Raw genomic sequence first — 57671 nt, forward strand, 5'->3', positions numbered from 1 at the left:
GCCATGATCAAACTCTTCAATTTAAAGTTTGATTTGCTGCAACCAGTGCAGCGATGCTCAAGGAAAACGTCGTAATGAATTTCAATACGTGTTCACTTTTAAGACTTGATATTTTTTTGCGTCCGGAGACGCGGATATCAATCCTGCGAGTGCCCACACAGATTGTCTGATAAATTGTTAAAGAGCAGTGCAACCAGCGGGTTAACCGTCTGTTGCGAGGTGGCGTATATTACGCTTTCCTCCTTCAGAGTCAACCTCTTTTTCAGAAGTTTTTCTCCGGCGGCTCAGTTGCCTGCCCCTCTCAACACCGCATTCCGTAAGCCGTTGTGCCGTGTCGATGGAGGCGCATTATAGGGAAGCTTTCGCAGAGCGCAAGTGCAAATTTAAACTTTTTTGCTGTTCGTCTGAAATTTGCACAAAAGCGCTGTTTTAACCCTTTTTAATACGGGAAGGGAGCGCCGCAAGACTCTCTATTACCCAGTCAGCCAATGCCTCGCCTTCCGGCGTAACCGGCTTACCACTGCGCACTAACACTTTCTTACCGACACCGGCGGCCTGGGCGGCCTGCATATCTTCCAGCTTATCCCCTACCATATAAGACGCAGCCATATCAATATGCAGCTCTTCTTGCGCGGCCAGCAGCATGCCGGGTTGCGGTTTACGGCAGTCGCACTGCTGGCGATACGCTTCTACCGTTGCATCCGGGTGATGTGGACAGAAATAGATCCCATCAAGGTCGACATCGCGATCGGCCAGCGACCAGTCCATCCACTCGGTAAGCTGCATAAACTGATCTTCACTAAACATGCCACGTGCGATGCCAGACTGGTTTGTCACGACAACCAGCGCAAAGCCCATCTTTTTGAGTTGCTGCAACGCTTCAATTACACCATCGATAAACTGAAAATGATCGATTTCGTGGACATAGCCGTGATCAACATTGAGGGTGCCATCGCGATCGAGAAAAATGGCCGGGACTTTATTCGCCACGTAGAAACTCCTGCTATAAAAATTGCCGCTCAGTATCGCACGATTGTCATAAAAGGGAGAATGCCCGTTTACATGACTTCGATTGATTTAGACGTCTGGATGCCTTAACATCCATCCAGCTTATGCATGCTGTCCTTTATGGCAGCACACCAGACCACGGATAATGCAAGACGGCAATAAATAACGTAATGATTATATTAGAAAATATAACCAAAGTGTTCCAGCAAGGTTCGCGAACGATAAAGGCGTTATCTAACGTCAGCCTGCATGTCCCGGCCGGACAGATCTATGGCGTCATCGGCGCATCCGGTGCCGGAAAAAGTACGCTGATTCGTTGCGTGAATCTGCTCGAACGCCCTTCCTCAGGCCGCGTGTTGGTTGATGGCGCGGATTTAACGGCGCTGAGCGAACGACAGCTGACGCAGGCCCGCCGCCAGATTGGTATGATTTTTCAGCACTTCAACCTGATGAACTCCCGCACCGTCGCCGGCAATGTTGCGCTGCCATTAGAGTTGGGTAGCCTTTCTCGTGATGAAATTAAAAAGCGCGTCTCAGAGCTCCTAGAGCTGGTCGGCCTGGCGGATAAGCACGATGCCTGGCCTGCCAATCTCTCCGGCGGGCAAAAACAGCGTGTTGCCATTGCCCGCGCTCTGGCCAGTAACCCGAAAGTTCTGCTGTGCGATGAAGCCACCAGCGCATTAGATCCAGCGACCACGCGCTCAATTCTGGAATTACTGAAAGATATTAACCGCCGTCTGGGCCTGACTATTTTGTTAATTACCCATGAGATGGATGTGGTGAAACGCATCTGCGATCAGGTTGCGGTCATCAGCCAGGGTGAGCTGATCGAGAAAGACAGCGTAAGTGAAGTCTTCTCGCACCCCAAAACCCCGCTGGCGCAACAGTTCATCCAGTCAACCCTGCATCTGGATATTCCAGACGACTACCAGCAGCGCCTGTCGCCCGAAGCGGGCCCTGACAGCATGCCATTACTGCGTATGGAATTTACCGGCCAGTCCGTCGATGCTCCATTGCTGTCTGAAGCAGCGCGGCGTTTCAATATCAATAACAACATTATCAGTGCGCAGATGGATTACGCCGGCGGTGTGAAGTTTGGCATCATGCTGGCGGAAATTCACGGTAGCGAAAGCGATACACAAGCCGCCATTCAGTGGCTGCAGGAACATCATGTCAAAGTCGAGGTATTAGGTTATGTCTGAAGCGATGATTGCGCTGCTGGGGCGCGGCGTCTGGGAAACGTTGATGATGACCTTTGTCTCTGGCTTTTTCGGCTTCGTTCTGGGTTTACCGGTCGGCGTACTGCTGTATGTCACTCGTCCGGGACAGATTCTTGAAAACAAAGGGCTGTACCGTGTGCTGTCAGCCCTGGTTAACATTTTCCGCTCGATCCCTTTCATTATCCTCCTTGTGTGGATGATTCCGTTTACCCGCGTCATCGTTGGAACCTCTATTGGCTTACAGGCGGCCATCGTGCCTCTGACTGTCGGTGCGGCACCGTTTATTGCCCGCATGGTTGAAAATGCCCTGCTGGAACTCCCGACCGGGTTAATTGAAGCATCACGCGCGATGGGTGCCACGCCGATGCAAATCGTGCGCAAAGTCCTGCTGCCTGAAGCCCTGCCCGGTCTTGTTAACGCGGCCACCATTACGTTGATTACCCTGGTAGGTTACTCGGCGATGGGCGGCGCAGTAGGCGCGGGCGGCCTCGGACAAATTGGCTACCAGTATGGTTATATCGGATATAACGCGACGGTGATGAATACGGTATTAGTGTTATTAGTCGTTTTGGTGTATCTCATACAATTCTGTGGCGACCGCATCGTGCGTGCTGTGTCCCATAAATAAGCAAGCAATATCACTATTAAGGAAAGGATATGTCTTTCAAATTTAAAAACATTGCCGCTGTGGGTGCATTAATTGGCGCGATTGCGCTGGCAGGATGCGATCAAAAAGCCAAAGATCCCAACCATATCAAAGTGGGCGTGATCGTCGGCGCTGAACAGCAGGTTGCCGAAGCGGCGGCCAAAGTGGCGAAAGATAAGTACGGTCTGGATGTTGAGCTGGTGACCTTTAATGACTATGTGCTGCCGAACGAAGCACTGAGCAAAGGCGATATCGATGTGAATGCGTTCCAGCACAAACCGTATCTGGATCAACAGATCAAAGATCGCGGTTACAAGCTGGTTTCTGTAGGTAACTCTTTTGTTTATCCGATTGCGGGCTATTCGAAAAAAATCAAATCGCTGGATCAACTGCAGGATGGCGCACAGGTTGCCATTCCTAACGATCCAACCAACCTGGGCCGTTCGCTGCTGCTGCTGCAGAAAGTGGGCCTGATCAAGCTGAAAGACGGTGTGGGCCTGCTGCCAACCTCGCTGGATATCGTTGAGAATCCAAAACACCTGAAGATTGTTGAGCTGGAGGCGCCACAGCTGCCACGTTCACTGGACGATCAGCAAATCGCCCTAGCCGTGATCAACACCACTTACGCCAGCCAGATTGGCCTGACGCCGGCGAAAGATGGCATCTTTGTGGAAGATAAAGACTCCCCTTACGTGAACCTGATTGTGGCGCGTGAAGACAACAGAGACGCGGAAAATGTGAAGAAATTCGTGCAGGCTTATCAGTCTGACGAAGTGGCTGACGCGGCCAATAAAGTGTTTAACGGTGGTGCCGTTAAAGGCTGGTAAGGTCGTCTGATCTCTTCCCTCAGGGCGGCTTTTAGCCGCCCTTTCTGTTATTGCCATTTGCTGACTTGTTATTTATCCGTGTCCTTGTTTCAATAACGCCACTTTTTGACACTTGAGGATGTTGCTATGCGTTTTTTACCGCTCTGCTTGTTAGCATTGATGCTGACAGGGTGTGTTCGGGAGTATCACCCAATAAGCAGCGCACCTTCTCATCCGCAGCAATCCAGCGAACCGACACGTAAGCCAACGTATCGTCCCGCCCCCGTTAAGGTGTACACCGATGCTGCCGATCTGGTGAGCAAGCCCTTCCGCGATCTGGGTGAAGTCTCCGCAGAAGATTGCCAGATGAGCAATCAGAGTTCACCGCCCAACATCGCTACCGCGCGTAAACGTATGCAGATTAAAGCCGCACAGATGAAAGCTAATGCGGTACTGCTTCACAAATGTGAAATCGTGAGCAGCACCCCGGGCTGCTACCGTCAGGCTGTCTGCCAGGGTTCGGCGCTGAAAGTCACTAGTCAATGAGTGATTTTGCCTTTGCGCAGATCGGCGTAATCCGTTCGCCGTGGAAAGAGAAGTTCGCTGTCCCGCGTCAGCCTGGTCTGGTTCAGGACGGCGGCGGCGAACTGCATCTTTTGCCGCCTTATAATCAGGCAGAGGCCGTGCGCGGCCTGGAAGACTTCAGCCATCTCTGGGTGCTGTTTGTTTTTCATCAGACCCTGGAAGGCGGCTGGCGTCCGACCGTTCGCCCGCCCCGCCTGGGCGGTAACGTGCGCATGGGCGTTTTTGCTACGCGATCGACCTTTCGCCCTAATCCGATTGGGATGTCGCTGATTGAGCTCAAAGGCATCCGCTGCGCGAAGCAACAGGTCATTCTGGAGCTGGGCAGTCTGGATCTGGTGGACGGCACGCCGGTGGTCGATATCAAGCCCTATCTGCCCTTCGCCGAAGCCCTGCCTGAGGCGAGAGCGGGTTTTGCGCAGTCCGCGCCGGAAAGCAGCATGCCTGTGCGGTTTTCGCCGCTGGCCGGGCAGCAGTTGCAGCAGTATGCGCGCTATCCCTATCTTGCCCGCTTTATCCGTGAGGTTCTTGCGCAGGATCCGCGCCCCGCTTACCGCAAAGGTGAGGAAAAGGATCGCATTTATGCCGCCTCGCTGCTTGAGTTTACTGTGCGCTGGCGCGTTGATCACGCAGGCACAGAAGTCGTGGCCATCGATCCGCGTTAAAACCCGCTTTTTAGCCGGTGATCTCACTGGTACACTAGCCGCCAGCCTATTTTTGTCCGTGAATTTCCGATCAACTGGAATTGTAATCAATGCGTACTACTCAATATCTGCTCTCTACTCAGAAAGAGACACCGTCTGACGCGGAAGTGATCAGCCACCAGCTGATGCTGCGTGCTGGCATGATCCGTAAACTGGCCTCAGGGTTATATACCTGGCTGCCAACCGGACTGCGCGTATTAAAAAAAGTCGAAAACATCGTTCGCGAAGAAATGAACAACGCCGGTGCCATTGAGATTTCAATGCCTGTGGTCCAACCCGCAGACCTGTGGCAGGAGAGCGGCCGCTGGGAGCAGTACGGTCCAGAATTACTGCGTGTTGCCGATCGTCATGAACGTCCGTTTGTGCTCGGCCCAACGCATGAAGAAGTGATTACCGATCTGATTCGTAATGAGCTGAGCTCTTATAAACAGCTGCCGCTGAATCTGTATCAAATACAGACCAAATTCCGTGATGAAGTGCGCCCACGTTTTGGCGTGATGCGTTCGCGCGAGTTCATCATGAAAGACGCCTACTCCTTCCATACCACGCAGGAATCATTGCAGGAAACCTATGACGCGATGTACCGCGCTTATAGTCAGATCTTCAGCCGTATGGGTCTGGATTTCCGTGCCGTGCAGGCGGACACCGGCTCGATTGGTGGCAGTGCCTCACATGAGTTCCAGGTGCTGGCACAGAGCGGCGAAGATGATGTGATCTTCTCAACCGACTCTGACTATGCGGCGAACATTGAACTGGCCGAAGCCGTGGCACCGGCGGGCGAACGCCCTGCGCCTCAGGAAACGATGCGTCAGATCGATACACCGAATGCCAAAACCATCGCCGATCTGGTGAATCAGTTCCAGATGCCGATTGAGAAAACCGTGAAGACGCTGATGGTCAAGGGTGCAGAGGGAAGCGGTCATGCTCTGGTTGCCTTCCTGGTCCGCGGCGATCACGAACTGAACGAAATTAAGGCTGAAAAATCGCCGCTGGTTGCGTCACCGCTGGTTTTCGCGACCGAAGAAGAGATTCGTGCCGTGGTGGGTGCTGGCTTTGGTTCGCTGGGGCCGGTCGGGTTGACGATGCCGATTATCGCAGACCGTACCGTGGCGAAGATGAGTGATTTCTGCGCCGGTGCAAATGTGGACGGTAAACACTACGTTGGCATTAACTGGGAACGCGATCTGCCCATGGCCGAGGTTGCCGATATCCGTAATGTGGTAGAAGGCGATCTGAGCCCGGACGGCAAAGGCACATTGCAGATCAAACGTGGTATCGAAGTAGGCCATATTTTCCAGTTGGGCACCAAATACTCCGAAGCGATGAAAGCGGCCGTTCAGGGTGAAGATGGTCGTAATCAGGTCATGACGATGGGGTGCTACGGCATCGGTATTACCCGTGTAGTGGCGGCGGCGATCGAGCAGAACCATGACGATCGCGGTATCATCTGGCCTGCGGCACTGGCCCCGTTCGATGTAGCGATTCTGCCAATGAACATGCAGAAATCATTCCGCGTAAAAGAGTTAGCGGAAGAAGTGTATAACACGCTGCGCGCGAAAGGCGTCGAGGTGATTCTGGATGACCGTAAAGAACGTCCAGGCGTTATGTTCGCCGATATGGAACTGATTGGCGTCCCGCATACCATCGTGATTGGCGATCGCAATCTTGATAACCAGGAGATCGAATACAAAGCCCGTCGTGCCGGTGAAAAGCAGATGATTAAGCAGGATGAGATTGTCGATTTCCTGCTCAAGGCACTGAACAAATAAGCCTGCCATAACGCCCCTTCATGGGGCGTTTTTTTTAACGCATGGTCGACTCCGTTCTCCTGACGACCACAGGTAATTCTCTGGCCACGTCTTACAGCACTTTACCGCGCAATGCTTTGGTCTGGCTGCGCCGTGATTTCCCTTCCAGCCTGCGCGCTTTCGACGCGCGTGTCGGTCGTGTTGAGCGCCGGACTTTCTCTACCTTCGTGAGCTCCTGAATCAAATTCACCAGCCGTTGCAGCGCCGCTTCGCGGTTCATCTCCTGGCTGCGGTATTCCTGCGCCTTGATGATAATCGTCCCGTCGCCGGTAATTAAATGATGGCTGGCACTGAGCAACCGCTCTTTATAAAACGGCGGCAGGGAAGACGCGGCGATATCAAAACGCAGATGAATAGCGGTGCTGGTTTTGTTGACGTGCTGGCCCCCTGCCCCCTGCGCCCGAATGGCCGTCAGTTCAATTTCATTGTCTGGCAGCTCGACATTCCGTGACAGCGCAATCATCGTCCACCCGCCTTTGTCCGGTTCCCGTTTTTTCGCTCTGACCTGTTCATCAACTTAACCTTTCGTGCTTTATCCTGAAACGTCTGATACGGCGTAGTCCGCTACTTTAGCAGTGATTTGCTCGCTGTTCCTGCTTTCGCCTAGCTGATTTTCTTGAAATGCCTGTGATATAGTCGCAAATCAACCAGAGTATTTATGCTCTGCTGAGGAGGTGCCCGTGCAAAAATATTGTGAGTTAGTTCGCCAAAAATATGCCGAAATTGGCAGCGGAGATCTGGGCTATATTTCCGATGCCATCGGCTGCGCGCTTAACGCGCTTGATGCTATTGCCGCGAATGCTGCGCTAAACTCTTCTCTCAGGGAACAGGCGGCTTATGCCGCCGCAAACTTATTGGTGAGCGACTATGTTGATGAATGAAGCTTATAAACCCATCAATTGCGATGACTACGATAATCTGGAACTCGCCTGCCAAAAAAACTGGATGCTGTCGCTGGCGTTAAAAGATGGCGAGCAGCTAAAGGCAAAGGCCAGGGACATCCTTTCACGTAAAAACGTGGAGTATCTGGCCATTGAACTGTCCGGTGAAACGCGCGAGTTACGTCTCGATCATATTGCCAGTTTTAGCCATCCTGAACTCGGCACCGTCGTGGTCAGCGAAGAGTAATTCACTTCCCGTCGGGCGGGATGCATTCCCGCCCATCTCATCAGGGCTTTAACGAACTGTAGTACGCCGCTAAATCTGTTATCTCCTCATCGCTGAGCCCCGCAACAAACGCTTTCATCACCTCTGCCTGACCACCGTTGCGCTCTCCCTTCTTATAGGCCTGTAGCGCGTGCGCGAGATAAGCGGCGTTTTGGCCCGCCAGGCTGGGATAAAGGGGAACCGTCGCAATGCCTTTCGGACCATGGCACGCCGTACAGGCCGCCGAACGCTGTTCGCCCGCGTGAATATCGCCTGCGGCACAGGCCGGAAACAACGTAAAAAACGTTAATGCCACTATCCATTGTTTCAAAACGATACTCCTGTAGGTTTGTGCCAGTGAATCTGCCAGCCCTGTGCCTCCCCTGCTGCGCCTTCACGGGTCACGAACAGGCCGGGCGCGCAAATAAGCGTTTGATTGTAATAAATGAGCGGAATACGTTCCCGCTGCCATGACGGGATATTCAACCCCTGCCAGATTTTCTTCATCTCGCGCCCGCCCGCGCGATCCACAATATGCACGTACCCTGTCGCGTGAAAACGCACAAATACCTGTTCCTCCGGCGTCGGTCGTCGTAGTGAAGGCATTGTATAATCGGGCTGAAGCGTGCCGATATGCTGCGGCAGGGGCAATGTCTGGTTGAGATTCTTCCAGGCGATTTCGCAGTCGCGTAACGAGTCTCTGATCGGCAAAATATAAAGCCGCTGGCGATAACGGCGAATTTCGCTGTGGCCTAACCGTAGCCGTGGCTGGGCATCTTCACGACTCAGCATCACTTCCTGACGAATGCGGCGCAACGCATCGCGCGAGGGCATTTGCGCGCCCTGTCCGGCCAGCCAGCGACGCAGCAAAGCATTACTGCGCACTTCACTCATCGTCAGTAACGCGGAGAAACACAGGCTACCGTCCGGCTGAATCAGCGCAGCAAGTTGTTCCGCCAGCAACTCATCCAGCAGTTGCTCCTGCTCAGCACAGAGTGCCGCACTGCGCGCCGTCGCACTGGCGAAATGAGGCCAGCGTGCCACGACGGCCGGTAAGAGTTGCTGACGAAGAAAATTGCGGTCGTAACGCACATCCTGATTGCTCTCATCTTCAACCCATTGCAGCTGATGCGTTTGGGCATACAGCTCTAATGACTGCCGGGAACAGCTTAACAGCGGGCGAAGCAGAGGGTTTTTACCCAGAGAGCCCGCCACCGGCATGGCCGCCAGACCGGCCGGGCCACTGCCGCGTTTCAGGGCCAGCAGGACGGTTTCACACTGGTCGTCCAGGTGCTGTGCGGTAAGGAGTTTCTCATCCGCATGGAGCGCCTGGTGCAATGCCCGATAACGCGCCTGCCGCGCCGCCGCTTCAATGCCATCGCCCTGATCGGTTACCTGCACGCGCAGGATCTCGCAGGGGATCTGCCATGTTGCGCACAGGGTCTGGCAATGCGCCGCCCAGTGGTCGGCATTAGCACTGAGGCCATGATGGACATGCAGCGCACGCAACCGCGAGGCCGGATGGTGCTGTTGCCAGTCCCGCAGCTTATGCAGCAGGACGGTAGAATCCAGGCCACCGCTAAACGCCACTACCAGCGCGTCGTTTTCATTCAGCAGTGCGTCAAAATCAGACATGATAATTCCATAACTCAGGCAGTGGGACGAGCCATAAAGCCGCCAGTTTACGCCTGATACAATTCAAGCGGCAAACCATCCGGGTCAGCAAAAAAGGTACAGGGTTTCCCGGTAAGCGCGTCAATGCGAATGGGTTCGCATGTCACGCCCTGCGTGTCCAGATAGCGCACCGCGGCTTCCACGTCCGGCACGCCGAAAGCCAGATGGCGAAGGCCACAGGCTTCCGGCTGACTGACCCGGGCGGGCGGGTGTGGAAAGGAAAACAGCTCAATGGTGTACTGACCGTTTAACGCCAGATCGCCTTTCCACGAATCGCGCGCTTCGCGGTAGTGCTCACTTTGCAGTTCAAATCCCAGTATGTCGCAGTAAAAGGCTTTACTGCGATGATAATCTGACGCAATGATGGCGATATGGTGAATGTGCGTTAGCTGTAGCATGTTTGCTCCCTGTTGGTCCTTCATTCCTGTTCCCAGCTCTGTTTCAGCACACGTACCCGATATTCACCTTCATCGGTTAGCGTCGCGCCGTGAATATCTGTCTCAAAGCCAGGATAGTGGCGCCCAATGCTACACAGCATGAGCAGGAAGTCGAGCACGGCGCGGCTTTGTTCTGTGATCATTTCGCCAGGCATCACCAGCGGTACACCGGGAGGATAAGGCAATATCATGTTGGCAGAGATACGGCCCACCAGCTCATTCATGTTTACGGTCTCAATATTGCCTTTCACCTGCTGCTGGAACGCCTGATGCGGCGTCATTTTCATCTCAGGTAAGACATCAAAGGCTTTCAGCATCAGACGCGGCAGGTCATGTTGCTGAATCAGGCGATGAATCCCCTGCGCCAGCGTCTGGATGCGCATCGTGCGGTAAAAGTCGGGATCTTCCGCATACAGATCCGGCAGCATGTTTTTTACGCGCAGATTCAGGTCGTAGGCGCGCTTAAATTCGGTTAATCCACGCAGCACGCTCATCGCCTTGGTCTTGTCGATGCCAATACTGAACAGGAACAACAGGTTATACGGACCGGTCTTTTCCACCACAATCCCACGCTCATCAAGAAATTTCGCCACCAGCGCAGCGGGGATCCCCTCTTCGGCCATTTCACCTAACTCGCTCATGCCCGGTGTAAGAATGGTGACTTTGATCGGATCGAGATACATATGATCGCGATCGGCCTGGGTGAAACCATGCCACGCTTCGTCTCCCGGCTGGATCGGCCAGCACTGCGCTTCATCCACATGCTCTGGTTGCCAGATATCAAAGAACCAGCTGTCCGACTCTTCGCGCAACCGCTGTATTTCACGACGAAAATGTAACGCGCGCTCGACTGACCGATTGATGAGCCTTTTCCCCGGATTCCCCCGCAGCATGGCGGCGGCTGTTTCAATTGAGGAAACAATAGCGTAATTGGGCGATGTGGTGGTGTGCATCATGTAGGCTTCATTAAAGGTTTGTTCGTCGTACTCGCCTTTGATGTGAATTAATGAGGCCTGCGAAAAGGCAGCCAGCAGTTTATGCGTGGACTGGGTTTCATAAATCACCTTGCCTGGTATCCGCTCACCGCTCATGCCGCTTTTCCCCTCATAGATAGGGTGAAAATTGGTGTAAGGCACCCAGGCCGAATCAAAGTGAATCGAGGGGACGTCGAGCGTTTGCTTGATGTACTGCGTGTTATAAAGCAAACCGTCGTAGGTCGAGTTAGTAATTACTGCATGAACGGGCCAGCTGGCGCGCGGCGTGGCAGCCACTTTCTGTTCAATGCTGGCACGGGTAAATTCTTTTTGCGGAATGCCGCCCAGAATGCCTAAGGCATTGCGTGTGGGTTTTAGCCAGACAGGAATCAGATCGCTCATCATCAGCAAGTGGGTAAGCGACTTGTGGCAGTTGCGGTCAACCAGAATCGTGCTGCCTGCCGGCGCGGCATACATGCCCACGATCTTGTTCGAAGTCGAGGTGCCGTTAGTCACCATATAGCTCTGTTCCGCACCGAACGTGCGGGCGATGTACTCTTCGGCCTCAAGATGTGGTCCGGTATGATCCAGCAGCGAGCCCAGCTCAGTCACCGAAATCGAAATATCCGACTTAAGCGTATTCGCGCCAAAGAAGTCATAGAACAAACAGCCCACCGGGCTTTTCTGGAAGGCCGTCCCGGCCATATGGCCCGGAGTGCAGAACGTGTACTTTCCCTCTTTCACATAGGTGAACAACGCTTTGGTTAACGGTGGTGTAATGTGGTCGAGGTAATCATCCGTGTACTGGCGGATGTGCAAGGCGATATCGTCGGCCGCATTCAGCGCGTACTCAAAAAAATGCAGCGGTAGCCGCATCTCATTGATGCTGATATCCATTTGCGAGTGGGTATTAATAAAGGCATACAGGGGCAGGTATTCATTGAGCTGATTAATTTCACCGCACAGCTCAGGGCTGTTGTGCTCATCCCAGTCAAAAATCACACCGCTGATACGGGGATTGTGTTCAATCAGTTTGAGAAGATCATCTGTGTTTTTAGGCCGTATGAGCTGAAAACCTTGCTGACTCAGTGCTACATCCAACTCGCGTAACGGTTCATCTTTGTAAAACACGCCATGCGCGCCCATGATCGCCAGAATATTCAATGCACATCTCCCTGATTGTTGAGGCATTGAGTAAGCATAGCGAATTACGCCACGAAACCGCAGTCAGATTCGTGGCATAAAAAAAGCGGACCGGAGTCCGCTTTTACGTCACAGCACTGAATCAGGCGTAGCCATAACTCATCAGACGCTGATAACGGCGATCTAATAATTCTTCGGTGCTTAACCCTTCCAGGTCAGCCAGATCGGCCAGCAGTTGCTGTTTTAGCGTCTGCGCCATTTCTACCGGATGGCGATGCGCGCCGCCCAGTGGCTCAGCGATGACCGAATCAATCAGCTTAAGCTCTTTCAGACGCGGCGCGGTAATGCCCATCGCTTCTGCGGCCAGCGGCGCTTTATCGGCGCTTTTCCACAGAATAGAGGCACAGCCTTCTGGTGAAATGACCGAATAGGTGCTGTACTGCAGCATGTTCACTTTGTCGCCCACGCCGATAGCCAGTGCGCCACCCGAACCGCCCTCACCGATAACGGTACAGATAACCGGTACTTTCAGGCCTGACATTTCGCGCAGGTTGCGTGCGATAGCTTCAGACTGACCGCGCTCTTCCGCGCCCACGCCCGGATACGCACCCGGCGTGTCGATAAAGGTGATGATAGGCATTTTAAAGCGTTCGGCCATTTCCATCAGGCGCAACGCTTTGCGATAGCCTTCCGGTGCCGGCATACCAAAATTACGGCGAATCTTCTCTTTAGTTTCGCGCCCTTTCTGGTGACCGATGATCATCACAGGACGGCCGTCGAGGCGGGCAATCCCGCCGACAATCGCTTTGTCATCCGCATAAGCGCGGTCACCCGCAAGCTCATCGAAATCGTCAAACGCATTGCGCACATAATCAAAGGTATAAGGACGTAATGGATGTCGCGCCAGTTGGGCGATTTGCCATGCGCCCAAATCGGCGAAGATTTTACGTGTCAGCTCAACGCTTTTCTCGCGCAGACGCTTAACTTCTTCGTCGAGATTGACGTGTTTATCGTCCTGACGACCAATCGAGGTAAGCGAATCAATTTTTGCTTCCAGTTCTGCGATTGGCTGTTCAAAATCCAGGTAATTAAGACTCATAATGTTCCTGTTTTAGTCAAACTCCAGTTCTACCTGCTCCGATCCAATTAACGACCGCAAATCGTTGAGTAAACGATCGCTGGGCGATATTCGCCACGCTGCACCAAAGCGTAGCTTCGCTCGCGCGTCGGCTCTCTGATAGTAGAGATGCACCGGAATTGTCCCTGAACGATGAGGCTCAAGGGACTGACGGAGTCGGTTTAATAGCTGGTCATCAATTTGCCTGTCTGTCAGCGAGATAGCAAGTCCGCGCGCGTATTTTTCACGCGCTTCATCTATGTCCATGACTTCACGGGCGGTCATTTTAAGGCCACCACTAAAGTCATCAAAGCTGACCTGTCCGCTGACGATCAGGATACGGTCTTTCTCCAGCAGTTGCTGGTATTTATCTAACGCATCGGTAAATAACATGACTTCAAGACGGCCAGAGCGGTCGTCCAGTGTACAAATACCAATTCGGTTGCCGCGTTTGGTCACCATTACACGCGCAGCAATCACCAGGCCTGCCGCGACGGTAATCTTACCACGATCGGTCGGATGCATATCTTTCAAACGCATCCCACCCACGTAACGCTCAATTTCTTTCAGATACTGGTTAATCGGGTGGCCGGTCAGATACAAACCCAGGGTTTCCCGTTCACCGTCCAGTTGCACCTGTTCCGGCCATGGCGTGACGCTGGCGTAAGACTGTTCGACCTGCTCAGGCTCATCGGCCAGCACGCCAAACATGTCGGCCTGACCGATCGCTTCCGCTTTAGCATGCTGATCTGCCGCTTTCAGCGCATCGTTCAGTGCGCTCATCAGGGCGGCACGATGTGGGCCCAGACGATCAAAGGCACCGGACATGATCAACTTTTCCATCACGCGGCGATTGATCTTTTTGGTATCCGTTCGCGCGCAGAGATCGAACAGTTCGCGGAAGTAACCGCCTTCGTTACGCGCATCGATGATCGCCTCGATCGGCCCTTCACCCACACCTTTGATGGCGCCGATACCGTAAACGATCTCGCCCTCATCATTAACGTGGAACTGATACAGACCCGAGTTAATGTCCGGCGGCAGGACTTTCAGCCCCATGCGCCAGCATTCATCTACCAGACCCACCACTTTTTCTGTGTTGTCCATATCCGCCGTCATCACAGCCGCCATGAATTCCGCTGGATAGTGCGCTTTCAGCCATAAGGTCTGATAAGACACCAGCGCGTAAGCGGCGGAGTGCGACTTGTTAAAGCCATAACCCGCGAATTTCTCTACCAGATCGAAGATTTTCATCGACAGTTCGCCATCGATGCCCATCTTTTCCGCGCCCTCTTTAAAAACAGAGCGCTGTTTGGCCATCTCTTCAGGCTTCTTCTTACCCATGGCGCGACGCAGCATGTCCGCCCCGCCCAGCGTGTAGCCGGACAGGACCTGGGCAATCTGCATGACCTGTTCCTGGTAGAGGATAATGCCGTAGGTCGGCTCCAGTACCGGCTTCAGGCTTTCGTGTTGCCACTGAATATCCGGGTAAGAGATGGCTTCCCGACCGTGCTTACGGTCAATGAAGTTATCAACCATGCCCGACTGTAAGGGCCCCGGACGGAACAGGGCCACAAGCGCGATCATATCTTCAAAACAGTCAGGCTTCAGGCGCTTAATCAGATCTTTCATGCCGCGCGATTCAAGCTGGAAAACCGCGGTGGTTTCCGCGCGCTGCAGCATGTCGAAGCTCTTTTTGTCTTCAAGCGGAATGGTTGCGATATCGATCGGCGGTAAGCCCTGCTTTTCGCGGCGCGGGTTAATCATTTTCAGCGCCCAGTCAATGATGGTGAGCGTTCGCAACCCCAGGAAGTCAAACTTCACCAGGCCCGCATATTCCACATCATTTTTATCGAACTGGGTTACCGGATACTGACCGTTTTCATCACAATACAGCGGTGCAAAATCGGTGATCTTGGTTGGCGCGATCACCACGCCACCCGCATGTTTACCGGCGTTTCGGGTTACCCCTTCCAGCTTCCGCGCCATATCGATAAGCGCTTTAACCTCTTCATCCGCCTCATAAATTTCAGGGAGCTGCGGTTCCGCGGCAAAGGCTTTGTCCAGCGTCATGCCCGGATCGGGCGGCACCAGTTTTGAAATACGATCGACAAAACCATAGGGATGGCCCAACACGCGGCCCACGTCACGAATGACCGCCTTGGCCGCCATCGTACCGAAGGTAATAATCTGGGATACCGCTTCGCGGCCGTACATATCGGCCACATGTTCAATCACCTGGTCACGTTTTTCCATACAGAAATCGACGTCGAAATCGGGCATGGAAACGCGTTCAGGGTTAAGAAAACGTTCGAACAGCAGGTCGAACTCAAGGGGATCGAGATCGGTAATCTTGAGCGCATAGGCCACCAGCGAACCGGCCCCCGAACCGCGTCCCGGCCCTACCGGTACGCCGTTATCTTTCGACCACTGGATAAACTCCATTACGATCAGGAAGTAGCCGGGGAATCCCATCTGGTTGATTACGTTCAGTTCAACGTCCAGACGTTCATCGTATTCCGGCCGTTTTTCCGCCCGCACGGCTTCATCCGGGAACAGCATCGCCAGACGTTCTTCCAGCCCCTCACGGGATTTCATTACCAGGAAATCCTCGGTGGTCATGTCGCCCGTCGGGAACTGCGGCAGAAAGTACTCACCCAGTCTGACGGTGACGTTACAACGCTTAGCAATCTCTACGCTGTTTTCGAGCGCTTCAGGGATGTCTGCGAACAACTCGCACATCTCGTCTTCGCTGCGCATATATTGCTGAGGACTGTAATTACGGGGCCGTTTAGGATCGTCCAGCGTATAACCATCATGAATGGCGACGCGAATTTCATGCGCATCGAAGTCCTCTTCATTCAGGAAGCAGACCTCGTTCGTGGCCACAACCGGGATGCCTTCGGCAATCGCCAGCTCAACGGCGGCGTGCAGATAGGTCTCTTCGTCGGGTCGTCCGGTACGTACCAGTTCCAGGTAATAGCGATCGGCAAAATGTTGCTGATAAAATGCCAGGCACTCTGAAACCAGTGCGCTGTTACCGCGCAGCAGACTGCGCCCCACATCTCCACGACGGCCACCTGACAACAGGATCAGACCTTCCTGTAATTCAGCCAGCCAGTCACGATCGATTATCGGACCGGCCACACCGTAACCGCGTTGATACGCGCGGGAAATGAGTAACGTGAGGTTTTGATAGCCGGTGTTGTTGGCCGCCAGCACCGTAATCTGGGTCAGTTCATCCCCCATCAGCTCACTGGCAACGTTAAAATCCGCCCCGATAATCGGTTTGATCCCCGCCCCATGCGCACCACCGTAAAATTTCACCAGACCACACAGGTTGGTGAAGTCGGTAATCGCAATGGCTGGCATGCCTAACGCAGCCGCTTTCTTAATCAGCGGGCCGGTTTTCGCTAGGCCGTCGATCATGGAATAGTCGCTGTGAACATGCAGATGTATAAAACGGGGTTCGGCCATATCAGTTTCCGGTTAAAACAGGGGCGGATTAGCGCAGCGTGGAGGCGCTGCTCGCCAGCACTTCGGCATCGATGAGCGCATTACGCACCGGCGCAAAGCTGCGGCGGTGATGTGGTGTTGCGCCATACTGCGTTAACTTTTCTATATGTAACGCCGTAGGATAACCTTTATGTTGCGCAAAACCATACTGCGGAAACAACAAATCCAGCTCTGCCATTTCACGATCGCGCGTGACTTTGGCGATGATCGAGGCCGCACTGATTTCAGCAACCAGGCTGTCGCCTTTTACTACGGCCAGTGATGGCACAGGCAAGGCCGGACAGCGATTGCCGTCAATCAGCACATAATCAGGCGTGATCGCCAGGCCGGCCACCGCGCGCTGCATCGCCAGCATCGTGGCATGCAGAATATTCAGGCTGTCGATCTCTTCCGGTTCGGCACGGCCCAGACTCCAGGCCAGCGCATGCTCTTTAATCTCATCAAACAGCGCCAGGCGACGTTTCTCTGAGAGTTTTTTCGAATCGGCCAGGCCCGGAATGGGTTTCGCCGGATCGAGAATTACCGCCGCAGTCACCACCGCACCAACCAGCGGGCCGCGCCCCACTTCATCCACATCGGCAATCAGTCGGGCGTTGGGATAGATAAAATCAGCCATTGGCGAGCTCCAGTACCGCATTTGCGGCTTGTTCGTCCGCATTCCAGCGAATCTGCTGGTGCAGTTCGTGGAAGGTCTGCAATAACGTTTCGCGTTCATGACTGGCATGTAACAGCGGATCCAGCGCCGCAGCCAGCGCTTCAGGTTGGCACTCATCCTGCAGCAGTTCTTTGACCAGCTCTCGCCCGGCCAGCAGGTTAGGCAACGAAACGTAGTCAGTTTTGACCAGACGTTTTGCCAGCCAGAAGGTAAACGGCTTCATGCGGTAGCCCACGACCATGGGGCATTTCGCCAGCATGCATTCAAGCGCCGCGGTGCCGGACGCCAGCAGCGCAGCATCACTGGCCACCATCGCTTCACGGCCCTGCCCGTCCAGCAGATGCACGGGCAGCTCCGGCGCAACCTGCGCTTTGATTTGCTCAAACTGCTCGCGGCGCTTCGCGTTAACCAGCGGTACCACAATTTCCAGCGCCGGGTAGCGCTTACGCAGTATCTGCGCCGTTTTAAGAAAGTCAGCACTCAGCATGTCAACTTCGGCACCGCGACTGCCGGGCAATAACGCCAGACACTGGGCATTGTCGTCAATGCCCAGATGGCGACGGGCGGCGGCTTTGTCGGGCTGTAGCGGCATAGCATCCGCCATGGTGTGGCCGATAAAACGGCACGGGACACCGAAACGATCGTAAAAGGCTTTTTCAAACGGCAGAAATGCCAGCACCAGATCGGTGTTGCGACCGATTTTGAACACCCGTTTTTGCCGCCAGGCCCAGACAGAGGGACTGACGTAATGAATCGTGCGAATGCCTGCGCGCTTAAGATTACCTTCCAGCGTGATATTGAAATCCGGTGCGTCAATACCGACAAACACATCGGGTTTCAGCGAGATAAAGCGCTGTGTCAGATCGCGACGAATAGCCAGCAAGCGGCGCAATCGTCCCAGCACTTCCACAATGCCCATCACCGCCAGTTCTTCCATTTCGTACCAGGCTTCACAGCCTTCGGCCTGCATCAATGGGCCTGCGACGCCAACAAACCGGGCATCAGGATGACGCGCTTTTAAGGCACGAATCAGGCCTGCACCAAGGATGTCGCCAGAGGTTTCTCCGGCGACGACGGCTATCGTAAGGGGACGCGCTGACATGAATTAGCGAATTAATCCACGAGTTGAACGGGCAAAAAAGTCATAGAAAGGCTGCACTTCACTGTGTTGCTGAGCAATCGCTTCGATTTCTGGCTTAACCTCATCCAGCGTTCTGCCGCTGCGGTAAAGCAACTTATAGGCATTACGAATCGCATGCAGTGACTCTTTGCTGAAGCCGCGACGTTTCAGGCCTTCAATATTGATTCCGAATGGCGTCGCGTGATTCCCCTGCGCAATAACATAGGGCGGCACATCCTGAGCAACGCCTGAACACCCGCCAACCATCACATGCGCGCCAATGGTGCACCACTGGTGCACAGCGGTCATACCGCCAATGATGGCGAAATCATCCACCGTGACATGGCCGCCCAGCGTGGCGTTGTTGGCCATGATGCAGCGGTTGCCGATCACACAGTCATGGGCAATGTGGACGTTAACCATCAGCAGGTTGTCGCTGCCGACAACCGTGACATTCGTGCCCTGCGTCGTGCCGCGATGAATGGTGACGCTTTCACGGATTCGGTTACGATCGCCAATCTCAACCCGGGTAGGTTCGCCCGCGTATTTTAAATCCTGATTCACTTCACCAATGGAGGCGAACTGATAGATCTGATTGTCTTTACCGATACGTGTATGGCCATTCACCACAACGTGTGACTTGAGTACGGTTCCTTCACCAATTTCAACATTCGCCCCGATAAAGCAGAACGGGCCGATATGAACGCCAGGGCCGATGATGGCCCCGTCTTCAATGACAGAACTGGGATGGATGTTGGCGGTTGGATCAATCACGAATTATGCCTCCCGGCTACGGGCACACATCATGGTCGCTTCACAAACGATTTTACCGTCCACGGTCGCTACGCCGTTAAAGCGCGTCAGACCACGGCGGGTTTTCTCGAAAGTCACTTCCATAATCATTTGATCGCCCGGTACGACCGGACGCTTGAAACGGGCATTATCAATGCCTGCAAAATAATAGAGCTCGCCTGGCTCCAGTTTACCCACGCTTTTGAATGCCAGAATACCGGTGGCCTGCGCCATCGCTTCCAGAATCAGAACGCCGGGAAAAATCGGTTTACCAGGGAAATGCCCCTGGAAAAACGGTTCGTTAAAGGAGACGTTCTTTACCGCGCGCAGATATTTGTTTTCTTCAAAATCCAGCACGCGGTCTACCAGCAGAAACGGATAACGGTGCGGCAGCAGCTCTAAAATCTCTTCAATTTGCAGAGTATGAGTTTCAGTAGTCAAAATACTCTTCCTGTCCTAAAAATCTGATGACATCAATAACACGGCCTGCACCGATCATCATGATCGTTGGCAGGCCGCAAATAGTTTCCGTGGCGCCTGGCTTCCCTGCTTACACTGTTATTATGAAAGCCGGTCAGTCATGGGATGGCGTTTAGTCGTCTTTGCCGACTTTGCGCTCGATTGCTTTTAAGCGTTTGCTCATGTCGTCGATATTCATCACCAACGCTGCAGTTTTGCGCCAGGTTTTGTTGGGCTGTAATGGAATTCCTGAGGAGTATACACCAGGTTCTGTTATCGGACGCATAACCATGCCCATACCGGTTACGGTTACTTTGTCACAGATTTCCATATGGCCGTTGATGACGCTGGCACCGCCAATCATACAATAACGACCAATTTTTAAACTACCCGCCATGATCACACCGCCAGCAACCGCAGTATTGTCGCCAATCACTACGTTGTGGGCAATCTGACATTGGTTATCTATGATAACACCATTGCCGATCAGAGTGTTATCCAGCGCGCCACGATCAATGGTCGTACAGGCACCAATTTCTACCCGATCGCCAATAATCACCGAGCCCAACTGCGGTATTTTCACCCAGTTACCCCGATCGTTCGCGTAGCCGAAGCCATCAGAACCGATGACGGTGCCGGACTGAATCAGGCAATGCTGACCAATGACTACTTCATGGTAAACCGAGACGTTAGCCCACAAACGCGTACCGCTGCCGATACGGGTTTTTTTACCCACAAAACAGCCTGCGCCAATGACAACGTTATCACCGAGCTCAACGTCAGATTCAATAACCGCATTGGCCCCGACAGAGACATTGGCACCGAGTCTCGCGCTGGGATCAATCAAGGCACTTGGCGCAATATCCTGCGCGGGCTGTGGCGTAGTGTCGAGCAGCTGCGCCATTCTCGCATAGGTGAGATAAGGATTTTTCACCACCAGCGCGGCGGTTTTACACCATTCCAGATCCGCTTCCGTCAGCACCACGGCTGATGCCTGGACCAGCGCGAGCTGCTCGCGGTAGCGGCTGTTGGCAAGAAATGTGATTTGACCAGTTGTGGCGGATTGCATAGAAGCAATGCCGGAGATGGCGATATCGCCATCTCCGTACAATTCTGCATCCAACTGCTGGGCTAAATCAGCCAGTCGAATTGATGACATCGATTATTTAACCTGCTTCGCAACTTCATCAGTGATGTCTTTCACATCAGAACCAGAATAAAGCACAGCCTGAGAATTCAGGACCAAGTCATATCCGCCGCTTTTGGCAACTGACTGAACGGCAGTCTGGATTTTTTCCAGCAGCTTGTTACGTTCCTGAACCTGACGAGTCTGGTTGTCTTTCTCAAACGCGTCTGCTTTCGCCTGGAAGGCATTGCGCTCAGATTCGATCTGCTTCTCTTTCTTGTTGCGCTCGCTCGCCTTCATGGTCGGCGCATTGCGCTGCAGATCCTGCATTTCCTGCTGAATTTTGTCGTGCTGAGAACGGAGTTCAGTGGCGCGGCCCTGGAACTCACTCTCAAGCTGTTTGGAGATAGCAGCGCGCTGAGGTGATTTCTGGAAAACCTGGCTCAGATCAACAGTTGCGACTTTATCGGCCGCCTGTGCGCCAGCAGAAGCAGCCAATGCAACACCCAGAGTAACTGCACATAACAACTTTTTCACTATAAACTCCTTACCCTCAACATGTATGTTTGCAGTGCGGAGCATAACAATGCTCCACAGCTGCAAGCTATTTTTTTCACATCCCTGTACAGAACGTTACCAGGTTTTACCAATGTTAAACTGGAACTGCTCTGACTTATCTCCATCCACTTTCTTAACCGGCTGGGCGTAGGAGAACACTAACGGCCCCAGCGGCGACATCCACTGTAAAGACACACCGGTCGAGACGCGAATGTTGTTTGGATCGCTGTAGTCAGGAATACCGGCAGCGCGCGTTTCAGCGGTGTTCTGCCATTTGGTATCCCAGACGGTACCGGCGTCGACAAACAGCGACGTACGTACCGAGTTCGAATATTTCTCACTCAGGAACGGCGTGGGCGTAATCAGCTCAAGGCTGGCAATCGCCATCGCGTTACCGCCCACCGCATCACTCGATTTACAGATACCGTTAGGATCGCTCAGGTTACAGTACGACGAGCCATCATTCAGGTAGGCCGCTTTCGGACCGATGGTGTTGGACTGGAAGCCACGCACGGTACTGGAACCACCGGCGTAGAAGTTCTCATAGAACGGCATCTCTTTACCGCCCAGCCCGTCACCATAGCCGACACGGCCACGGCCCAGCACAACCCAGGTGTGATCTTTATTGATCGGCACATACTGTTGGCTGTCCAGGGTGACTTTGTAGAACTCATTATCGGAACCCGGGATCGTCACCTTACCGTTCAGGTTGGTACGGTTACCCGAAGTCGCGAAGAAACCGCGGTCCAGCGTGTTATACGTCCAGCCATAGTTAAAGGTGAAGTCGTCAGCCGAGAAATCGCCATTGCGGTTTAACTGCTGTGGCTTACCAACCGAGTCCAGATAGCGCCACATCGCAACCTGAGGACGCATATCCGACAGGTCGTTGTGCACATAACCCAGACCGACGCGCAGCGAGTTGTTCTCATTGATTGGGAAGCCCAATGTCCCGTCTGTACCGTAACTTCTGTTGGTATAGCCGGAGAGATCGGCGTCGCTGGCCTTAAAGTTGTTGTAGAACACCCGGCCGCCCAGACTCACACCATCAACGGTGAAGTAAGGATCGGTCAGGGAGAACTCTGCATAGGTCTGGTAGTCGTTTTTGGTTCCGCTGATACCGACGGTATTCCCGGTACCCAGCCAGTTATCCTGGGTCACGCCGACCTGGAAGCTGACGCCACTTTCCGTACCGTAGCCGACGCCGAAGTTAAAGGTACCGGTGTTACGCTCTTTAACTTTGTAAACCACGTCAACCTGGTCCGGTGAGCCCGGTACACGCTGCGTATCCACGTCAACGGTTTCGAAGTAACCTGTACGATTCAGGCGCTCTTTACCCTGATCGACCAGATCGCTGCCCAGCCAGGCACCTTCCATCTGGCGCATTTCGCGACGCAGTACGGCATCTTTCGAGGTGTCGTTACCTTCAAAGCGCACTTTACGCACGTAGTAGCGGTTGCCCGCATCCACGTTGATATGCAACTTAACGGTTTTATCGGCATCGTTAATTTCAGGCTGCGTCACGACGCGCGGATAGGCATAACCGTAGCGGCCTAACAGCTTCTTGATATCATCTTCCATCGACGTGACTTTTGCGCCGTTATACAGCTCGCCCGCCGGGATTTTGGTCAGGTGTTCGATTTCCGCCGAATGGCCGGCCATGCTGCCGTTAACAATAACGCCGGCAATCTTGTACTGATCGCCTTCGGTGATGTTAACGGTGATGTAGATGCCTTTTTTATCCGGCGCCAGGCTCACCTGCGTCGAATCAATATTGAAACGGGCATAACCGCGATCCAGATAGAAGCTGCGCAGGGTTTCAAGGTCACCCGCCAGTTTCTGTTTCTGGTATTTACGGTCAGCCACCACGTTCCACCACGGCACTTCGTCACGCAGCTGGAAACGGGAAATGAGTTCGTCTGAACTGAAGGCTTTATTACCTACAATGTTGATCTGCTGAATTTTGGCAGAAACACCTTCGGTAAAGACCAGTTTCAGATCGACGCGGTTACGCGGCAGCGGTGTGACAACGGCTTTTACGCTGGCGGTATATTTACCCACGCTGTAGTAGAAGTCTTCCAGTCCCTTCTCGATTGAAGAGATTGTGGTGCGGTCCAGCGCTTCGCCGAGGCGCACACCTGAGGCTTCAAGGTTCTGTTTGAGCTGATCGTCCTTAACCGCTTTGTTACCGCTGAAGGTAATGCTGGCGATGGTAGGACGTTCTTTAACCTGAACAATCAGCGTATTACCATCTCGCAGGACCTGAACATCCTCAAAGTTGCCAGTCGCGAACAGGGAGCGAATGGTATTTCTGACGTCATCGTCATTCACCGTATCGCCAACCCGAACTGGCATGCTCAGCAGAGCCGCGCCGACGGCGACTCGCTGCAGCCCTTCGAAATGAATGTCCTTCACCACGAAATCGTCTGCACCGTAAACGGTGGCGCTGCTAAACAGCAGCGACGCTATGAGCAACTTTTTCATCGCCATCGTTATTATGCGTTTTCCTAACACATTCCACGCAAGCTCGCGTTCCAGCGGTTACAGGCGTGAGAAATCATTGAAAAGTGCAAGCCCCATTAACATCACCAGCAGTATTGAGCCGATGCGATAACTAAAGTCTTGAACTCGATCGGACACCGGTCCCCCTTTGATCTTTTCGATCGCCAGGAAGAGCAAGTGCCCACCATCTAAAACCGGCAGCGGGAACAGATTGATGATTCCTAAGTTGACGCTAATCAACGCCAGGAACATCAGGTAGTAAATCATTCCGTACTCGGCTGACAATCCTGCACCTTGCGCAATCGAGATTGGGCCGCTCAGGTTGTTCAACTTCACATCACCGGTTATTAACTTGCCCAACATGGAGACGGTCAGCTTCATCAGTTGCCAGGTTTTTACACTGGCCTCACCAATGGCCGGGAACGCGCCATATTGTCTTACCGTTTTGTACTCGTCTGGCAGAGGAACAACTCGCGGAATGACGCCCGCAAACCCTTCCGCTTTATTTCCAGGTTTCGCTTCCGGCGTCAGGGTCAACTTCACCGCTTCACCGTTGCGATCGACCTCAAGGGCCATACTTTTTCCGGGGTTATCCCGAACCTGAGTCGCAAAAAGCTGCCATTGCGTTAATAACTGACCATCGACTTTAACGATCCTGTCGCCCGCTTGCAAACCGGCTTCACTGGCGGGTGAATTCTTTTGCACTTCAGCCAGTGTCGTTTCGATCTGTGGACCGCGAGGACGTATCCCCAGCGCCACCACCGGATCCTGCTTATCAGGCTCAAACTGCCAGTTCCGCAAATCAACGTGCTTTTGCTGCGTCCCTTGTTCGCCAAAGCGACCCACTGTCAGCGTCGTGCTGCTGTCACCGATTTTACCGACCAGCGCCATGCGCACAGCTTCCCAGTCAGGCGTTTCGATACCGTCGACGGCCTTAAGTTCCGTTCCGGGTGTAATTTGCGCTTCCGCCGCTACCGAACCGTTCAGAATTTCACCAACCACAGGTTTCACACCCGGCACGCCATGAATGAAGACGACCCAGTAGGCAAAGATGGCGAACAGGAAATTGGCGACAGGACCAGCAGCGATAATGGAGGCGCGCTGCCAGATGGCTTTATTGTTAAACGCCTGGTGCCGGAGTTCCGCAGGGACGCTTTCGACCCGCTCATCCAGCATTTTGACGTAACCGCCAAGTGGAATGAGGGCAAGAACAAATTCGGTCCCATGGCGGTCACGGCGTTGCCATAACGCTTTACCAAAACCGATTGAAAAACGTTCGACTCTGACCCCGCAGCGCAGCGCCACCCAAAAATGGCCAAATTCATGCACCGTAATTAATATGCCCAGTGCAATGATGAATGCGGCAAAACTCCAGATTACGCTTAACATCGTCGTTTGCCCTTAGAGTGTCTGAAACACCAACAGTAACAGGCAGGCAAAGACCGGTACGGCTGCTGTCAGGCTGTCAATGCGGTCGAGGATGCCGCCATGTCCCGGGATCAGGTTACCGCTGTCTTTGATACCGGCTTCACGTTTAAACATGCTTTCCGTGAGATCGCCCAGGACTGATGCGAGCGTCGAAATCACCGCACACATGACCAGCGTGCCCGTCGGGATGGTCAGCGGCGCAAAGCTGGCAAACAGCACAGCAATAAGCGCGGAAGAGACCAGTCCGCCCAAAAATCCTTCCCAGGTTTTACCGGGTGACACTTTGGGGGCCAGCTTATGCCTGCCAAACAGCTTACCGAACATATAGGCACCTGAATCGGCCCCCCAGACCAGAAACATGACAAACAACAGCCACCATGCACCGGCAAAATGATCAGATTCGTAGTGATACTGGCGGAGCGCCATCATGCCCCAGAAGAAAGGAATAATGGTTAAGACACCGAACAGCAGGCGGAGAAGCCGGGAATGACGCCAGAGTGTCGCAGAGGCCGGATAAAACAGAACCAACAGCAGCGCGCCCGTCCACCAGGCCAGCGAAGCCCACAGCCAGCCTGTAACCTGCGGCAGATAGGCGTTATGTTCGTAAGGGGGAAGGGTAAGGAGCATAAGCGTCAGCACAAGGCCACAGATCACGGCCAGCCAGATACGTTGCTGACGCGATGCCATACCGGACAGCTGCCCCCATTCCCAGGCGGCAAGCATGCATATGATAATCGTAACAATTGCAAAGCCAACAGGCGGTAACCAGAACAATGCAGCGATCACCAGCGGAATAAGGATCAGCGCGGTGATCAGACGAGACTTCAGCAAAGGTTACCCCCAGATTGCTCAGGCGCCGCCTGGTGCAGCGCCGCCAAAGCGTCGCTCCCGCAGAGAGAATGCATTCAGTGCACCTTCAAAAACGTGTTCATCAAAATCCGGCCAGAGCACATCAGTAAAATAGAATTCCGCATAGGCAATCTGCCACAACAGGAAGTTGCTAATCCGATGCTCTCCCCCGGTCCTTATCACTAAATCCACTGGCGCCAGCTGGTTCATACACAGCTGCGACGTCAGACTCTCTTCGGTTATCTGATCAGGGCGTAACAAGCCTTCCTGTACCTGTTCAGCCAACTTTTTAACACCTTCAATGATATCCCAACGTCCGCCGTAGTTAGCGGCGATGTTTAACGTCAGGCGATCGTTATTTTCCGTCAGCGCCTCGGCCCGACGGACACGTTCCTGAATACGCGGGCTGAATCGACTGATATCGCCAATAATGCGTAAGCGGACATTGTGTTTATGCAGGCTCTTCACTTCGCTATCCAGCGCCCAGACAAACAGTTCCATTAAGGCTGTCACTTCCTGCGCAGGACGGCTCCAGTTTTCGCTGCTAAAGGCGTAAAGCGTTAACGCTTCCAGATTATTATTGACAGCAAAGCTAACGGCGCGGCGTACTGATTTCACGCCCGCTTTATGGCCGGAAATACGCAGTTTTCCCTGGTTTTTAGCCCAGCGGCCATTGCCATCCATGATGATAGCGACGTGGCGCGGACCGGTACCCTGTTGGTCATCGGTGTTGTTGTGATTTTCAGACGACATAACGCGTAATCAATTCCTTTCATCAGAAATGCTGTGGTTTCTGAATACATTGCGCCCGGTACAAATCCCGACATTGCCTGCCGGGCCACACCGAATTCGGTGACAGACCGTTAAACGCGAGCCAGCGACTATAACATTTTCACCCGAAGCGAACAAATAGCCTCAGCGTAATCGTTATTACGACGTGAAATGGGACAACATTTCTGTTGCCGCCGCGCGTGCGCTTCGGTCAATGTCAATGACCGCATCCACGGAGTCCGGCTCCTGACAGTGATGCGCCGACAGCACTGCGCTGTTCAACGCGGCAATATCCGTAAAACGGATCTGCTTATCCAGGAAAGCCGCCACGGCAATCTCATTGGCCGCATTGAGCGTGGTGGTCGCTGCCTGTCCAGCTTCGCAGGCATCAATCGCGAGTTTGAGACAGGGGTAACGACCAAAATCAGGTGCCGAGAAGGTCAGTGCCGACATGCGGGTAAAGTCCAGCGGTGTGACCCCAGCCTCAATACGTGCGGGCCAGGCCATACTGTGGGCGATTGGTGTCCGCATGTCAGGCGAACCTAACTGGGCCAGCACGCTGCCATCGCAATACCGCACCATGGAGTGGATCACCGATTGTGGGTGCAAAATCACTTCCATCTGCGCTGCGCTGGCATTAAACAGCCAGCGCGCTTCAATGTATTCAAGACCTTTATTCATCATGGTGGCCGAATCAACAGAGATTTTACGCCCCATTGTCCAGTTCGGATGTGCACAAGCCTGATCTGGCGACATATTGCTCAGATCCGCTAAATTTGTGTCACGAAAAGGGCCACCCGATCCCGTAAGAATAATCGACTCAATGCCGTTATTCTGCAGGTCAGCGTAACCTAACTGATGCTGGATGGAAGCGGGCAAACTCTGAAAAATGGCATTGTGCTCGCTATCGACCGGCAACAACTGCGCGTTATGTTGACGTACCGCCTCCATAAATAAACGGCCGCAGGTGACCAGCGATTCTTTGTTCGCCAGCAAGACCGTTTTGCCGGCGCGAATGGCGGCCAGCGTGGGTAATAACCCCGATGCACCCACAATTGCGGCCATCACCTGGTCAACCTCATCCAGCGCGGCCAGTTCACAGGCTGCCTGAACGCCGGAGAGCACTTCAGTCCTGATCTTCAATGCTCTCAGTCGCTCACGTAGCGCGGCGGCAGCGTCTTCATCTGCCATGGCGGCGTAGCGCGGTTGAAACTGTGCACACTGTTCTGCCATCAGGGCTACATTTTTGCCCGCCACCAGCGCCGTGACCTGGTAAAGCGCCGGATTGGCTTTAACAACGGCCAGCGTGCTGGTGCCGATTGATCCGGTCGAACCCAGCAGAGTTAATCGCTTCATAATGCTGTCCCTGTATCGGTAAAAGCGTGGGGCACAACGTAAAACGCCGCCAGAGATGGCATTCAGTCAGAAGGCCTCCCTGTACGGCGTTTTCGTCGGCGAAGATGGAATTAGAAATCCATCAGCTCCGTTTCTTTTTCGGCCAATGCTGCATCGACTTTCTTGATGTGCGCATCGGTCATTTTCTGGATTTCATCCTGCGCGCGACGTTCGTCGTCTTCGCTGATCTCTTTATCTTTCAGCAGCGCTTTGATCTTATCGTTGGCATCGCGACGGACGTTACGTACCGACACACGGCCCTGCTCGGCTTCGCCGCGCACGATTTTAATCAGGTCTTTACGACGTTCTTCGGTCAGTGCAGGCAGCGGAACACGAATGTCCGAACCGGCAGAGCTGGGATTCAGCCCAAGATCAGACGCCATAATCGCTTTTTCAACGGCCGGGCCGAGAGAGCGATCAAACACGTTGATTTTCAGCGTGCGGGAATCTTCAACAGTGACGGAAGCCAGCTGACGCAGTGGCGTCGGCGTGCCGTAATATTCAACGATGATGCCGTCGAGCAGTGAAGGTGAAGCACGACCTGTGCGCACCTTGCTGATAGTGGTTTTGAATGCTTCCACGCATTTATCCATGCGCGTATCAGCATCTTTTTTAATGTCGTTAATCACGTTAAAACCCTTGGATTCGGTTTGACCTGGCCAGTTCCGGCATTACCGGAAGCGGGATCGATAAGCATCGATAATCCTGAATGGCGTGCGGCAATACCGCGCCGCACTGACAGAATATACCCTATTTTATCTCGCCTCGGGTATTAATGCGTAATCAGGGTGCCTTCTTTTTCACCCATCACTACGCGACGCAATGCGCCAGGCTTGTTCATGTTGAAAACGCGGATAGGCAGTTTGTGATCGCGCGCCAGCGTAAACGCGGCGAGATCCATCACTTTTAGCTCTTGATCCAGCACTTCAGCATAGGTCAGTTTTTCGTACAGTGTTGCATCGGGGTGCTTCACGGGGTCCGCAGAATAAACGCCGTCAACTTTGGTGGCTTTCAACACCACATCGGCTTCGATTTCGATACCGCGCAGACAGGCGGCAGAATCCGTCGTAAAGAAGGGGTTACCGGTACCTGCGGAGAAGATGACAACGCGGTTATTGCGCAACAGGCTGATGGCTTCTGCCCAGCTGTAGTTGTCGCACACGCCGTTCAGGGGAATGGCCGACATCAGACGGGCGTTAACATAGGCACGATGCAGCGCATCACGCATTGCCAGGCCATTCATTACGGTGGCCAGCATCCCCATGTGGTCGCCGACAACGCGGTTCATGCCCGCCTGTGCCAGACCCGCTCCACGGAACAGGTTGCCCCCGCCAATCACAACGCCCACCTGGATACCCAGTTCGACCAGCTCTTTAACTTCCTGAGCCATGCGGTCAAGCACACTCGCGTCGATACCAAAACCTTCTGCACCTTGCAGTGCTTCACCGCTGAGTTTTAGCAGGATACGTTGATAAACAGGTTTTGCGTTGGTCGCCATGGTCAGTTCTTCCTGGAAGATATGATGAGTGAGAAGTAATTCCGATCAATCATCCGCTTACAGCAAAAGAATTGCTATTGGGATGAAACTGAAAACGTATCTTTTGCCTGTGGCAGACAAAAAAGAACCGCCATCTGGCGGTTCTTTCAGATCATTAAGACTGTTTGGACATCGCTGCAACTTCAGCAGCAAAATCAGTCTCAACTTTCTCGATGCCTTCGCCCACTTCGAAGCGGATGAAGTTGATCACGTCAGCGCCCTGCTCTTTCAGCGCCTGGCCAACGGTTTTGGCTGGATCGATAACGAATGCCTGACCGGTCAGAGAAACTTCACCGGTGAATTTCTTCATGCGGCCTTCAACCATTTTCTCTGCGATTTCTTTTGGCTTGCCAGACTGCATCGCGATATCCAGCTGAACCTGGTACTCTTTCTCAACCACTTCGGCAGAAACGTCTTCTGGCTTAACAAACTCAGGCTTGCTTGCCGCAACGTGCATCGCGATCTGTTTGATCAGATCTTCGTTAGCGCCTTTCGCTGAAACCAGAACGCCGATACGTGCGCCGTGCAGGTAGCTGCCCAGCTCTTCGCCTTCCAGCACTGCAACGCGACGAATGTTGATGTTTTCACCGATTTTGGCAACCAGTGCAACGCGCTCTTCTTCAAACTGTGCTTTCAGCGCTTCAACGTCGGTGATGCGATTAGCCGCAGCCGCGTCCAGCACTTTGTCAGCAAATGCCTGGAAGCCGCCATCTTTTGCAACGAAGTCAGTCTGGCAGTTTACTTCCAGAATCACACCGTAGTTACCAACGATTTTGGTTTTGATCACGCCGTCAGCAGCAACGTTACCTGCTTTTTTCGCTGCTTTGATTGCGCCAGACTTACGCATGTTTTCAATCGCCAGCTCGATGTCGCCGCTCGCTTCAGTCAGCGCTTTTTTGCAGTCCATCATGCCTGCGCCAGTACGCTCACGCAGTTCTTTTACCAGTGCAGCGGTAATTTCAGCCATTCCAGAATCCTCGGTTCGTACCTGAGCACGGGTGCATCAACAGGTACTTATTTGCGGAAAATTTACTCTGTCCCGCCGACCTGAACAGGGGCGTTACAGACTTGGATAAAATAAAGGGGCCATGTTTGGCCCCTTACAGATCACATCTGAATGCTAAGGGCTCTTCTACAGAGCAAACCTTAATTAAGCGTTTTCTAAAGACGCTTCTTCAGCCTGCTCAGCCAGATCCTGAGAACGGCCTTCGCGAACGGTAGTCGCAACGGCAGTCAGGTACAGGTTGATAGCACGGATCGCATCGTCGTTACCTGGGATAACGTAATCAACGCCATCCGGATCAGAGTTAGTATCAACGATAGCAAATACTGGGATACCCAGGTTGTTTGCTTCTTTGATTGCGATGTGTTCGTGGTCAGCATCGACAACAAACAGTGCATCCGGCAAACCGCCCATGTCTTTGATACCGCCCAGGCTGTTTTCCAGCTTGGCCAGCTCACGAGCGCGCATCAGCGCTTCTTTCTTGGTCAGTTTGTCGAAAGTGCCGTCCTGAGACTGGGTCTCAAGCTCTTTCAGACGTTTGATAGACTGACGAACGGTTTTCCAGTTAGTCAGCATACCACCCAACCAGCGGTGGTTTACGAAGAACTGGTCGCAGCTCAGTGCAGACTCTTTTACCGCTTCGGCAGCAGCGCGCTTGGTACCAACGAACAGAATCTTACCTTTACGGGAAGAGATTTTGGTCAACTCAGCCAGAGCTTCGTTGAACATTGGTACGGTTTTCTCAAGGTTGATGATGTGAACTTTGTTACGCGCACCGAAAATGAATGGCTTCATTTTTGGGCACCAGTAACGGGTCTGGTGACCGAAGTGAACACCAGCCTTGAGCATATCGCGCATGGAAACAGTTGCCATGATTACTACCTCTAGTTTAATTGGGGTTGGGCCTCCATGTATCCCATACAACCGACCTCTTTCAAGGCACCCCGGCGTATGTGTCGATACATGTGTGTTTTAGTACACTATAGTGAGATTATTGCGGTTCCCGTTGACCTTGCAGCCCACAGAGAATCGTCGGCGCGCTTTATACCACAATCAGGCTCTGGACGCCAATAATTGTTCGCTTATGGCGCGCGATGCGTTCTCCGTTTGGCAGCCCTTTTGGCTTGCTGTTAACATGACAGCACAGCGTTCATTATTGCTGAAAATTTCAGCAACAGCGGAATAATTTAATGGCAATCTCAATAAAAACTCCCGAAGAAATCGAAAAAATGCGCGTCGCAGGTCGGCTGGCTGCGGAAGTGCTTGAAATGATCGAACCGCACGTGCAGCCTGGCATGACGACGGGCGAACTGGATCGCCTTTGTCATGCGCACATTACCGAGAAGCAGCAGGCGGTGTCTGCCTGCCTGGGTTACCACGGTTTCCCTAAATCTGTCTGTATCTCAGTGAATGAAGTGGTTTGCCATGGCATTCCCAGTGACGATCGCCCGTTAAAAGACGGGGATATCGTTAACATTGACGTGACCGTGATTAAAGACGATTACCATGGCGATACGTCCAAAATGTTTATCGTGGGTAAACCCACCATTCAGGGCGAACGTCTGTGCCGCGTGACGCAGGAAAGCCTTTATCTGTCACTGCGTTTAGTTAAGCCGGGCATTCGGCTGCGCGAGCTGGGCCGCGCGATTCAAAAATACGTCGAAGCGAATGACTTCTCTCTCGTGCGGGAATACTGCGGTCACGGCATTGGCAAAGGCTTCCATGAAGAGCCTCAGGTGCTGCATTACGACGCGGATGACGGCGGAGTGGTCCTGCAGGCAGGAATGACCTTTACCGTTGAACCGATGGTAAACGCCGGTGATTACCGCATTCGTACCATGAAAGACGGCTGGACGGTGAAAACCAAAGATCGCAGCTTGTCGGCGCAGTACGAGCATACTATTGTGGTGACGGATAACGGCTGTGAGATTTTAACCCTGCGAAAAGACGACACCCTGCCTGCGGTGTTAGTTAACCAGGAGTAATTCCACCACGAATAAAAAAGCCGGCGCTCTGCCGGTTTTTTTATGGTTAATGATGAGAGCGTTGCATGAGCCTGTCGCAAGAAGTGAAAAACGGCCTGAATGATTCCCCTGGCGAGTGGCAAGACGATACGCTGACACGCGACGTCTTAAAGCAACGTCTGGAGGGCTTCCAGCAGCACCTGGCGGCGGCGTTTGATGCCGGTGAGCCTGTCGAAGATCTGATTCACGCCCGAACGCTGTTTATCGATCGCCTGCTGCGCCGTTTGTGGCGTTTTTTTGGCTTCGACAGCATGAAAGCCATCACGCTTGTCGCCGTCGGCGGTTACGGTCGCGGTGAACTGCATCCCCTTTCCGATATCGATATCTTAATTCTCAGCCGTCAGCCGCTGGATGAGCAGGCGGCGCAGAGCGCCAGCGCGCTACTGACGCTGATGTGGGATCTCAAGCTGGAGGTCGGCCACAGTGTACGTAGCCTCGAAGAGTGCCTGCTGGAAGGGCTGTCCGATCTGACCGTGGCGACCAATCTGATTGAAGCCCGAATGCTGACCGGCGATGTCGCGCTGTTTCTGGAATTACAAAAAAATGTCTTCAGCGATGGCTTCTGGCCATCATCCCGCTTTTTTGCCGCCAAAATCGACGAGCAGCAGGAACGCCATACACGTTATCACGGTACCAGCTATAACCTGGAACCGGATATCAAAAGCAGCCCCGGCGGGTTACGTGACATTCATACCTTACAATGGGTTGCCCGTCGCCACTTTGGCGCGACCACGCTGGATGAGATGTCAGGCTTTGGTTTCCTGACGGACGCAGAGCGCAGCGAGCTGAATGAGTGCCAGGCGTTTCTCTGGCGCATTCGCTTTGCCCTACACCTGTCTCTGCCACGGTACGATAACCGCCTGCTGTTTGACCGCCAGCTCAGCGTTGCCCGGCGCCTGAATTATGAGGGAGAAGGCAACGAACCGGTCGAACGCATGATGAAAGATTTTTACCGCGTCACGCGGCGCATCGGTGAGCTTAACCAGATGCTGTTGCAACTGTTCGATGAGGCCATTCTGACGCTCTCCACCAATGAAAAACCCTATGCCATTGATGACGATTTCCAGCTGCGCGGTAACCTGATCGATCTGCGTGATGAAACCCTGTTTGATCGGGAACCCCAGGCGATCTTGCGTATGTTCTATGTCATGGTACGCAATGAAAACATCAAAGGGATCTACTCCACTACACTGCGCCGCCTGCGTCATACACGACGTCATCTTGAGCAACCCTTATGCCAGTTGCCTGAAGCGCGTCGCCTGTTTATGTCGATTCTGCGTCATCCCGGTGCGGTCAGTCGCGCGCTGGTCCCGATGCATCGCCACAGCGTGCTCTGGGCTTATACGCCGCTCTGGGGCCACATTGTCGGGCAGATGCAGTTTGATTTATTTCATGCTTATACCGTCGATGAGCACACTATCCGGGTGTTGCAGAAACTGGAGAGCTTTGCCAATGAAGCAACGCGCCCGCAACATCCGTTGTGCGTTGAACTCTGGCCTCGCCTGCCACAACAGGAATTACTGTTAATGGCTGCGCTGTTACACGACATCGCAAAAGGGCGTAACGGCGATCACTCCGTGCTGGGTGCGCAGGACGCGCTGGCGTTTGCGGAGATGCACGGTCTTAACTCACGTGAAACCCAGTTAGTGGCCTGGCTGGTTCGTCATCATCTGCTGATGTCAGTTACCGCGCAGCGCCGCGACATTCAGGATCCTACGGTCATTCAACAGTTCGCCGAAGTCATGCAGAACGAGAACCGGCTGCGTTATCTGGTTTGCCTGACCGTTGCCGACATCTGCGCCACTAATGAAAGCTTGTGGAACAGCTGGAAGCAAAGCCTGCTGCGAGAACTGTTCTTTGCCACTGAAAAACAGCTGCGCCGCGGCATGGAGAACAGCCCGGATCTCCGTGAGCGTGTCCGTCATCACCGTTTACAGGCGCTGGCACTGTTGCGCATGGACAACATTGATGAAGCCCGCCTGCACCACATCTGGAACCGGTGCCGTGCCGACTACTTCCTGCGTCATACGCCGAATCAGATCGCCTGGCATGCGCGCCATTTACTGGAACACGATCTGCGTAAACCGTTGGTGCTGGTAAGCCCACAGGCTACACGAGGCGGTACAGAAATTTTTATCTGGAGCCCGGACCGGCCCCACCTGTTTGCCGCCGTGGCCGGTGAGCTGGATCGCCGCAATCTCAGCGTGCATGATGCGCAGATTTTTACCAGCCGCGATGGTATGGCGATGGATACGTTTATCGTGCTGGAGCCGGATGGCAGCCCGCTGGCTCCCGATCGTCATGCGCTGATCATTCAGGCGCTGGAACAGGCGATTACGCAGTCAGACTGGGTGCCGCCACGTACCCGCCGTCAGGCTGCCCGACTCCGCCATTTCAGCGTGGATACCGAAGTAAACTTTCTGCCGACGCATACCGATCGCCGGAGTTATCTGGAACTGGTGGCGCTCGATCAGCCGGGCTTGCTGGCGCGCGTCGGCGAGGTGTTTGCCGATCTCGGCGTATCACTGCATGGCGCGCGCATCAGTACCATTGGAGAACGTGTCGAAGATTTGTTTATTCTGGCCAATAGCGAACGCCGGGCACTGGATGAGGAAATGCGCCAGACCCTGCAACAACGGTTGACAGAGGCCCTTAATCCAAACGATAAAGTGTGACCCGCTTCAATTTGTGAACTTTCACTTTTTACCTGTGCTGGTCGCTGACCGGCACCACAAATGACAGATCAGGAAAAAATATGCAACAGTTACAGAGTGTTATTGAATCTGCCTTCGAACGTCGCGCTGATATCACCCCGACCAGTGTGGATACTGAAACCCGCGACGCGATTAATCAGGTTATCGCCAAACTGGACAGTGGTGAGCTGCGCGTTTCTGAAAAAATCGACGGTGAATGGGTAACGCATCAGTGGCTGAAAAAAGCCGTTCTGCTCTCTTTCCGCATCAATGACAATCAGATCATGGAAGGCGCAGAAACACGCTTTTACGACAAAGTGCCAATGAAATTCGCTGACTGGGACGATGCGCGCTTTAAAGCCGCCGGTTTCCGCGTCGTACCGCCCGCCGCCGTGCGTAAAGGTGCCTTTATTGCACGTAATACCGTGTTGATGCCTTCCTATGTGAACATCGGTGCCTTTGTTGACGAAGGAACGATGGTGGACACCTGGGCCACCGTGGGCTCCTGTGCGCAAATTGGTAAAAATGTCCACTTATCTGGTGGCGTAGGCATCGGTGGGGTGCTTGAGCCTCTGCAGGCTAATCCGACCATTATTGAAGATAACTGCTTCATCGGCGCACGTTCTGAAATTGTTGAAGGCGTGATTGTTGAAGAAGGTTCCGTTATTTCAATGGGCGTTTATATTGGTCAAAGCACCAAAATTTATGACCGCGAAACCGGTGAAATTCATTACGGACGCGTACCTGCCGGATCGGTCGTCGTCTCTGGTAATCTGCCGTCAAAAGATGGCAGCTACAGCCTGTATTGCGCGGTTATCGTGAAAAAAGTGGATGCCAAAACACTGGCCAAAACCGGCATTAATGAATTGCTGCGCACGATCGACTAAGCTTGTGGACGGGCTGCCTGACAGCCCGTCATCTTTTGTTTACAGCTGTTACGGGTAATGTTGTTTTTCAACGCGAACCAACGGGTGCGTTTACTTTTCATCCAGGTCATAATTCGCGCCAGTTAAATCCTGTTGCGCACTGATTCATGTTATTTATGTCTACAGTCATTAAGTCATGAACAATTCTGCGCGCTTATCATTTGGTGGAAAAAACGTTATGTATGACAATATTAAGAGCTTAGGCATTAGTAACCCCGACGATATCGATCGCTACAGCCTGCGTCAGGAAGCGAATAACGATATTTTGAAAATTTATTTCCGCAAAGATAAAGGCGAATTTTTCGCTAAAAGCGTGAAATTTAAATATCCTCGTCAGCGTAAAACGGTCGTCGCCGATAATGCGTCGCAGGGCTACCGTGAAGTGCAGGAAATCAGCCCTAACCTGCGCTATGTCATTGATGAGCTGGATCAAATTTGTCAGCGCGATCAGGTTGAAGTCGATCTGAAACGTAAAATTCTGGACGATCTGCGTCATCTGGAAGGCGTGGTGTCACACAAGATCGCGGAAATTGAATCCGATCTGGAAAAACTGACCCGCAGCGGTCGTTAATCCCTTCAAACGCACTATAGCCTGCCGTCCTGAGTGAGCGTCACTTTGTGCGGCGGGCCTTTTTTATGCCCTGCTACTCCTGCCGCAGCAACGCCCCTTCACGCAAGACATCTTCAGTCGCCTCACGCCAGTCAAACCGGTCAATCCAGGATTGATAGCGTGCAGAACCCAGCGCATTATCCGCCAGCATAAGCAGGGGAATGACGCGTCCGCTGTTACGGTCGCGCGTCTTCCATGGCCAGCGGCGCGCAGAATCACTAAACGGTGCCATATAATCCAACGCAGCCAGCAGCGAGCCGCCCTGTTTGCCAGAGTAGTGCCAGAGATCGTCCCCACCGCGCTGAGACGACAAGGCCGCTATCGCAGTCAGCGCCTGTAAATTAAAAAAACTGTAGTGAAAAGAGCGGGTGCGGGCCAGTTCAAGCGGCTGCGTGCCATCACGCGCTATCTGCCCACCGATCTTCGTTTTAGCCAGCGCCATCATGTCCCTCATAACGGCATCGTTATGCAGGTAAGCGGCAATCCCGGCCACCTGAACACAATACCAGCTACCGTGATTGTTGGCCGCATGCCGCTCCTGGCGCGCCAGCTTACTGGTTTGCAGCCAGGTAAGGTAGTCGTGGAACCAGCGCTGTAGCGCGGCCTCGTCGCCTGCACGCCAGCCAGGTGACTGACGCAGCAATATCAACGCATCAACAATGCGGGTGGCAAAATAACGCCCATCCAGTACGCCATCATGCCGGCCCGTGCTGATGCCCGGCACGCCTTGCGCAAAGTTAAGGTTGGGGTTCATGCGGCTGGCAGGATCGATAAACCAGTGACGGATCATCGATTGAGCTTTACTGGCATAGCGTACATCGCCCGAAAAGAACCAGGCCAGCGTCAGTGCCTGCACATCGGCACTAAAACGCGCAAAACGCAGCCCGTCTGTTTGGTTGTTTTTTGTGTCGGGATTCACCTCGCCATCCCGACGGCTCCACGGAAGCCCCGTTTTCTGCCGGGCGTCCGGCCACCAGTACGCGCTCAGGCTGAGATAATCGTGTCGCGAGCCGCTGGGGGGCACCAGACCTTTGTCCATGACGCTGGGATCGGGCTGCTTAAGCGCCTTATCCGCCTGCTGTTTCAGCTGTTGCCAGGCTTGCTGCGTACGTGGGCTTGCCTGCTGATTCTGGATGGTCTGCCGTGTAGTGAGCAAAGTCTTTGTCGAGAGAAAAATCAGTGTGTCCGCCGCCGCCGCCTGGCAGGTGAACGCAAGTATCAGTAAGCCACATCCCCAACTCAGTGCGCGCATCAGTCTGTCCTCTTCGTTTTTTCGGGCCCTGTCAGCCCTGCTCATCCAGTTGGATCGCGATGTACAACAGCAGGCGATCGTCGACCTTGCCCAGGTTGAGTCCCGTCAATTCAGCAATACGATTTAAACGGTATTCCAGGGTATTTCGATGAATAAAAAGCGCACGCGACGTCGCGCCGGGCTGCACGTTGTTGCTGAACCAGGCACTCAGCGTGCGTCGCAGCAAACCGTTGCTGTCCATGCTTTTTAGCTTTTCCAGCGGACGCGCCAGTTCATTTGACTGCCAGCCACCCCGTAAGCTGTCGAGCAGGACCGGCAGCATCAAATCCTGATAAAAATAGCTGCGAACCTCGGGCATACGCTGCTTTCCCACCGCCATCGTTGTTCGCGCAGTACGATATGAACGTGCAATGCTGCCCATGCCCGTAAAGAAATTGCCCAGCGCGATACGCATGCGCAGATGACCACTTTCCTTCATGCGCTGCATGAGCTGTTCGATCCGCCTGCGGTGATCGTGTTGATCATAACGTCCGTGTGCATTTAATGCCGGTTTCAGCACGACCATTTCGGTTAGTGAGACGATGGCAATCAGGTTATCCCGCGCCGGTGTCGTCAATAACGTCTGCAACTGCTGTAATTCTGACATCGCGCTGTCAACGCCAAGCTGCCCACTGTCCACTTCGATCACCGCCACGATTCGGGGCTGATTAAGATCGATGCCGAGGCGCTGCGCCCATTCGGTGAGTTGCGGGGAGATCGCGTCACTGCGAATGAGATTGAGCACCAACTCTTCCCGCAGACGGCTGTCCTGCGCCAGCATGTGCAACAGCCGCGCCTGCTCCAGCATCATCTCTGCGGCCATACAGACTAATTCACCATAGTGACGCAGCGCACCCGGCTCGCCCGTCAGACCAATCACTCCAACAATCATCCCGTCGATACGCAACGGCAGATTAATTCCCGGCCTGACTCCATGCAGCTGCCGGGCCACCGCATCGTCAATATCCACAATACGTCCCTGAGACAGCACTAACAATGCACCCTCATGTAATTCGCCGATGCGCTCCCGGTCACCGCTTCCAATAATCCGTCCTCTTGCATCCATAACGTTGACATTGCCATCAATGATTTTCATAGTGCGCGCGACAATTTCCTGCGCCAGTCGTGCGTCGAGATGACAGGTTGCCATCCTGTACTCCTGAGTCATAAAAAGGGGGAAAACAGCATAGACGCGCGATACCGGGAGAACATTGTGCATCTGCACAAGGCCCGGCAGGCATTAACAGAAATGCGGCGACCATCACATTTGTGCGCGTCGCCATAAAAAAGGCGGACCGAAGTCCGCCTGATAAACCGCTGCCTGTGATTACTGCGCCAGCAGATACAGTGAACTGTCTCCGCGCTGCACGTTCAACGCCAGTACCGGTGGCTTGGTATCGAGGATTTTACGCAGTTCGCCCAGATTGCTGACGGCCTGCTGGTTGACGCCAAGAATCAGGTCGCCTTTTTTCAGGCCAATTCTGGCCGCCGCGCTGCCCGCTTTCACGCTGTCAACCCGAACGCCTTTCTCTTTACCTGAATTATTGCTCAGATCCGCGCCTTCAATACCGGTGTAAATGGTGGCGGACTGCACCTTGTCCTGCGTGCTCTGCTGCAGCTGAACCGTCACATCCAGCGGTTTACCGTCACGCAGTATGCCAAGTTTCAGCGTGGTTCCCACCGGCAACGAGCCGACTTCGGCACGCAGTGAAGCAAAGCTGGTTAACGGCTTACCGTTCATCGACACAATGACGTCACCCGCTTTAATAACGCCCTTCGCCGCCGCAGAGTTCGGTACGACCTGACTGACGAATGCACCGCGTTGCGCATCGACTTTCATCGCCTTCGCCAGCTCAGAGTTAAGCTCGGTCCCCATAATGCCCAGCTCGCCGCGTTTAACCTGACCGTATTCCACCATTTGTGCCGTCAGGTTTTTCACCATGTTGCTCGGGATGGCGAAGCCAATACCAATATTGCCGCCGTCCGGTGCCAGGATAGCGGTGTTGATGCCAATCAGCTCGCCGTTGAGATTTACCAGAGCGCCACCCGAGTTACCCCGGTTGATGGCCGCATCGGTTTGAATAAAGTTCTCATAGTTTTCAACATTCAGGCCACTGCGTCCCAGCGCGGACACGATACCAGACGTAACGGTTTCACCCAGACCATACGGGTTACCAATCGCCACGGCGTAATCGCCCACCCGTAAATTGTCAGAGTCGGCCATCTTAATCGCGGTAAGATTTTTAGCACCTTCCAGCTGAATTAATGCGATATCCGAGCTGGGATCTTTACCAATCACTTTGGCATCGTAACTGCGACCATCGCTCAGTTTTACCTGAATTTTCGTCGCGTCGTTTACCACATGGTTATTGGTGACCACATAGCCTTTTTCAGCGTTAATGATGACACCAGAGCCCAGCGCTCTAAATTTTTGCTGCTGCGTATCTGGCGCGGCAGGGGCACCGCCACCGTCACCGCCCTGGCAAAGCGGTGAGCCCATGAATGGCGAACCGTCCTGGCAGAAAGGCGAATTATCGCCAAAAAATTGCTGAAACTGCTGCGGCATCCGTGGCGTTTTGACCGTCGTACTTCCTTCAACGCTGATACTCACGACTGAAGGCATAACCTTTTCCAGCATTGGCGCAAGGCTCGGCAACTGCTGGCTGTTGGTGGATGACACGGAAGAGGATGTTTCCGCAGCGAAAGCACTCACAGGGGTCAGTGCCATGCCAAGACTAAGCGCCAGGGCGCTTAACATTAACGAGGTTTTTTTCATTTTGGTATCTCACAATGATGGATATACTGACCATTGCTGTGGTCGAATGTTGAGATAAATGTTTTAGCGCGAAGTTCCTCTAAAAGTTTTAGGCAAAAGTAAAAATTTATTCGCGCTCTTTACAATTCTCGGGTTATTCCACCGCCATTAAGCGACGATACTCATCCCAGGCATAGAGATCCGTCATGCCACTAATGTAATCCTGAATCAGGCGAAAACGATAATAACGTTCCCATAACAAACGCTCATATTTATGCTCAACAACCAATGTACGCATTTTATACAAATAGGCTTTTCGGTGTTTACCAGACAGTTTATGGAACAGTCGGGTCTCTATGGGATGATGGCGTAAAAAGTCTTCATTTATCAGTGTGGTAAACGCTTCATAATTGAGCGACATCAGCGGCTGATATATTTCCAGCAAGCCCTTAATTACCCGATAACCCTGCAGTTCCAGTTGCTCAACTTCGGAATGATTAAACACCTGCTGGCGCGCCACGGTTTTAAAAATCTGTAATAAACGGCCCTCTTCACCTTCGTCTTCTAATAAAGCATGGTTGAAGTGCCCCTCGAATATGGCAGGCAGATTATCAATAAAACGTTTCACCGCGTAGGTGACCAAAACATTCTGAACATTGACCCGCAGCGACATAAAAAACTGATCGCTACGGCTACGGCGTTTTTTACTGCCCGCTTCGCGCCACGCTTCCCCCACTGTACGACTGAAGGCATCGTTATTATTTATTGTTCCCCAGGCCTTGCTGAGATATTCATACAGACTGTCCACGTTAAATATGGCTTTTTCAACGGCATCGTCTAAATCGGCAATACAATAGGAGATGTCGTCAGCGGCTTCCATGATATAGGTCAGCGGAAAGCGATGGTGTTCCGTCAAATTTGTGGCGGTGCGAAGCTCATCGATATATTCCCGCTCAGATAAATAGAAGCCCGGCTTTTTCATTAATACGCTAAACTGAGCCGGTTTTTCCCCCTGCCACCATGCGGGCGCGGTATATTTCAGGATGCAGGCTACCTGAGAATAGCTCAGGTTGAGTTGCAGCAGCGAATGCACCATGCGAATAGCCTGAGCATTCCCTTCGAAGTGGCACAAATCCTGACGAATCATGGCATTCATGCGATCAAAGTCCGCGCGCTGCGCCTCGTTTTCAACACCCGCAACCAGCGGATCGACCAGTTCAGCGGGCAGGTTATCTTCAAACCAGTCATTAATGGCGGCTTCGCCAAAATGCCCAAACGGTGGGTTACCTACGTCATGTAACAGGCAGGCCATTTCGACGAGGCTTTCGAACGCCCCTTCCATGTCATCCAGACCATATTTTGCCAGTCCGCCCTGCATCTTTAGCGTCTGCAGAATTTCTTTGCTGATATACCGGCCGGTTTGTTGCACTTCAAGCGAATGCGTCAGACGGGAACGTACGGCGGCGTTGCGCTCAAGCGGGAATACCTGAGTTTTTTGTTGCAGTCGACGAATTGCCGCTGAATTAATGATCCGCCCACGATCGCTTTCGAAATGGCGGGTAATAAAATATTCCCCCTGTGGATCTTTACGGTTGCTATAAGGGCGAGTGAAGCTGATCTTCTTCCTGAAATTGATCGTCGCCATAGCTGTCCCCTTATTTTTTCGTGAAATAATCCCGTCACTGCCATGATAGACTATGCCTGATATTGACATCCATTACATTAGCGAGACGTAAAATGAAAGCAGGCATCATTGGCGCAATGGAGCAGGAAGTTACCCTGCTGCGAGACAAAATTGAAAATCGCCAGACCCTGTCTCTGGCTGGTTGTGAAATTTACACTGGCACACTGAATGGTGTGGACGTTGCGTTGCTGAAATCCGGCATTGGTAAGACCTCGGCCGCTATGGGCACCACATTGTTACTGCAATTGTGCAAACCCGATTTGGTGATTAACACCGGCTCAGCGGGCGGCTTAGCCTCTTCGTTAAAGGTAGGCGATATTGTGGTGTCCGATGAAGTGCGCTATCACGATGCCGATGTCACAGCCTTTGGTTATGAACCGGGCCAGATGGCGGGCTGCCCTGCGGCCTTTACCGCAGACAGTAAGCTGATCGCCGCCGCAGAAGCCTGTATTCAGCAGTTGAATCTCAACGCGGTTCGCGGCCTGGTGGTCAGCGGTGACGCGTTTATCAATGGCGCAGCCCCTCTGGCCCGCATTCGCGCCACGTTCCCACAGGCGATTGCCGTTGAGATGGAAGCCACCGCTATCGGCCATGTCTGCCACCAGTTTAACGTGCCGTTTGTGGTCGTCCGCGCGATCTCCGATGTGGCCGATCAGGAATCGCACCTGAGTTTCGATGAGTTCCTGAGCGTTGCCGCTAAGCAGTCCTCCCTGATGGTGGAAAATCTGCTGGCCCGCCTGGCACATGGCTAAATCCCTGCTGTTTTGCTGGCTGCTGCTGTTTTGCAGCAGCCTGCCTGCTGCACCGCCCCGCGTCATCACCCTGGCTCCTCACCTGACTGAACTGGCTTTTGCCGCCGGCATCACGCCGGTTGCGGTCAGTGCCTGGTCGGGTTATCCCGCTGAAGCACAAAAGATTGAGCAGGTCGCGACCTGGCAGGGGATGAACCTTGAGCGCATTTTACAGCTTAAGCCCGATGTTGTGCTGGCATGGCCCGGCGGCACCTCATCCCGTCAGGTGGCGCAGTTAGTGCACTCAGGGATTCATGTGGAATGGGTCGCCACCTCGACACTGGATGACATGATTCATTCGCTGGCTGGATTAGCCCGATGGAGCCCGTCCCCCCAGCGTGCTACACAGGCCGCTACGCAACTACGCCAGCAGGTCGCAGCCTTGCGCCAACGCTACCGTCCGCAACCCCCCGTACGCGTTTTTGTGCAGTTTGGTCTTTCCCCCCTGTATACGGCGGCTAAAGCGACGCTGCAAAATGACATTATCGGCCTGTGTGGCGGGCAAAATATTTTTGCCGCAAGTCCGGTGAGCTGGCCTCAGGTGAGCCGGGAGCAGGTCCTGATGCGCCACCCTCAGGTCATTGTGACAACGGGCGGTTCGCAACAGGCTGAAACGCTTGCGCAGTTCTGGCGGCCACAGCTCAACGTACGCATCATTGCCATTAACGAGGACTGGCTCAGCCGTCCGGGCCCGCGTATCCTGTTAGCCGCAGAGCAGCTCTGTGAGGCACTGCATCCCGCCCCAAAGGCATCTTCAGGCCACTGAATATTGCCCTGCCGATTAAAGTAATCATTTTCACTGCCGTTAACGTTATTTAAGAGACGCGTGCCATGTAAGCCCGCCGTCCTTCTGCGCGATGCGCTTTTGACTACACCAGGAATTCACTATGACTAAAGCCCTGCTTCTGGCCATAGGGCTTGTGATCGCGCAGCAGGCGTTCGCGGGATCCACGACCGGCTCTATCAATGCCAGACTTGTTATCTATTCACGTTGCGAAGTCAACAGCGTGCGAAGCCCGTCTTCGCCACAGGTTGACTGCGGTCGCCAGAGCAGCGCACAGCCGCGCGTGACGCAAACGGTGCTGAAGCGTCAGGGAAGCCGCACAACGAACGACAGACTGGTGACAATAGAATGGTAAGAGGCCGCCCGGAGAGAGCGGCCTGATGATCAGATGCTGAAGGAAGACCCGCAACCGCAGGTGGTTTTGGCGTTCGGGTTGGTTACGATAAAGCGCGACCCTTCCAGACCTTCGGTGTAATCCACCGAACCGCCTACCAGATACTGCAGACTCATTGGATCCACCACCAGCGAAACGCCCTGCTTTTCAATGGTCATATCACCGTCGTTCATTTGATCGTCGAAGGTGAAACCATACTGAAAGCCGCTGCAACCACCACCAGTGATATACACACGCAGCTTCAGCGCCGGGTTATCTTCGTCAGCAATCAGATTTTTCACTTTGTTGGCTGCTGCGTCGGTAAACTGCAACGGCAGTGCTACTACTTCATCACTCATGAGTTACTCCTTAAACGTCCGGGTCAGAAAACGACCTCAATGTTGCTATTATCTGCCAGCGACCCGCCGCAATCAAGCGCTCAGCTTCGCACTCTGTGCCGGATTGACGCGGAGAAGTCGTACGCAGGGATATCTGGCTTTCGTCGGCCGCCCCTCTTCCGTAGAATAGCCCGAAATTATATGAACTGCTGGAGCCGAAAATGAGTAAGTCTGAAAAACTGTTCGCCGAAGCACAACGCCTGATCCCCGGCGGTGTGAACTCGCCGGTCCGTGCGTTTACCGGTGTCGGCGGCGTTCCGCTGTTCATTGAGCATGCTGATGGCGCCTGTCTGTATGACGCCGATGGCAAAGCCTATATCGACTATGTTGGCTCATGGGGGCCAATGGTACTGGGACATAACAACGAAGGCATTCGTCAGGCTGTGATTGAGGCAGCCCAGCGCGGCCTGAGCTTTGGTGCGCCGACCGAAATGGAAGTCACCATGGCGCAGCTGGTATGTGACCTGGTACCGAGTATGGAAATGGTACGCATGGTCAACTCCGGCACCGAAGCGACCATGAGTGCGATTCGTCTGGCGCGCGGGTTTACCGGACGCGATAAAATCATCAAGTTCGAAGGGTGCTATCACGGCCATGCCGACCACCTGCTGGTGAAAGCCGGCTCAGGTGCGCTGACGCTGGGCCAACCCAACTCGCCGGGCGTACCCGCCGATTTTGCTAAGCATACGCTGACCTGCACCTATAACGATCTGGACTCTGTTCGTGCGGCCTTTGAACAGTATCCCGCGGCTGTCGCTGCCATTATCGTTGAGCCTGTTGCCGGCAATATGAACTGTATCCCTCCGCAGCCTGACTTCCTGCCGGGCCTGCGTGCCCTGTGCGATGAGTTCGGTGCGCTGCTGATTATTGATGAAGTGATGACAGGCTTTCGTGTGGCGCTGGGCGGCGCACAGGCGCACTATAACGTGAAGCCGGATCTCACCTGCCTGGGCAAAATCATCGGCGGTGGTATGCCAGTGGGTGCGTTCGGTGGCCGTCGCGAGGTCATGTCCGCGCTGGCCCCGACCGGGCCGGTTTACCAGGCCGGTACGTTGTCCGGTAATCCCGTAGCTATGGCCGCCGGTTATGCCTGCCTGACACAGATTGCGCAGCCAGGTATGCATGACAGGCTGAACCGTCTGACTGAACAACTGGCTCAGGGGCTGGTTGAGGCAGCCAGACAGGAAAATATTCCCGTGGTGGTGAATCAGGTTGGCGGCATGTTTGGCCTGTTCTTTACCGATGCCGACAGCGTCACCTGCTATCAGGACGTGACACAGTGCGACGTGGAACGCTTCAAGCGCTTCTTCCACCTGATGCTCGAAGAAGGCGTGTATTTTGCGCCGTCCGCCTTTGAGGCCGGGTTTATGTCGCTGGCACACACTGATGAGGATATTCAGCACACCGTCGAGGCGGCCCGGCGCTGTTTCGCGAAGCTCTAATGAGAAAAGACCGGCTGAGCCGGTCTTTTTTTTAACGTGAACGGCGCAGTAGCCAGATAAAATAGGGTGCGCCCAAAAAGGTCGCCATCAGGCCCGCCGGAATCTGACTGGGAAAGGCCAGCATGCGCCCGCACCAGTCTGCGGCCACCATTAACCCGGCCCCCAGCACGCCAGACAGTAACACCTGTGGCAGCGCGCGGCGAAAGCCCAACATACGGGCCATATGGGGTGCCATTAAGCCGACAAAGCTCAGCGGCCCAATCGTCAGCGTGGCACAAGCCGTTAAGGCCGCCGCTAACAGCAACAGGGCGAGTCGTGAACCCGTCAGTGCCATACCGACAGACCGTGCGGTCATGCTGCCAAGTGGCAGAATGGTTAACCAGCGGCTGGCCAGTGGCGCTAATGCCACTAAAACAGCCGCACAACCTGCACTTTGCAGCGCCTGCGTAGCACTGATGTTGTAAGTTGATCCGGATATCCAGGTCAGTAACCCCGCCATGCGCGGATCGCCACTTGCCATCAACAGCATCAGAATGGTGACAAAGGCGCTGTTGAGTGCCATACCCGCCAGTAGCATACGTTCCGGTGAGAAACCACCACGACTGGCGACCAGCATGATAACCGCCAGCGTTATCGCCGCCCCCAGCGCACCTGCCGGCAACAGAAATGCCAGCGCGTTGCCGGGAACAAAGAACAGCATCATGACCACACCGCAGGCCGCGCCGGAACTGATGCCCAGCACTTCAGGACTGGCCATGGGATTACCGGTGAGACGCTGGATCAGGCTGCCCGCCACACCGAGCATCAGGCCGACCTCCAGCGCCGCCAGCACACGCGGCGCGCGCCAGGGTAATAACTGTTGCAGCATGTCGCCAGACGTCCAAACCCAGCCATGCGCATCACGCCCAAAGGCCAGACACAGCCATGTCAGTCCGCCCAGCATCAGCAATCCCACCAGCGTCCAGCGCCCGTAACGGTATCGCTCGACCGGCACGTTGTCCCCCTGATCCAGCGCAGGCGGAACGGATCCGGTTCGCAGGCGAGGTAACAGCGCCAACAGAATGGGCACGCCCAGCAGCGCCGTCACGGTTCCGGTGGAGACCTCGCGCCAGTGCGCCGTGAGCCAGAGTACGCAGGCATCCGCCAGCCAGAGCAGCAGTGCACCAATCAGGGGGGCCAGCAGCATGCGGCTCAGTAACCGCCGTCCACCCAGCAGCCTTGCCAGCAGCGGTGCAAATAAACCAATGAAGCCAATGATCCCCGCTACGCTCACCAACTCAGCACTCAGCAAGATGGCCAGAACCAGGACGGCCAGCCGCGTAGCGGACAGCGCTAACCCAAGATTTTTGGCGACGCCATCGTCCAGCCCCATCAGCGTAAGCGGTCTCAGTAGTGCCAGAGACAGCGCCAGCGCAAGCACCAGACGTGGCCAGAGTTGGGTAACGCTGTCCCAGCTCATCTGATTCAACGTGCCGGTGCTCCACAGGAACATATTCTGCAGTTGATCGTGGTTAAAGATGGCAAATATTTGGTTCACTGCGCAGCTGTACAGGCTGAGAACCAGCCCTGCCAGAATCAGCGTAACGGGCGACAGACGTTTGCACCAGGCCACGCTGAACACCAGCGCACCGACCAACAGCGCGCCACCCGACGCGGCGAACTGATGAGCCAGCGCCCCACCCGGCAGGTGCCATAAGGTCGCGACGGTCATTCCTAACTGCGCGCCGGATGAAACGCCTAACGTGCCCGGTTCGGCCAGCGGATTGCGCAACACCTGCTGAAACAGTAATCCGGCTAACCCCAGCCCTGCCCCCACCAGCAGCGCCAGTGACCAGCGCGGCAGTAAGCTGTAGTGAAAGACCATTTGCTCAATGTTGCTGCTGTCCGGTGTCCACAGCGCCTGCAACCACTGGTTCGTGGGCAGCGCCTGTTGCAGATTGATCGCGGTTAACACCAGCGCCAGGAAGAACAGCGTACCTGTCACGGCTAACGGGAAAAAACGATGACGCATTACGATTTCTTCAGCGCACGTTCCAGCACGCGAATAAAGTGCAGGGCTGACAAGGTCGCACCGTAGTACCACACCGCCGGAACGCGCTGGAAATGGCCGCTGTGAACAAACGGCATGGACTGCCATAACGGACTTCGCGACAGTTGCTGCATCACGGCATCATTGTCATGCTCGAAGCAGATCGCCTCTACGTCATGGAAAACGGCCAGCCGTTCCAGTCCAATCACGGCGCTGCCCCAAAAACTGGTTTCGCCCTGCCAGGCATTTTTCAGATTCAAAAGCGCCATCACTTCCAGGAATAAGCTGTTTTTACCGAAGGTAATAGCGTGGCGGCTGTCGAGTAGCGACATCAGCAAAATGGCCCGACCGGCGTGCGGCGCCAGACGCTGACGCGCCGCCGCAATCTCCGCATCCACCTGTTGCAGATGCGCCTCAGCCTGCGCCTCCCGTCCCAGTCGGGCCGCCAGCGCCCGCAATGAGGCCCGTGCGCGACTCAGCGGTTTGCCATCGCCATTGTGCAGGTCAAACCCCATGATCGGCGCAATGCGCCGCAGCTTATCTTTCGGTGGGCCGTAACCGTTCGAGCAGAGAATCAGCGAGGGATGCATCTGGGTCATCAGCTCAAGATTTGGCTCGGTACGTAACCCGACATCCACCACGCCCGCAGGCAATGGCGGCTGTCCCACCCAGACGTTGTAGTTATGCACGTCCGCCACACCCAACGGGTTCACGCCCAGCGCCAGGAGTAACTCGGTGGGCAGCCACTCCAGCGCAATAACGCGGTCGCTGTCAGGCTGTGCCGCAGGCGATGGGAAAGACGGGATGAGAGGCGACAACGCCATTGCCATCAGCAGGCGACGGCGATATAAATCCGGCATTATCGTATCCTTAACACACAAAACTCACCGGCGCACCGCCGCCAGGATGGGGAAAGATGCCCATTGGGATACCGTAAATAGCCTGCAACACATCTGCCTGCATAATGTGTTCTGGTCCACCTTCTGCAATCAGTTCGCCGCCGCGCAAGGCGACCAGATGGTCACAATAGCGAGCCGCCATATTAATATCGTGTAAGACGGTAATGACCGTTAAGCCATGTTCATGGCTCAGCGTCTGAACCAGCGCCAGCACATCCACCTGGTGGGCAATATCCAGCGCAGAGGTAGGTTCATCCAGCAACAGGCAGCGGCTGTTCTGAGCGACCATCATTGCCAGCCATGCACGCTGGCGCTCACCACCAGAGAGGCTGTCGACCAGCCGCGAGGCGAATGGCGTTAGTCCAACCCGCGCGATTGCCTGCGCGACCCGCTCGCGATCGTCCTGCGTAAAGCGCCCCAGCGCACCATGCCAGGGATAACGCCCAATGGCCACCAACTCACGTACCGTCATGCCTTCCGCAGCCGGTAACTGCTGCGGCAAATAGGCGACCTCACGGGCAAACGCTTTGCTGCTCCAGCGATCAACAGGCTGTTCGTTGAGCAGAACCCGCCCTTCGCTGGCCGCGTGATGCCGCCCCAGCATTTTTAACAGCGTGGATTTCCCTGAACCATTGTGCCCAATCAGCGCGGTGACTTTACCTGGCGTAAAAGCGAGAGAAACGGGATGAAGGAGCGTACGGCCCGGTACGCGAAAGCTGGCGTTATCCAGTCGGAAGGCGGTCTGTTGGTACTGCGGAAGCTGCATGGTTATCCCTGTAAACGGGCGCCGAAGCGCCCTCATCGATCAGAACCGGAACGTGGCGGTGCCGACAATTTGTCGCTCTGCGCCCCAGTAGCACGCGTATTCACGGTAGCAACTGGCAACGTAGTCACGGTTAAACAGGTTGTTAACGTTAACGCCAACCGTTGAGCCAGGCAAACCAAAACGGCCTAAATCATATTTCAACGCGGCATCGACGGTAGTGTAACCCGCGACGGTGAAGTTTTGGTTCACGTCGGGACCCGCACTGTATAACCCCTGTGTTTCACCCACATAACGGACGCCCGCGCCCAACGTTACGCCGGACAGCGCCGTTTCATGGAAGGTATAGTCGCTCCACAGCGAGGCCATGTGCTTAGGCACCTGCACCGGGGTTTTGCCTTTAAGCTGTGTATCTTCCGTATATTCAGCATCGGTATAGGTATAAGATGCGGTCAGGTTGACGTTGGCATTGAGGGCCGCCTTGGCTTCCAGTTCGACACCGCGAGAACGGATTTCGCCGCTCTGGATGCTGAAAAGGGTATGGTCAGGATCGGCTGTTAAATTTTTGGACTTAGTCAGTTCATAAATCGCAGCCGTAACCACGACAGGACGATCTTTCGGCACATATTTCACCCCCGTTTCGTACTGCTTAGCACGCGATGGGTCGAAAGGTTGCCCGCTCACTGTCGTCCCGGCCGTTGGGATAAAGGATTCGCTATAACTGAAATAAGGCGCGATACCGTTATCGAAAACGTAGTTTACGCCGCCACGCCAGGTGAAGGCCTGATCATGATTTTTGACTTCGGTATTGGTGTCGCGATTTATCGCAGATGTCATCGCGTAATCATAACGGCTGCCTAACGTCAGCACCCAACGATCCCACGCCATTTGATCCTGCGCGTAAAGGCCGGTTTGTTCCTGTTTGTTCAGATAACGATAGGGGAAAGGCGTGCCGTTAAGCGAATCATTACCATACTGAGGAGCAACCGCATTCAAAGGAAATGCTGAACCAAACGCTGCGTTGATATCATTACGCATGCGTTGATAATCCACACCAAGCAAAAGCGTATGGTCGAGTTGACCGGTTGCAAATTTTGCCTGTGCCTGGTTATCGACGGCGAACTCATTCAGTTTTTCGTCTGAAGTGGCATAACCTCGCGTGATTTCCTGGGTGGCGGCGTTAAATCCATTGCCATAAATGCTGCGGTAATCCGTCGTTAACTCGGCATAACGCAGGTTCTGGCGTACCGTCCAGGTCTCATCAAAACGGTGTTCAAAGCTGTAGCCGACCATTTTGGTGTTACGGGAGATGCGATTGCTCTTCTCCCCTTCATCAAAGCTGGTCGGCAGTTTGTACTGGCTGCCATCAGGACGCGTAATGGGCACGACCGTGCCTTCACGCGGTAACCAGCCGTAATAACCCGTGTCCGGTTCATTCTGGAAGTAGGTCAGCAGATCCAGACGGGTGTTTTCGTCTGGTCGCCAGCTGAAGGACGGCGCGATGGTGTAGCGCTTTTGCTTGTTGTTCGCCTGCTGGGCATCCTGGCTGCTCGCCAGGCCTGTCAGACGGTAGCTGTAAACGCCTGCGTCATCGATCGCACCGCCAAAATCAAAGCCGGTGGAGTAAAGATTGTGATTGCCCATCTGGAACTGCACTTCACGCAGCGTTTCCTGGGTGGGACGTTTACTGACCAGCGCGACCACACCGCCCGGGTTGCTCTTACCGTACAGCACCGACACCGGCCCGCGCAGCAGCTCAGCCCGCTCCAGGAAATAGGGATCAATAGCGAATTCCGAGTAGTTGTCGCCCTGCAGCTTTAACCCATCGAGATACTGGTTGGTGTTGGTTTCGCTAAAACCGCGAATTGACAACGCATCATAGACGCCTGAACTGCCGCGGTTACCGGTAAGCACACCCGGCGTGTAATTAAAGGCCTGCTTCACGCTGGTGACGCTGCGCATCTCCATCTCTTCCCGCGTCACCACAGAAACCGACTGCGGATTCTTTTCAATCGGCGTGTCCGTTTTGGTGCCGGTGGCGCTGTGTTTTGCGGCGATGGTGGGCGCCGGGCCCCACGCGTTTTCCTGCGCCACCGCACCACCGCCATTTGCAGATACCACCACCGTTTGTTCAGCGTAAGCCATTACGCTTGCGCCGCTGGTCACCAGGGCAATGATCAAAGCCAGAGGCCGACGCGTAAATACGCCGGATGGAGAAGCAAAAGGGATAGAACGCGCTGTCATGAAGGTGTCTCTCAAATGGGGATGATTAAGCGAATCGAAACGATAATGATTATTATAACGATTGGATAATATGCGAAGTCTCGCAATTTCTGCAAGCAGAATTCCCCGGCGTGGCGTCGTTTCACGGGCGATGGCAAGGGGTTTTGATGTGGAATAAAAAAAGGCACCGAAGTGCCTTTTTCATCCGCGTTTGACGGGTTATTTACCGAACATATCTTTTATCCAGCCGGCAACGCCGTTGCTGTCTTTTTGTTCCTGCTGTTGCTGCTGCTGTAACTGCTGCTGTTGCTGGTCCTGCATCTGCTGCTGTTGCTGCATTTGCTGAACCTGCTGTTGCTGCTGCTGGCAGAGCGCATTCGGATCCAGTGTCCAGACAGGCAGCGTGCGCCATGTGCTGCTTCCTGTACCGCAAACAAAGTTACCCGCAGTATCGATGTTCATCATCGTCACATCTTCCGGCGGCGTAAGCTGCAGCGGCATCGGAGCCTGATTGTCCAGGTAGCGGCGGTAAATCTGCATCGCCCCGCTGGCACCATAGAGTTTGGTCGGCTGGTTGTTATCACGGCCAACCCAGGTGATCGCCACTTCTTTACCATCAATCCCGGCAAACCAGCTGTCGACCAGATCGTTCGTGGTGCCGGTTTTCCCTGCCAGGTGCGCATTCGGGAAACGTGCCCCCAGCGCCCGGGCGGTACCGCGATCGACGACCTGTTGCATGGTATACAGCGTTAAATAAGCCGCCTGTGCCGGTTCAACGCGCTGCGCCTGCGGGAAGCTCTGATACAGCACGGTACCGTCTTCCGCGATGACCGAACGCACGGCTGACAGCTCTGCATGATTCCCGCCGCTGGCAATGGACTGGAAGGCCTGAGCCACTTCCACAGGCGTCAGGTTGAGTGCGCCCAGTAACATCGCCGGAACCGGATTCAGCTGATCTTTAGGCACACCCAGCTTCGTCCAGGTGTCCACCACCGCATTCAGTCCCAGCGTCATGCCCAGGTTAACCGTTGGCACGTTCATGGAGTTCGTCAGCGCATCGACCAGCATCACTTTGCCACTAAAGCGCCGGTCGTCGTTCATGGGTTTCCAGATGCTGCCATTCGGCTGTTTCAGCGCAATAGGCTCATCCGCAATCCAGCTGTTCAGGCGGTAAGTGTTGGGTTGGCTCAGCGCGGTCAGATAGGTGGCCGGTTTCGCCAGCGAGCCGATGGATCGGCGCGCCTGCAACGCGCGGTTATACCCGGCAAACTGCGGATCGGCCCCACCGACCATCGCACGAACTTCACCTGTAAAGCGGTCAACGACCACCATTGCGGTTTCCAGATCTTTCAGACCGCGCTGTTTTTTCAGGGTGGGAATACCGTCTACAACGGCTTTTTCGGCCGCATCCTGAGAAACCGGATCCAGGGTGGTGAAAATTTTCACGCCCGACAGATCTTTGACTTTGTCGCCCAGTTTTGCCTGAAGCTCATTACGCACCATCTGCATAAAGGCAGGCTGTGGCGTAATCACACCGCCTTTCGGCTGCACGCCCAACGGACGGGCCGACAGCATGTCGTACAGTTCCTGATCGATCACTTTCTGCTGCTGCAGCAGGCGCAGCACCAGATTACGTCGTTCCAGGGCCAGTTTCGGGTTACGCCATGGGTTATAGAGCGACGCCCCTTTCACCATGCCCACCAGCATCGCCTGCTGATCGAGACTCAGCTCGTCAACCGGGCGGCCAAAATAGTAGAGGCTGGCCAGAGGGAAACCGCGGATCTGATCGTTACCTGCCTGACCGAGATACACCTCGTTCAGGTAAAGCTCCAGGATACGATCTTTGCTGTAACGGGCATCCATGATCACGGCCATATAGGCTTCACGGGCTTTACGCCACAGCGAACGCTCATTAGTCAGGAACAGGTTTTTGACCAGTTGCTGGGTAAGCGTACTGCCGCCCTGCACCGCTTTTCCGGCGGTGATGTTCGCCAGGAAGGCACGGCCAATGGAGTACGGGCTGATGCCGTCGTGCTCATAAAAGTGGCGATCTTCCGTTGCGATTAAGGTATCCACCAACAGATCAGGGAAACCGGCACGGGGAACGAACAAGCGCTGTTCACCATTGGGTGACTGCAGCATCGTAATCAGACGAGGATCAAGCCGGAAGAAACCAAAATCACGCCCGGTTTCGACGTTCTTAATCTCACTCAGCTCATCTTTGCTGAATGTCATTCGGGCATGAATCTGCCCTTCTTTGCTGTCCGGGAAATCAAACGGACGACGCAGCAGTTCAATGGTGTTACCTTTGACCGAGAATTCTCCCGGACGCGTAATGCGCGAGACTTCGCGGTACTGCGTGCCTTCCAGCAGGGCAATCATTTCGCTTTTATTGTAGGCCATGCCAGGTTCGAGGCTGACCATACGACCGTAGACAGCAGCGGGCAGTTGCCACACTTTACCGTCAATGCGGCTGCGAATTTCCGAATCGAGGTATACGCCCCACGCGGCCATGACCACTACAAATACCAGGAACAGCTTAATAAACCATCCCAGCCAACGGCGTTTGCCGCGCGGCGGTTTTCCACCTTTACCTTTACCTTTACGTGGCACCGGCGCTTCCTCCTCGTAATCATCATCAAAATCGTCCTGAGCGACATCACTATCGATGTCTCTGCGCCGCCCACGGCGGGCGCTGTTGCGCGGTGGCAACGGTTTTCCTTTGCGCCCAATAGGTTCGCGATCGTTCCCAGACATTGGTTTCATTCTCCAGGCATAGCTTACGGCTGCGCCGCTACTCTAACTGCTTTCTTCACTGTCGCATGGCAGAACCCTCTGAATTAAAAAGCGGGCCCGCCCTGTGACGTATTCTTTTTCGTCCGCCGGGTCGGTATTGCGGAGGCCGGATCGTCGGGCCAGGTATGTTTGGGATAACGCCCTTTCATTTCTTTTTGCACATCTTTATAGGCACCGCGCCAGAACGCCGCCAGATCGCGGGTGATCTGTAAGGGACGCTGGGCGGGCGATAACAGCTCCAGCACCAGCGGCACGCGACCTTCTGCGACGGCAGGATTACTGGCTTCGCCAAACATTTCCTGAATACGCACCGCCAGTGCGGGCGGTTTATCTGCATCATAGCGAATCGGCAGCCGACTTCCGGTGGGCACAGTGTAATGAGTTGGCAGCACAGTATCCAGCCGCTGACGTTGTGACCATGTGAGCAAATGTAAGAGCGCAGTGACCAGATTGACCGACTGCAGACTCTTCAGATCCCGCACGGCGCTCATCTGCGGTTGCAGCCAGCGATCCAGCGAGTCAAGCAGGCTGGCCTCATCGACGGCGGGCCAGTTCTCTTCGGGCAGCCACTGGGCGGCACACTGGATACGTAACCGCAGTTGCTCAGCCTCCGGCGTCCATCCCAGTACCGATAACCCCTTTTTAGCGACCCAGCGTAGCAGCGCGGCCTGTAACGCCTCCGCATCCGGTCGGGCAAGCGGCTGAGTCTTCAGTATCAGTTCGCCGATCTGCTCACGGCGTAAGGTGCGCAACGTGCCCTTCTCGTCATCCCATTCCACGTCAGTACGCTGTTCGACTAGCTGTGGACAGGCCTGCGTCAATGCCGCAAGCTCGACGGGAAGGGCCAATAGGATACGTGCATCGGGGGCGCTGCTGCCCTGTAATAAGACAGGCGCAATGAGCCATTCGTAACGCGTGAGCGCCTGCTGTTCGTCCAGCCCTGCCCCCAGTCCGTTGGCTAACTGATAGCGTCCGCTGTTATCGCGTCGGCGCGCCAGACGATCGCGAAATCCCGCCGTTAACAACGCGGGAAAATGCGCGTCATCGACCCGTCCGCCTGTGACGCCAAGGCGTTTTTGCCAGTGCTGCGCGCGCCGCAACCAGTGCGGTAAAGGCCGACAGAGAACATCACGTAGATCAACACTGCCCGCGCGGGGCGGATCCTCCAGCACGGCGACGAGTAGTGCCGCGCTGGCCACCGCATCGGCATCACGCCCTGCGGCACATAATATAGCGCTCAGCCTGGCATCACTGCCGAGCTGCGCCATGCGTCTGCCCTGTGTGTTCAGTCGTCCTGATTCATCCAGCGCTCCAAGGCGCATCAGCTGCTGCTGCGCTGCCCGTAAGTGCTTTTCGGGTGGCCGATCGATCCACTGTAGCTGGTCGATGTCTGTACAGCCCCACTGCAGCAGTTCCAGCCACAATGACGCGAGATCGCTGTGCAGGATTTCGGCTTCGCCCTGTGCAGGCGCCCGTTCCGCCTGCTCCTGTGAAGCCAGGTGCAGGCAGATGCCCGGCATCAGTCGTCCGGCACGTCCGGCGCGCTGCGTCATCGACGCCTGGCTGATGCGCTGAGTCTGCAACCGCGTCACGCCGCTGCGTGCATCAAACAGCGCGCGCCGCTCCTGGGCACTGTCCACGACCAGACGAATACCTTCGATCGTTAAGCTGGTTTCGGCAATATTGGTCGCCAGCACCACTTTGCGGCGTCCGGGGGCGGCAGGCAAAATAGCCTGCTGCTGAGCGGCCAGCGGAAGCGCGCCATAAAGCGGCGTTAAATCGACATCCTCATCGACACGGGTTTCCAGCTCGCGTTTTACGCGCGCTATCTCTGCCACGCCGGGCAGAAAAAGCAGCAGCGAGCCGCTTTCCTGTCGCAGCAACTGCGCGACTTCACGCGCTACCGCCTCGTCAAAACGCAGGCTCGGGCTCAACGGAGCATAACGCCGTTCGACCGGATAGCTGCGCCCTTCTGAGGCAATCAGCGGCGCGTCCGGTAGCAGCGTCGCCAGGCGAGTATTATCGAGCGTGGCTGACATCAGCAAAATTTTCAGATCGTCACGCAATCCCTGCTGAACATCCAGCAACAGCGCCAGCGCCAGATCCGCCTGCAGGCTGCGCTCATGAAATTCATCCAGAATCACCAGCGACACGCCATCCAACATCGGATCCTGCTGCAACATGCGCGTCAGAATACCTTCGGTCACCACCTCAAGC

Annotated in this window: 50 protein-coding genes (1 of these 50 running past the window's edge); 16 read left to right on the forward strand and 34 right to left on the reverse strand. The window is 54.4% G+C overall.

What is annotated here, in order from left to right:
- Positions 1–429: 429 nt before the first annotated feature.
- Positions 430–990 (reverse strand): D-glycero-beta-D-manno-heptose 1,7-bisphosphate 7-phosphatase, encoded by a 561-nt coding sequence (gene gmhB, locus F7Q90_RS05500; RefSeq protein ID WP_006117790.1) that lies wholly within the window; start codon positions 988–990, stop codon positions 430–432.
- Between the two features lie 188 nt (positions 991–1178).
- Here gmhB and metN point away from each other — a divergent pair, with 188 nt between their 5' ends.
- The 6 genes from metN (at position 1179) to proS (ending at position 6735) form a co-directional block, all read left to right on the forward strand.
- On the forward strand, positions 1179–2210 hold the full coding sequence (metN, locus tag F7Q90_RS05505; protein ID WP_006117789.1) for a methionine ABC transporter ATP-binding protein MetN: 1032 nt from the start codon (positions 1179–1181) through the stop codon (positions 2208–2210).
- Entirely contained in the window at positions 2203–2856 is a 654-nt protein-coding gene (locus F7Q90_RS05510; protein WP_006117788.1) for a methionine ABC transporter permease MetI, read from the forward strand. Before metN ends, F7Q90_RS05510 begins: the two co-directional genes overlap by 8 nt.
- A 29-nt stretch (positions 2857–2885) precedes the next feature.
- Positions 2886–3701, forward strand: a complete 816-nt coding sequence (locus F7Q90_RS05515) for a MetQ/NlpA family lipoprotein (protein ID WP_006117787.1) — start codon at positions 2886–2888, stop codon at positions 3699–3701.
- A gap of 126 nt (positions 3702–3827) precedes the next feature.
- Positions 3828–4226, forward strand: coding sequence for an Rcs stress response system protein RcsF (rcsF, locus tag F7Q90_RS05520; RefSeq protein WP_006117786.1), 399 nt, complete (start codon positions 3828–3830; stop codon positions 4224–4226).
- Positions 4223–4927, forward strand: coding sequence for a tRNA (N6-threonylcarbamoyladenosine(37)-N6)-methyltransferase TrmO (tsaA, locus tag F7Q90_RS05525; protein WP_006117785.1), 705 nt, complete (start codon positions 4223–4225; stop codon positions 4925–4927). Before rcsF ends, tsaA begins: the two co-directional genes overlap by 4 nt.
- Positions 4928–5016: 89 nt before the next feature.
- On the forward strand, positions 5017–6735 hold the full coding sequence (proS, locus tag F7Q90_RS05530) for a proline--tRNA ligase (protein WP_006117784.1): 1719 nt from the start codon (positions 5017–5019) through the stop codon (positions 6733–6735).
- A gap of 91 nt (positions 6736–6826) precedes the next feature.
- Here the strand turns inward: proS and arfB are convergent, their stop codons facing one another.
- Positions 6827–7237, reverse strand: a complete 411-nt coding sequence (gene arfB, locus F7Q90_RS05535; RefSeq protein ID WP_006117783.1) for an alternative ribosome rescue aminoacyl-tRNA hydrolase ArfB — start codon at positions 7235–7237, stop codon at positions 6827–6829.
- 217 nt (positions 7238–7454) lie between these two features.
- Between arfB and F7Q90_RS05540 the strand changes: the two genes are divergently transcribed.
- Both F7Q90_RS05540 and rof read left to right on the forward strand, forming a co-directional pair.
- Complete coding sequence (locus F7Q90_RS05540; protein WP_006117782.1) at positions 7455–7655, forward strand: YaeP family protein; 201 nt, start codon at positions 7455–7457, stop codon at positions 7653–7655.
- Positions 7642–7902, forward strand: a complete 261-nt coding sequence (gene rof, locus F7Q90_RS05545) for a Rho-binding antiterminator (protein WP_033740322.1) — start codon at positions 7642–7644, stop codon at positions 7900–7902. Before F7Q90_RS05540 ends, rof begins: the two co-directional genes overlap by 14 nt.
- A gap of 40 nt (positions 7903–7942) precedes the next feature.
- Here the strand turns inward: rof and F7Q90_RS05550 are convergent, their stop codons facing one another.
- From F7Q90_RS05550 to rpsB, 21 genes are all read right to left on the reverse strand, one after another.
- Positions 7943–8251 carry a c-type cytochrome gene (locus tag F7Q90_RS05550; protein WP_006117780.1) on the reverse strand — a complete coding sequence of 103 codons (309 nt, stop codon included), beginning with the start codon at positions 8249–8251 and terminating at the stop codon, positions 7943–7945.
- Entirely contained in the window at positions 8248–9555 is a 1308-nt protein-coding gene (gene tilS / locus F7Q90_RS05555; protein WP_006117778.1) for a tRNA lysidine(34) synthetase TilS, read from the reverse strand. Before tilS ends, F7Q90_RS05550 begins: the two co-directional genes overlap by 4 nt.
- A 47-nt stretch (positions 9556–9602) precedes the next feature.
- Positions 9603–9992: a VOC family protein gene (locus F7Q90_RS05560; RefSeq protein ID WP_006117777.1), complete on the reverse strand. Its 390-nt coding sequence runs from the start codon at positions 9990–9992 to the stop codon at positions 9603–9605.
- A 20-nt stretch (positions 9993–10012) separates the two neighbouring features.
- Entirely contained in the window at positions 10013–12169 is a 2157-nt protein-coding gene (locus F7Q90_RS05565) for a lysine decarboxylase LdcC (protein WP_006117776.1), read from the reverse strand.
- Positions 12170–12290: 121 nt separating this feature from the next.
- Entirely contained in the window at positions 12291–13247 is a 957-nt protein-coding gene (gene accA, locus F7Q90_RS05570; protein WP_006117775.1) for an acetyl-CoA carboxylase carboxyl transferase subunit alpha, read from the reverse strand.
- Positions 13248–13259: 12 nt separating this feature from the next.
- A complete protein-coding gene (gene dnaE, locus F7Q90_RS05575; protein ID WP_006117773.1) occupies positions 13260–16742 on the reverse strand; it encodes a DNA polymerase III subunit alpha in 3483 nt (1160 codons plus the stop codon).
- A 28-nt stretch (positions 16743–16770) separates the two neighbouring features.
- Positions 16771–17397, reverse strand: coding sequence for a ribonuclease HII (rnhB, locus tag F7Q90_RS05580; RefSeq protein WP_006117772.1), 627 nt, complete (start codon positions 17395–17397; stop codon positions 16771–16773).
- A complete protein-coding gene (lpxB, locus tag F7Q90_RS05585) occupies positions 17390–18538 on the reverse strand; it encodes a lipid-A-disaccharide synthase (RefSeq protein WP_151160786.1) in 1149 nt (382 codons plus the stop codon). The genes rnhB and lpxB overlap by 8 nt, the downstream gene beginning before the upstream one ends.
- Positions 18539–18541: 3 nt before the next feature.
- Positions 18542–19330: an acyl-ACP--UDP-N-acetylglucosamine O-acyltransferase gene (lpxA, locus tag F7Q90_RS05590; RefSeq protein ID WP_006117770.1), complete on the reverse strand. Its 789-nt coding sequence runs from the start codon at positions 19328–19330 to the stop codon at positions 18542–18544.
- A gap of 3 nt (positions 19331–19333) precedes the next feature.
- Positions 19334–19789, reverse strand: a complete 456-nt coding sequence (fabZ, locus tag F7Q90_RS05595; protein WP_006117769.1) for a 3-hydroxyacyl-ACP dehydratase FabZ — start codon at positions 19787–19789, stop codon at positions 19334–19336.
- A gap of 151 nt (positions 19790–19940) precedes the next feature.
- Positions 19941–20966 (reverse strand): UDP-3-O-(3-hydroxymyristoyl)glucosamine N-acyltransferase, encoded by a 1026-nt coding sequence (gene lpxD / locus F7Q90_RS05600; RefSeq protein ID WP_006117768.1) that lies wholly within the window; start codon positions 20964–20966, stop codon positions 19941–19943.
- A 3-nt stretch (positions 20967–20969) separates the two neighbouring features.
- Positions 20970–21515, reverse strand: a complete 546-nt coding sequence (locus tag F7Q90_RS05605; RefSeq protein ID WP_191091151.1) for an OmpH family outer membrane protein — start codon at positions 21513–21515, stop codon at positions 20970–20972.
- 51 nt (positions 21516–21566) lie between these two features.
- Positions 21567–23978 carry an outer membrane protein assembly factor BamA gene (bamA, locus tag F7Q90_RS05610; protein ID WP_006117766.1) on the reverse strand — a complete coding sequence of 804 codons (2412 nt, stop codon included), beginning with the start codon at positions 23976–23978 and terminating at the stop codon, positions 21567–21569.
- Positions 23979–24029: 51 nt separating this feature from the next.
- Complete coding sequence (gene rseP, locus F7Q90_RS05615) at positions 24030–25379, reverse strand: sigma E protease regulator RseP (RefSeq protein WP_006117765.1); 1350 nt, start codon at positions 25377–25379, stop codon at positions 24030–24032.
- Between the two features lie 12 nt (positions 25380–25391).
- On the reverse strand, positions 25392–26249 hold the full coding sequence (gene cdsA / locus F7Q90_RS05620; RefSeq protein ID WP_006117764.1) for a phosphatidate cytidylyltransferase: 858 nt from the start codon (positions 26247–26249) through the stop codon (positions 25392–25394).
- An 18-nt stretch (positions 26250–26267) separates the two neighbouring features.
- Positions 26268–27020, reverse strand: coding sequence for a (2E,6E)-farnesyl-diphosphate-specific ditrans,polycis-undecaprenyl-diphosphate synthase (ispU, locus tag F7Q90_RS05625; RefSeq protein ID WP_006117763.1), 753 nt, complete (start codon positions 27018–27020; stop codon positions 26268–26270).
- Positions 27021–27197: 177 nt separating this feature from the next.
- Positions 27198–28394, reverse strand: coding sequence for a 1-deoxy-D-xylulose-5-phosphate reductoisomerase (gene ispC, locus F7Q90_RS05630; protein ID WP_006117762.1), 1197 nt, complete (start codon positions 28392–28394; stop codon positions 27198–27200).
- Between the two features lie 110 nt (positions 28395–28504).
- A complete protein-coding gene (gene frr, locus F7Q90_RS05635; protein ID WP_006117761.1) occupies positions 28505–29062 on the reverse strand; it encodes a ribosome recycling factor in 558 nt (185 codons plus the stop codon).
- 143 nt (positions 29063–29205) lie between these two features.
- Positions 29206–29931: a UMP kinase gene (pyrH, locus tag F7Q90_RS05640; protein WP_006117760.1), complete on the reverse strand. Its 726-nt coding sequence runs from the start codon at positions 29929–29931 to the stop codon at positions 29206–29208.
- Between the two features lie 154 nt (positions 29932–30085).
- Positions 30086–30937, reverse strand: coding sequence for a translation elongation factor Ts (gene tsf, locus F7Q90_RS05645; RefSeq protein WP_006117759.1), 852 nt, complete (start codon positions 30935–30937; stop codon positions 30086–30088).
- 183 nt (positions 30938–31120) lie between these two features.
- Positions 31121–31846: a 30S ribosomal protein S2 gene (gene rpsB, locus F7Q90_RS05650; protein WP_006117758.1), complete on the reverse strand. Its 726-nt coding sequence runs from the start codon at positions 31844–31846 to the stop codon at positions 31121–31123.
- A 317-nt stretch (positions 31847–32163) separates the two neighbouring features.
- Here rpsB and map point away from each other — a divergent pair, with 317 nt between their 5' ends.
- From map to F7Q90_RS05670, 4 genes are all read left to right on the forward strand, one after another.
- Positions 32164–32958, forward strand: coding sequence for a type I methionyl aminopeptidase (gene map / locus F7Q90_RS05655; protein WP_006117757.1), 795 nt, complete (start codon positions 32164–32166; stop codon positions 32956–32958).
- Positions 32959–33023: 65 nt separating this feature from the next.
- Positions 33024–35672, forward strand: a complete 2649-nt coding sequence (gene glnD, locus F7Q90_RS05660) for a bifunctional uridylyltransferase/uridylyl-removing protein GlnD (RefSeq protein WP_006117756.1) — start codon at positions 33024–33026, stop codon at positions 35670–35672.
- 80 nt (positions 35673–35752) lie between these two features.
- Entirely contained in the window at positions 35753–36577 is an 825-nt protein-coding gene (dapD, locus tag F7Q90_RS05665; RefSeq protein ID WP_006117755.1) for a 2,3,4,5-tetrahydropyridine-2,6-dicarboxylate N-succinyltransferase, read from the forward strand.
- Between the two features lie 217 nt (positions 36578–36794).
- Positions 36795–37187, forward strand: coding sequence for a DUF3461 family protein (locus F7Q90_RS05670; RefSeq protein ID WP_006117754.1), 393 nt, complete (start codon positions 36795–36797; stop codon positions 37185–37187).
- Between the two features lie 73 nt (positions 37188–37260).
- Here the strand turns inward: F7Q90_RS05670 and F7Q90_RS05675 are convergent, their stop codons facing one another.
- The 4 genes from F7Q90_RS05675 to dgt form a co-directional block, all read right to left on the reverse strand.
- Positions 37261–38478: an alginate lyase family protein gene (locus F7Q90_RS05675; RefSeq protein WP_006117752.1), complete on the reverse strand. Its 1218-nt coding sequence runs from the start codon at positions 38476–38478 to the stop codon at positions 37261–37263.
- 31 nt (positions 38479–38509) lie between these two features.
- Positions 38510–39667: a CdaR family transcriptional regulator gene (locus tag F7Q90_RS05680; protein WP_151160787.1), complete on the reverse strand. Its 1158-nt coding sequence runs from the start codon at positions 39665–39667 to the stop codon at positions 38510–38512.
- Positions 39668–39844: 177 nt separating this feature from the next.
- Positions 39845–41293, reverse strand: a complete 1449-nt coding sequence (degP, locus tag F7Q90_RS05685; protein ID WP_006117750.1) for a serine endoprotease DegP — start codon at positions 41291–41293, stop codon at positions 39845–39847.
- Positions 41294–41426: 133 nt separating this feature from the next.
- Positions 41427–42917, reverse strand: a complete 1491-nt coding sequence (gene dgt, locus F7Q90_RS05690; protein WP_006117749.1) for a dGTPase — start codon at positions 42915–42917, stop codon at positions 41427–41429.
- Between the two features lie 92 nt (positions 42918–43009).
- On the opposite strand from dgt, the gene mtnN reads away from it, so the two are divergent.
- From mtnN to F7Q90_RS05705, 3 genes are all read left to right on the forward strand, one after another.
- Positions 43010–43708 (forward strand): 5'-methylthioadenosine/S-adenosylhomocysteine nucleosidase, encoded by a 699-nt coding sequence (gene mtnN / locus F7Q90_RS05695; protein ID WP_006117747.1) that lies wholly within the window; start codon positions 43010–43012, stop codon positions 43706–43708.
- Positions 43701–44513, forward strand: a complete 813-nt coding sequence (gene btuF / locus F7Q90_RS05700) for a vitamin B12 ABC transporter substrate-binding protein BtuF (protein WP_006117746.1) — start codon at positions 43701–43703, stop codon at positions 44511–44513. The genes mtnN and btuF overlap by 8 nt, the downstream gene beginning before the upstream one ends.
- A gap of 121 nt (positions 44514–44634) precedes the next feature.
- Entirely contained in the window at positions 44635–44886 is a 252-nt protein-coding gene (locus F7Q90_RS05705) for a hypothetical protein (protein WP_006117745.1), read from the forward strand.
- Positions 44887–44915: 29 nt separating this feature from the next.
- Here the strand turns inward: F7Q90_RS05705 and erpA are convergent, their stop codons facing one another.
- Complete coding sequence (erpA, locus tag F7Q90_RS05710) at positions 44916–45263, reverse strand: iron-sulfur cluster insertion protein ErpA (RefSeq protein ID WP_006117744.1); 348 nt, start codon at positions 45261–45263, stop codon at positions 44916–44918.
- A 200-nt stretch (positions 45264–45463) separates the two neighbouring features.
- Between erpA and hemL the strand changes: the two genes are divergently transcribed.
- The gene (gene hemL, locus F7Q90_RS05715) at positions 45464–46744 is read left to right on the forward strand and encodes a glutamate-1-semialdehyde 2,1-aminomutase (protein WP_006117743.1); all 1281 of its coding nucleotides are present in this window, start codon (positions 45464–45466) and stop codon (positions 46742–46744) included.
- Positions 46745–46775: 31 nt separating this feature from the next.
- On the opposite strand, the gene fhuB is transcribed toward hemL, so the two are convergent.
- From fhuB to hrpB, 6 genes are all read right to left on the reverse strand, one after another.
- Positions 46776–48755 (reverse strand): Fe(3+)-hydroxamate ABC transporter permease FhuB, encoded by a 1980-nt coding sequence (gene fhuB / locus F7Q90_RS05720; protein ID WP_006117742.1) that lies wholly within the window; start codon positions 48753–48755, stop codon positions 46776–46778.
- Complete coding sequence (fhuD, locus tag F7Q90_RS05725) at positions 48755–49633, reverse strand: Fe(3+)-hydroxamate ABC transporter substrate-binding protein FhuD (RefSeq protein ID WP_006117741.1); 879 nt, start codon at positions 49631–49633, stop codon at positions 48755–48757. Before fhuD ends, fhuB begins: the two co-directional genes overlap by 1 nt.
- Before the next feature lie 10 nt (positions 49634–49643).
- On the reverse strand, positions 49644–50438 hold the full coding sequence (gene fhuC / locus F7Q90_RS05730; RefSeq protein WP_006117740.1) for a Fe3+-hydroxamate ABC transporter ATP-binding protein FhuC: 795 nt from the start codon (positions 50436–50438) through the stop codon (positions 49644–49646).
- Between the two features lie 39 nt (positions 50439–50477).
- On the reverse strand, positions 50478–52679 hold the full coding sequence (gene fhuA / locus F7Q90_RS05735; RefSeq protein WP_006117738.1) for a ferrichrome porin FhuA: 2202 nt from the start codon (positions 52677–52679) through the stop codon (positions 50478–50480).
- Between the two features lie 198 nt (positions 52680–52877).
- Positions 52878–55415, reverse strand: a complete 2538-nt coding sequence (gene mrcB, locus F7Q90_RS05740) for a bifunctional glycosyl transferase/transpeptidase (RefSeq protein ID WP_006117736.1) — start codon at positions 55413–55415, stop codon at positions 52878–52880.
- 83 nt (positions 55416–55498) lie between these two features.
- Positions 55499–57671 carry the 3' portion of an ATP-dependent helicase HrpB gene (gene hrpB / locus F7Q90_RS05745; RefSeq protein ID WP_044241290.1) on the reverse strand. Its footprint extends 323 nt past the window's final position, so only the last 2173 of its 2496 coding nucleotides appear in the window; its start codon lies beyond the right edge, outside the window; it ends in the stop codon at positions 55499–55501.

The sequence above is a fragment of the Pantoea stewartii subsp. stewartii genome (assembly GCF_008801695.1).
GTDB lineage: Bacteria > Pseudomonadota > Gammaproteobacteria > Enterobacterales > Enterobacteriaceae > Pantoea > Pantoea stewartii.

What these genes read in the sequence shown, in the direction of transcription:
- mtnN (WP_006117747.1), top strand. Translation starts at nt 43,010, where the DNA reads ATGAAAGCAGGCATCATTGGCGCAATGGAGCAGGAAGTTACCCTGCTG.
- F7Q90_RS05675 (WP_006117752.1), bottom strand. Translation starts at nt 38,478, where the DNA reads ATGCGCGCACTGAGTTGGGGATGTGGCTTACTGATACTTGCGTTCACC.
- mrcB (WP_006117736.1), bottom strand. Translation starts at nt 55,415, where the DNA reads ATGTCTGGGAACGATCGCGAACCTATTGGGCGCAAAGGAAAACCGTTG.
- F7Q90_RS05670 (WP_006117754.1), top strand. Translation starts at nt 36,795, where the DNA reads ATGTATGACAATATTAAGAGCTTAGGCATTAGTAACCCCGACGATATC.
- fhuA (WP_006117738.1), bottom strand. Translation starts at nt 52,679, where the DNA reads ATGACAGCGCGTTCTATCCCTTTTGCTTCTCCATCCGGCGTATTTACG.
- dgt (WP_006117749.1), bottom strand. Translation starts at nt 42,917, where the DNA reads ATGGCGACGATCAATTTCAGGAAGAAGATCAGCTTCACTCGCCCTTAT.
- rcsF (WP_006117786.1), top strand. Translation starts at nt 3,828, where the DNA reads ATGCGTTTTTTACCGCTCTGCTTGTTAGCATTGATGCTGACAGGGTGT.
- map (WP_006117757.1), top strand. Translation starts at nt 32,164, where the DNA reads ATGGCAATCTCAATAAAAACTCCCGAAGAAATCGAAAAAATGCGCGTC.
- ispC (WP_006117762.1), bottom strand. Translation starts at nt 28,394, where the DNA reads ATGAAGCGATTAACTCTGCTGGGTTCGACCGGATCAATCGGCACCAGC.
- rnhB (WP_006117772.1), bottom strand. Translation starts at nt 17,397, where the DNA reads ATGGCTGATTTTATCTATCCCAACGCCCGACTGATTGCCGATGTGGAT.
- F7Q90_RS05560 (WP_006117777.1), bottom strand. Translation starts at nt 9,992, where the DNA reads ATGCTACAGCTAACGCACATTCACCATATCGCCATCATTGCGTCAGAT.
- F7Q90_RS05510 (WP_006117788.1), top strand. Translation starts at nt 2,203, where the DNA reads ATGTCTGAAGCGATGATTGCGCTGCTGGGGCGCGGCGTCTGGGAAACG.
- F7Q90_RS05705 (WP_006117745.1), top strand. Translation starts at nt 44,635, where the DNA reads ATGACTAAAGCCCTGCTTCTGGCCATAGGGCTTGTGATCGCGCAGCAG.
- fhuD (WP_006117741.1), bottom strand. Translation starts at nt 49,633, where the DNA reads ATGCCGGATTTATATCGCCGTCGCCTGCTGATGGCAATGGCGTTGTCG.
- rpsB (WP_006117758.1), bottom strand. Translation starts at nt 31,846, where the DNA reads ATGGCAACTGTTTCCATGCGCGATATGCTCAAGGCTGGTGTTCACTTC.
- pyrH (WP_006117760.1), bottom strand. Translation starts at nt 29,931, where the DNA reads ATGGCGACCAACGCAAAACCTGTTTATCAACGTATCCTGCTAAAACTC.
- tsf (WP_006117759.1), bottom strand. Translation starts at nt 30,937, where the DNA reads ATGGCTGAAATTACCGCTGCACTGGTAAAAGAACTGCGTGAGCGTACT.
- degP (WP_006117750.1), bottom strand. Translation starts at nt 41,293, where the DNA reads ATGAAAAAAACCTCGTTAATGTTAAGCGCCCTGGCGCTTAGTCTTGGC.
- lpxB (WP_151160786.1), bottom strand. Translation starts at nt 18,538, where the DNA reads ATGTCAGCGCGTCCCCTTACGATAGCCGTCGTCGCCGGAGAAACCTCT.
- fhuB (WP_006117742.1), bottom strand. Translation starts at nt 48,755, where the DNA reads ATGCGTCATCGTTTTTTCCCGTTAGCCGTGACAGGTACGCTGTTCTTC.
- tsaA (WP_006117785.1), top strand. Translation starts at nt 4,223, where the DNA reads ATGAGTGATTTTGCCTTTGCGCAGATCGGCGTAATCCGTTCGCCGTGG.
- glnD (WP_006117756.1), top strand. Translation starts at nt 33,024, where the DNA reads ATGAGCCTGTCGCAAGAAGTGAAAAACGGCCTGAATGATTCCCCTGGC.
- erpA (WP_006117744.1), bottom strand. Translation starts at nt 45,263, where the DNA reads ATGAGTGATGAAGTAGTAGCACTGCCGTTGCAGTTTACCGACGCAGCA.
- btuF (WP_006117746.1), top strand. Translation starts at nt 43,701, where the DNA reads ATGGCTAAATCCCTGCTGTTTTGCTGGCTGCTGCTGTTTTGCAGCAGC.
- arfB (WP_006117783.1), bottom strand. Translation starts at nt 7,237, where the DNA reads ATGATTGCGCTGTCACGGAATGTCGAGCTGCCAGACAATGAAATTGAA.
- ispU (WP_006117763.1), bottom strand. Translation starts at nt 27,020, where the DNA reads ATGTCGTCTGAAAATCACAACAACACCGATGACCAACAGGGTACCGGT.
- F7Q90_RS05605 (WP_191091151.1), bottom strand. Translation starts at nt 21,515, where the DNA reads ATGCTCCGCACTGCAAACATACATGTTGAGGGTAAGGAGTTTATAGTG.
- F7Q90_RS05515 (WP_006117787.1), top strand. Translation starts at nt 2,886, where the DNA reads ATGTCTTTCAAATTTAAAAACATTGCCGCTGTGGGTGCATTAATTGGC.
- hemL (WP_006117743.1), top strand. Translation starts at nt 45,464, where the DNA reads ATGAGTAAGTCTGAAAAACTGTTCGCCGAAGCACAACGCCTGATCCCC.
- lpxD (WP_006117768.1), bottom strand. Translation starts at nt 20,966, where the DNA reads ATGTCATCAATTCGACTGGCTGATTTAGCCCAGCAGTTGGATGCAGAA.
- fhuC (WP_006117740.1), bottom strand. Translation starts at nt 50,438, where the DNA reads ATGCAGCTTCCGCAGTACCAACAGACCGCCTTCCGACTGGATAACGCC.
- bamA (WP_006117766.1), bottom strand. Translation starts at nt 23,978, where the DNA reads ATGGCGATGAAAAAGTTGCTCATAGCGTCGCTGCTGTTTAGCAGCGCC.
- F7Q90_RS05680 (WP_151160787.1), bottom strand. Translation starts at nt 39,667, where the DNA reads ATGGCAACCTGTCATCTCGACGCACGACTGGCGCAGGAAATTGTCGCG.
- proS (WP_006117784.1), top strand. Translation starts at nt 5,017, where the DNA reads ATGCGTACTACTCAATATCTGCTCTCTACTCAGAAAGAGACACCGTCT.
- tilS (WP_006117778.1), bottom strand. Translation starts at nt 9,555, where the DNA reads ATGTCTGATTTTGACGCACTGCTGAATGAAAACGACGCGCTGGTAGTG.
- dnaE (WP_006117773.1), bottom strand. Translation starts at nt 16,742, where the DNA reads ATGGCCGAACCCCGTTTTATACATCTGCATGTTCACAGCGACTATTCC.
- rof (WP_033740322.1), top strand. Translation starts at nt 7,642, where the DNA reads ATGTTGATGAATGAAGCTTATAAACCCATCAATTGCGATGACTACGAT.
- dapD (WP_006117755.1), top strand. Translation starts at nt 35,753, where the DNA reads ATGCAACAGTTACAGAGTGTTATTGAATCTGCCTTCGAACGTCGCGCT.
- metN (WP_006117789.1), top strand. Translation starts at nt 1,179, where the DNA reads ATGATTATATTAGAAAATATAACCAAAGTGTTCCAGCAAGGTTCGCGA.
- rseP (WP_006117765.1), bottom strand. Translation starts at nt 25,379, where the DNA reads ATGTTAAGCGTAATCTGGAGTTTTGCCGCATTCATCATTGCACTGGGC.
- accA (WP_006117775.1), bottom strand. Translation starts at nt 13,247, where the DNA reads ATGAGTCTTAATTACCTGGATTTTGAACAGCCAATCGCAGAACTGGAA.